Source organism: Caballeronia choica (assembly GCF_001544535.1).
Taxonomy (GTDB): domain Bacteria; phylum Pseudomonadota; class Gammaproteobacteria; order Burkholderiales; family Burkholderiaceae; genus Caballeronia; species Caballeronia choica.
In genome coordinates this window covers 1-55,427 of the sequence record NZ_FCON02000020.1, presented here as the reverse complement: position 1 = coordinate 55,427, position 55,427 = coordinate 1, and the positions used below count along the sequence as shown (strand labels likewise).

The following is a 55,427-nucleotide window of genomic DNA, read 5'->3' as shown; positions in this document are numbered from 1 at the left end:
GCACCTCTTCGAGAGGCACACTGATTTCGTCGAACGAGATGAGTGCCCATTTCTATACCGCTGAGAACGTGCAGAGGCCGTCGCGAAAGACGGTCGCGCGTGTGCCCATAAGATTGCTGATCTGACGTACCGACAAAGCAAACTGTTCGCGGTGCGCGTCCGTCGGAAAGCGCGCCGTGACTCGTTTCAGCACGCCGGGAGCGGCATAGTCGCGATATTCAACCCAACCCGCGCCGATAAGGGCATCAAGGAGACTGTCCGGCATGCCCTTTGCAGGCGTTGCCCCGCATCGCGCGCTCGCAGGGTCTTGGGTGATATCGGCAAATTCAACCAAGATCGTGCTCATGTTTTCAAGGCTCCGGGCGAGTTCAGCGCGTTGGCGCGGTGCCGAGCCTTGCCGCAGTACGCGTCAAAAAGTGAGATCGCGCCCGTAGCCAGCGCGAAGGCATTGAACAGAGTCAGCACGAGCAATACGCTGAGCCTCTTCTCGTTGCGTGCGAGGAATGCCGAACGTTCTAGCTCCGCAATGCTCAATTGGACCCCTTGTTCGTTGAGGCTTTTCTTCAGAGCGTCCATCGACTGGGCGCCGCGGCGCGTGAGGACGCCTAGCCGCCTGTCGTCGGGCAAGTCACTGACGGCATCGACGACGCCGTTGAGCTTGCTCGTCACGGCGTTAATTACGACCTGTGCGGCGTTGCTCGGTGCGCTAAATTGAGCAGTCGCGAGTCCGATCGACCCGACAGACGTGACAGCGGCCAAGGTGAGGATGGACACAGCGGCCCGATGACTGAGCTTCATTGAAGGCTCGGAATTAGTGATGAGATCCGGTGCTCACGCGCGCGCGAGCGATCGTTCGTATTTTCGCGACAACCGGCGACGCCGAGCGGTCGAAAGGGGGTGGCAAATGTGCGCCTTTAATCCGGCACGGACGAGAGCACGGTGTCATGTCCGCCCAGAAAGCTATATCGAAATCGCGATCTTTCTTCAAAAGTCGCTGTAACGCGTTACATCTACTGCGCCGAATCTCAAAGCGTGAGTCGTAACGTAAAGGGCTTAAAGGGCTCGCCAGCAAGGCGCCGGCGATGGTTGTGCACAGGGTTGTTCACAGAAATTGTGGATAAAACCTGCGACGGCCCCCCGCATCGAGTGACAAGGCATCGGCCTATGACGCGGTCGCGCATGCCGAGCAAGATGTCTTTGCGAACGGCCGGACCGAGTACGCTGCGAATGGAAATTCGCAGCGAATACAAGGTGGAGCGCGAACTCTCGGGCTTTTGTCGTCGGTTGCTTTCACGCACCTTGCTATGGAGGCGAGCAGTCAGTTCCCTCCGACGGGCGGCAGAACCGAAATCGATCACGGTCGAGAGTTGGATCGATTCGAATCTTGCGCGAAGGGAAGTTGCATGACCTAAACGGTATCTGGCACCACTCGGAACGGACGTTCATGCGAGAACGCGGCGTGCCGAACAACCTGATCGACTCGCTCGACCGGGTATCCGACGAGCAGATGTAGAGGCAAGACGGTCAGCAGGTCACCGCCGATGGTCGAGAGGCGGAAAGGTACCATCATTTAACGAGCTTTCTAACTTGGATCGGGTGAGTAAATCTCTATCTTTACTTTATCACCCGCGTCTCCGACGCATCGACTCAAGCGCCGAACTCCGGCCAATCTCACGTTGTTCAAACCTTCGGGAACCACTCCCGAAGGGGCGGGTTCCCCTTTTGGAGACCCTGCAAATGAAACAACAACCTACTCTTGCCCTCAAGCACATCCAGGCGAGCGTCAATCCCCGCAAGTATTTCGATCCAGCGGAGATGGAAGAGCTGACAGCGTCCGTGCGTGAAAAGGGTGTCATTCAACCTGTCATCGTGCGCACGCTGGCCGAAGGTGGTTACGGCCTCGTCGCAGGTGGTCGCCGCTACAAAGCCGCCATGACCGCACACGGCGAGGATTACGAGATCCCCGTCGTCGTAAAGGAGATCGATGAAGTCGAAGCGAAGCAACTCGCCATCATCGAAAACATCCAACGCGCGGACATGTCGCCGGCGGAAGAAGCGATCGCCGCCGCCGAACAGGTCGGGCTGTGCAAGGGCGATCGTGACGAGGTGGCGCGAATCTTCGGATGGTCACGCGCGACGCTGGACAAGCGCTTGGCGCTCATGAACTGCAGCACACCGGTGCTCGATGCCCTCAGCACGCGGCAGCTTCTGCTCGGTCACGCCGAGTTGCTCGCGGCTCTTCCCAAAGAGACGCAAGACAAGCTGTTGCCGGTGATCATCAAGGAAGCCAAGTCGGTTGCGGAGGTCAAGAAAACCATCGAACAGGTTGCCTGTGCGTTGGCTGCTGCGATCTTCGACAAGGCCGACTGCGCCGGATGCCCGCACAACTCGTCCACCCAGGGCGAGATGTTCGGGGAGTCCATCGGTACGGGAAACTGTACGAACCGCACGTGCTACAACGAGAAGACCGAAAAAATTCTCGACGCGACGGCCACTGGCCTGCGTGACGAGTATCCGGTCGTGCGAATCGTGCGTGCCGGCGACAACCACACGCGCGTGCAACTCGCCGTCGACGGTCCGAAGGGCGTTGGCGAGGAACAGGCCAAGGCATGTCACGCGTGCCAGAACTACGGCGCGGCGGTGAGCGGTCTGCCTGACTCGATTGGCAAGGTCTATCGGGGCCAGTGCTTCGACATGGTGTGCAATATGAAGAAGGTCGCGGCGCATCTGCAAGCGGTCAAAGCTGCGATGCAGCCGAAGCCTGACCAGATAGCGGACGCGGCGAAAGCCAAGTTTGCATTAGGAAAGGGCGCGGGCGAGCCGCCGACGACGAGCAACCCTACGGCGACGGTCGTGGCCGAATCGGACAAGATCAAACAGTATCGTGTGGCGTTGTGGCGAAAAGCCTTGCGGCGTGAGGTTGGCGCAGACCCTGTACTTGCCCAACGATACCTCGTTGCGATCGCGCTGTCCGATCAGATGCGATGCGTCGATCAAAAGACCCTATCCGGCATCTGGGAGAGGCTCACTCAGGAGCAGATTCCGGCGGCCGACGTCACGAAGGCCGCGGCTGCTACGGCGACCGCTGAAGACGCGCAGCTTGCTCATGCCGTCACAGGCGTGACCATCGCTGCGATCCAGGGGCTGGACGTTCAGTACCTGACCCGCCTGTGCAAGCACCACAAGCTCGATCTCGCGAAGCACTGGAGGCTCTGCAAGGAGTTTCTGGAGTTGATCACGAAGTCGGAAATGATGGTGGTAGCCGACGAGCTAGGCATCCGTGTCGCGCTCGGCGAGAACTTCAAAAAAGTCTTCGGCAAGTCCAAACCCGAGGCCATCGACGCGCTTTTGGCGGTCGAAGGCTTCGATTACACGGGCAAGATTCCGAAGGTCCTCAATTTCAAGTAACGGTCAAACGGAACGATGACCTCTGCGTTTGACCTCCAACTTCGCGCTCGTGTGAATCTGGCGTTGTATCGCTGTGGGTTGGGTGACGATTACTTCTATGAGGCGATTGCGCTCTCGACCGACAGCGGCTTGCGTGCAGACAGGGTGACGGCGTTCCTCGCGGACGAACCGACTCTCACTCTTGCATACGACGAAGGCTTCGCGATGCCGGACGCGATTGAGCAGGACGGGTGTTTCGATTAACCGTCGTGCCCAAAACATCTCACCTTCAGGCCGCCATAGGGCGGTCTTTTCATTTCTCGGAGTTCTTATGTTTGTTGCTATTGAACCGCTTCTGCGCACCTGCACGAAGCTCACGCTGTCATTGCAGATGAGGGGCGACGAGATGGTGGTTTTCGTCATGCCGCAAGGCACGGCGAAAGACTCTGCCATGCTTCAGCCGCTCGCTCTCACCGCCCCGGCGGCCGAACTCGACGCGGGCTTCGCTGATGCGCTCGCGGCTTACACCGGGGCGCATGCATCGCTCGCGGAGCAGGTTGCAGCCACGACTGCCATCCTCGAGGCCGCCAAGACGACGCAAGTCTCGAAAGCGACCAAGACGCTGGCGAAGGGCGGCAGCAAGCCGGTCTCGCCGGCGCCGGGTAGACCGAGCGCTGAGAGCGCGGGAGATGACGACGACAACGACGAGGACAGCAACGTCAACGACAGCAACGTCAACGCGCAGGAGCAGAAAACCGCTTTGGCTGGCTCGTTGGAAACCGCGTCGGCATCGTCGGAACCGGCCAGCACCGGGACCAACCTCGCATCGCTTTTCGATTAAGGAATTGCCATGTCCATTTCCGTCGCAACACTCACGCGCGAGTTTGTCTACAACGGCGTCACTCTCGCGGATCCGGGCCATACCTTCACGCCTGACGATGTCCGCGATCTCTACTCCGCGCAATACCCGGAGCTAACCACCGCTGCCATCGACGGCCCCGGTTACTCGGGCGAGGTTATGAGCTTTACCTTTGTGCGCGCGGCAGGCGCCAAAGGTTGTTCGACTCACTGTCATGCGTAAGCGTGACCTGCTCACGGCACTGTCAAATCCGACCGGTGCCCAATCCACTCGCGAGCCGCCCGAAAGGGCGGTTTTTTTTCATGACAAGGAGATCGCCGCATGTTCTTCGATCCTCGCCCGCCTGGTTCAGAAGTCGCTGACGCAGGAGAGCGTTGGCAACCGCAACGCATTGCCGCTGCCCGACATCGACCTGCCAATGGTTTTCTGACTCTTCCTGGGTTTGATGCCGACGTCCTGGTGAACGGCGTGATGCAGTGGGGCGCCAGCCCCGATCTGGCCGCGCTGGTGACAGCCCACTTCGAGGCGGGGCCGCTTCGTTCTCGCGATGTGCCCTCCTTTAAGTCCGCGGGCGAAGCACTTGCCCACGGCTTTTTCGGGTTCGTGAACCGCGAGCGGGCCAGGTGGACGCGTCTGGGTTTTGACTTCATCCTTTGTGATGTCGAAGCAATCCGGGCGCAGATCCAGTACCACTACGATGGGGAGGAATTCGTCCCCGCGTCTTCGCTGTATCTCGGTATTGAGGTCGGCGACGAGCAGCTATGGGAATTCGGTGAACGCGCTCACGAGTTGCGAAAGGCCCATCCGCGTCTTCTGCGCTCCGTGTTGACGCTCATCAACCGCGCTTCCGCTCGAACAGTGTGGATCCGAACGCCTGACGAGTTCCTCGGGATGTTCGCCCAGTGGTACTGGGACGGTGACCCGCACGCGAGCGACGAAGACGCGATGGAGATGCTTCGAGACCGCTTTGGTGACGACGCCGCCGAGATCGAGCACTACTTGCCTTCGACCGTTCGGCCGGAGCTTTGCCCCGACGACATGGATGTTGCCGAGTGGTCGGCTCTGCAAAGGCGGTACTTCCTTCGCTCGGCTCTTGGTATCAACGCGCTTGGGCGTATCCGCCGCTTTCAAAGCGGCTGGGTGCGCAGGCTCTGTCTCGAACTGGAACGGCTCACACTGTTGCTGCGTCGAGCCGGCAACCGAACCCTGTTCGACTATGGATTTCGGCTTGAATGCGTCTATCCGGCGTGTTCCCTGATTTCCGAGAACGGTGCTCACATCGGAGATCTGCTCGACAGCCACTACGAGTACTTCAACTCTAGCGGCGATGGCTCGACATACCTCGGCTTTATTCCCCTCGCACAAACCCCTGACGCCATCCGGAAGCAATACGCGAACTGGGCACTGGGTCTTTCCATCCTGAACTGTGTGGACCGCGTTATCGCGTTGGTCACTCGCTAATTGAGGTGCTTCTATGAACGGCTTGAACCTGGGTCCGGGCCACGGCGCGGAAGTCGCGGCCAATCTAGCCATTTTGCTATACGCCCAGCGGGGCGGTCAGACGGTGTATGGGACGGTTCATCCGATCTCAAACGACGATGACCGTCCAACGATCGGCGCGGGGCGACCGATTGACCGTGCGGCGTTGATCGGGTGCTTGAATGAGCTTGCGCAGAACGCGGCACCGAGGGCGGAGTTTCTGCCTGAGACCGTGTTGGCGGTGAGCCAGAGCGCGGTGATCTGGTGGTGCAGACCGGGTTTGCGACGCGTGTTTTTTGAGTGTCGAGAGTTGGGTAAGCGCACGGCAATCGTGCCGCACCCTGGATTGGTGTTCTATGCAGCGTCGCGCGGATTTAGCGTGTTCGCGCTGCAAGAAGACAGCCGCCCAACCCCTGAATCGACGCTGCACGAACCGCCTTACTTCAACACCTGGGATTTCGGAAAGATTTGCATCGGGTCAGCTCACGTCCCGAAGCGCATCGACATCGAATCCATTGCCGGCTGGGAATGCGGCTTCTTCGAATCGGCATTCACGCACCCCAACCACGGTGGCAAGCGTGTGAACCATCCGAAGAGTGAATTTGCTTTCTGGAAGGCCATGCTCGACGGCGAATACCCGGGCGAGTTTCCGAAGGACCTTCTCATCCCCATGAACGCAACCCTCGCAGACCTCATCCGCGGGAAACTTGGAGACTGATTGTGAACGCAGCAGATCTGGCTTTGCAGCGCTCGTTCCCCACCGTGATGGTTCCCCGGCGTGAGCCGGCGGAGCCGATGCAGGCATTCGGCGAGCGGTTGTTGATTGCTCAGAACGGCGTATTTCTTGAAATCAACCAGCCGTGGCTCTCGTTGGTGCGACGCATCGCGGCGTACTCGGTGGCCACCGCCATTCCCTACGGCGAAGTTGCCGAATCGACACGGCTGATGTGTGAGCGCGTACCTGAGGCGTTGGTGGGCGAGTTCGCGCGCACAGCGCGCGCGGCTTCTCCGAACGAAACGGGCGCCTGGATCGTCTGGAGTGCGGCGACGCAGCGGTTTCGCCTTGCTCCGGTGACCATCCTGTCGCATTCGGCGTCGGCACTTCGATATGAGCCGCCAATTCTGGGGCCCGATGAGGTGCGGGTGGTGGACTGCCACTCGCATGGGCTGCACCCGGCGTTCTTCTCGGGCACGGACGATACCGATGACCGGCACGAAATCAAATTCGCGCTGGTGATCGGCAACTGCACCTCGCACACCCCGAGCATGGCGCTTCGTCTTTGTGCAAAGGGAGTCTTTGAAACCGTGGAGCGGGTACCTGCAGCTTGGTACGCCGCTGTTCGGGCGACGCTCTCGACGACGGAGGCGCTATGAGCACAGTACTGCGTCATATGCTGCCTGCCAGCATGATCGAGCGGCCGTGGCGAGTTATCGTCGTGGGAGCCGGAGGGACGGGCAGCGCGGTCTTGCCCAATCTGGCTCGCCTGCATCACGCGATGCTGGAACTAGGCCACGCCGGCGGCATCGAGTGCACTGTCTACGACGACGACCGGGTCAGCCCGACAAACGTCGGCCGGCAGGGGTTTTATCCGAACGACATGGGTGAGTACAAAGCCTCACTCATCGTCAATCGATTGAACATGCTCATGGGCACGAACTGGCGGGCGGAAACCTCCCGGTTCACGAAAAGTGTGGCTTGCTACAACGTCGATCTGGTGATCGGTTGTGTCGATACGCGAGCGGCTCGTCGCGCGATTGTCGATGCGACCAAAGCCTGCGCCCTGTACTACCTCGACTGTGGCAACGGCAGCGACCGTGGCCAGGTCGTCATTGGTCAGTCGGAGCCGGCGCGCTTTCAGCAAACGAATAAAGCGAACCCGGAGCGCTTGCCCCATGTGGGCGAGTTGTTTCCTGAACTCATCAATCCGTCGCTCGACGCGAAAGACGAGACGCCTTCGTGCTCGATGGCCGACGCGCTGCGCAAGCAGTCGTTGGTCATCAATCAGGCGATCGCGGTTCAAGCGTTCAACCTGCTGTGGGCGATGTTCACGACGGGCGCCGTGCCGTTTTCGGGGGTCTTCGTGAACCTGAAGACGGGCCGCACGAACCCGATTCCACTGGACCCTGTCGCATGGGCGCGCTTCGGATATGACCTATCGAAGCCACCCGCAAAAGGGCCGCGCAAAGTTCGAAAGAGTAAAAGCGCGGACTAAACGATGCCGATTCCCTTCCAAGGAATCGGCACTGTAGCCTTCGGGGTGACAAGCTCGCGAAGCGACGAAAGATCGATGTGAGTGACATGGCGGAGAAGATCGAAAACGATGATCCGTTTTCGCAGCTGGGCGCGAAAGTCAAGCCGGCGGACGGCGCACCAAAGGAAGTGCCCCGCCCGGAATGTCCCGGCGCGGGGCGCAACATCAACTTTTACTGCTGGCAACTTCGGTGGGTACTGCGGCACTGCGGTACAGCTACAACCTTTCCTGCTTCAACTCCTGCTTGGTCCCAGCGTTACATCGCTACCGATTACGGCCCATCTACAGCAACTTCGATACGCTTATCCAACGAGAAGCGGCAGCAACGGTCTTCTTGGTGCTGCTAGGCTACTTCGAGCTTCCACTGCGTCCGGTACACGATATAGGTAAGTCGGCTTGCTCAGTGAGTCTCGGTTCGCTCCTTCAGGTGCGCTGATCAGCACCATGGAATCCAGTTTAGCGGCAGGGGCGCCGGAGCAATTTGCGGATATGCGTGGGGATTGGCTTGCTTTTCGGGCCGTAGATTTTCGGGCGCGAGCCTAGAGTTTGCATAGATGTAGCGGGGGAGAGGGTTTCGAAGGTCGCTTCTTGTCATGCGAAAAGTGAAAGCTGAGTGGAATCGATGATGTTTCGGATCTTGCGAGCTCGTGCGAGCGCCTAAACTATCTCCATTCCCCGCGCTTCGGCGCATCGACCTCCAAACGGCTCCTCTCCGAGTACGTTAATTTTCTGTCTCTGACCATTCTCATCACGGATGGCATTTTTTGGGCCGGCATTTGTTGCCGGCCTTTTTCTTTGTCTCGGTGGAATCTACCCGTCACGGAAAGCTCCCTTGCTCGCCCAGGAGTTGCCTATGTTCCGCGTGCTCAAATACGCTTTCAGCAGTCTTGCTTGGTACGCCAAACAGGACGCTGAAGCCTGGAAGATGCTGTCGTTTCTTGTCGGCGTGCTGTCCATCTCGGTCGCGATCGCGTCGGTCACGCACTGACCGCGCTAGTTTCCATTTCACGTTAGGTCATCTTTTCTTCCCTATGGGGCAAATCTGCCCATCGGGGATGGATTGCCTCGCTTCCACTAATCGAGGCAATCGTGTTCAAGCTTCTTTGGTCCGTCGTTCTCCTCTCAGCTCTGACTAGCTGTGCAACGCCTGATTTCGGTTCGCCGAATACGTATCAGCGCTATGACATTCAGCATATCGGGCAGTTCGAACAGGCAACCATCCTGCGAGTTCGTCCGATCACGATCGAGCGTACCTCGGACACCTCGGGCATTTCCTCGCTCGTCAGCGCGGCGGCGGGCGCGTTCCTCGGTTCTCAGGTGATAGGGAACGGGAGCGGCCGCTTTGTTGCCGGGGCTTTGTCCGGCGCGGCATCAGGTCTGATCGCGCAGCGCGTGAGCGCGACGTTGTCGCGCCACAGCGGTGTCGAGATCTACCTTCGCCGCGCCAATGGACAGACCGTGGTCGTCACGCAGGTCGACGACCAGCGGTTCGCACCTGGCCAACAGGTCTATCTCGTTTCGAATGGATCCGGCTACCGGATTACGGACTGATCTGTCGCGTCGTTTCGTAGCGACCTCTTCCACTTCGCGCGGTGCACATCGCGCAAAACCCTTGCGGGGCAGGCTCCCCGCAAGGGACCTGCCTCGCGTTTTCCGAGGCTCATCATGAAATTTCCCCGAGTGTTTTATGCGAACCGCAGTAGCGTCAATACCGGAGCAAAGGCGGCGCTGCAACGGCATGCGACCCGCGTGCTGCGTCGTGTTGCTCAAGATTTGCGGCTCGGCGCGCACGCGCACGAGATCGTTGCAAATCATGGGCGCCGCAATTCCACGGTTCGTGTCTCTCTGCGCACCGAGACGTTGTTCGTCGATGTGCTCGAAAAACGCCGTGGTGCGGGCGTTGCATTCAGTTTTCGCACGCGCCGCGGTTGCTCGGATCTCACAGGCGGTGGCGAAAACCACGTTTCGCTGGAGCAACTCGAATCCCAGGCCGGCTATCAGGCGATGCTGGATGGCCTGCGGCTCGCCGGCGGAATCGATCTGAAGATTGGAGGGCGCTGATGAAGCTGGCAAAGGTCAGCGTGGAATATACCTGCGGCTTGACGCTGGTGGACAAGATGTCGTTCGACGTCGCCAGACGCGCCGAGAGCATCCCGCCGCGGCTAGGTCGGTTGATCGGCGTGATGAAAGACAATGACTGCTCTCCGACGCTCACCATGGAGTACGAGGGCTATTTCGGCACCAGTAATCGTGGAGCCCGGTGGCAACTATTGCGTGACGTTGACGTCTCGGAATGGCCCGCTGGCGCGGCAGTTGTGAACTCCATAGCTTTTCCGACGAAAGAGCAGCGGCAGCAAAACGGTCGGTTGCTTCATACGTTTTCGGCCGCGTATGTTATTGGCGCCTTCGGCTACGTCAATGCTGTGACGCGGTGGGACGCCATGACCGTTTTCAACGCCGTCAGTCTTGTCGTGCTCGGAGTCATATTTTGGTACGTGGGTTTCTTGCATATGAAAGAGAGTAACGTGGCTGCGAAAATTGTCACCCTGGTCTTTGGCGCGTCCGTGGTTGCGTTTTTCATGTGGACAAACCATAACGGGCAAAAGCGCGATTGCGAACGCGAGTGGTGCAAATGATTCACGGTTCAGCCTGACAGGCTAGGCGTCAAAAGTAGAGCCGCATCTTTGAGGGTGCGGCTTTTTTTCGCTTTTTGTAATTCCATGACGCGCCTTCGGGCGCGTCTTTTCTATTCAGGAGCCGCAAATGCAACATCCACTCTCCAGCATCCCGTTCGGCAAGGCCGGCGTCACTCAACCCGCGGTTCTCGCGGCAGCCATGTCGCCTGAGCGCCAACGGCTCGATATCGATGGCAAGACTGTCGAGCAGGTCTGGTCCGAATTGTCCTCGGCGCCGGGCCGTAGCGAGTTGGAACCGGAATGGATCTGTCCAGCCAATCTCAATGACGACCCTGACGAGGCGACCAGCGGCGCGCGCTTCGCGAGACCCTGGCCACAACGCAGTGCCTGGAATCGGATAGCCGTGTCGGTCCACATCGGCATGTCCGAAGGCTGGATCATCCACGTTGACTGGATCTTTTGTCCCGAACAGGTCGACTCTCTCAGGCGGGCCTACGCCGTGATGCCGCTTTTGCGGGCAAAGGTGTTCTCGAGCCATCAGGCGTGGGACCTTGCGCGATTCATCGCGCACGCGCTCGACGTCGCATAACTGCGTAGCTAAATTTTCCTGCGCGCCGCTCGGCGCTTCACCCTTGGCGGGCGCTCGACCGACAGGGACCGATTGCCTGCTTTTTCCTTTTCCGGGCGCAATCGGCCATGTTTTATGTTTCCACCCTCAACTTTTCCGCGTCGTTTCGCACGCTGATCGAAGTTCTCGACCTGCTCCAGCACGACAACCGACTTTCGGCATTGGAAGCTTCAGAAGTTAGCCTGAGCCACGCGGGACACCCGCTGTGCGTCACCAAGTACAACGGTAGGTTGACTTTGCGCTGCTCGGGTCATGCACGCCACCTGTTCCTCGCGCTCCTCGACGAGATCGACGGCGCCTACTTCAGACCGGCAGGCGAGCGCCGCGAGGCGTGGCAAATCCGCCGCTCGCACTGGAAGCTTCTTCACTCGTTGTTCGACCTGGCTTCGCGGCCGCTCCACCTGTTTTCGTCCGATCAGCTTCGGCAGGCCGATGCCGACGCCGGTGGCCGTGGACTCGACTTCCGCGACTTGCTCGAAACCGAGTGCGAACGGCGATTCGGGTTCGGCTATGCCGGTCCAGCATACGAGGCGAGCGGCCAGCGTAGCGGGCGTCACGAGGTACACGTCGGCTACGCTCTGGCTGCCGCGCGCGACGTCCCGGCCGACGTTCTGGCCGAGTATAGCGAGCAGCCCTTCGGCTCGGATATGCAGTGGGCGAAGGTACTCCTTGACGTGCCGGAACTGCGTGGCGCCGTGCCGTTAGCGAAGTTGCGGCCGTTGTTGAGTCTGCTTCGGCATACCGGTACGGCGATTTCGTCCGACAATGCGGCGCTACTCGCAATGGTGATGGACCTCGCGCCCAACGAGCCGACACATGTCGAGGTCGACGATCTGTTGTATCGGCACGGCCTCATCGCCCCGCGCACTGCCCGAAACCTACTCGTCGCCGGTGGCATTGGGCAAACCCGTCTCGAAGTTTGCCGAAGTGCTTCGCCGGATCATGGCGGACGAGCGGCGTGAGACGGAGCTTGCGCAGGCCGAGTTCGAGCGCGCGAAGGGCAACATGAGCCTTCGCACGCTGGCGTATCACCGGCAGGTCGCGGTGCTCGATCACGGACGCCAGACCTACGAGTATCCCAACCGTGTGTCCGCTGCGATCGACAGCGCCGATATGGCCTTTCTGCTGGAGCTGCTTGACCGGCCCGACGACTGGAATCGCTGGTCAAAGAAGGCGGTGCGAGAGGTGTTCGGCGTCAAACTGATCGGTGCGAAGGCAGGGGCTCGCCGGCGCGCGATCTTTGCTCTGGCAGCGTTGGCCGAGCGCCAACAAGCCGAGTGGGAACGTGATGCAGCGGCAGCACGCGAACACGGGGTCTCGAAGGCCAACGCGACTCGGGCGCGCGAGCGTGCTCAGCGCACGCGTGTCCGGCTCTCCGGCGGCGCCGTCGTCGTCGTCGTCCAGGATGCACAATTTGTCGAGCAGTCGGTCGCCGCCGGGTTCACGCGGATCGGCAGTTCGACTCGGGGCGCCACGCGGCGCTACTCATTGTTCCATCCGATCCGGCGTCTGCGCCGCGCGCAGCAGGCCAAGGGCGGCACGCTAAATTGCGCGCGAGTGGTGGTCCAACGCTCAGCAGAATAAGTCGTTCGTTTCTCCCACGGGCGCTCGCGCGCCGGCTTCTTTTTGCCCGCGGCACCTTGGCCAGATCGTAAGGGGCTACGAAATCGCGACGATTCGGATGCTCGCGACAATCGCCGCTTCGTACACTGGCTCTATCACCCGCGTCACCGACGCATCGATCCGCCAATTCACCGGCACATCCATTCGCCCCACAGGGACCATCGTCCCTTCGGGCTTGGTCTTTCTGGGGTTTCTCTTTTTCCAAGGAACCCGTCATGAAAGTCACGCCTGCGCAACTCACCGAACTGCTTTCGCTGTACGTTCCGAAGCGCCTGCCGGTCCTGATCACTGGCCGTCCCGGCATCGGCAAGAGCGACATCGTCGAACAGACCGCGCGAGCGACTGACCACGAGTTGCTTATCAGCCATCCGGTGGTCGAGGATCCGACCGACTCCAAAGGGTTGCCGTTTCCCTCGGCCGACGGCACCACCGCCAAGTTCCTGCCCTTCGGGGATCTGGAACGCGCGATGACCGCCAGACGCCCGCTAATCTGGTTCCTGGATGACCTCGGACAGGCCTCGCCCGCCGTGCAAGCCGCGAAGATGCAACTGCTGCTCGCGCGGCGCGTCGGTGAGCATGTTCTGCCGCCGCAGGTCACGTTCCTCGCGGCGACCAATCGCCGAACGGACAACGCCGGCGTCTCGGGCATCCTCGATCCGGTGATCTCCCGTTTCGCCACGTTGGTCGAGCTCGAACCGACGATCGACGACTGGACGCAGTGGGCCGTGCGCGAGAGTCTCCCGCCCGCGCTCATTGCGTTCCTGCGCTTCCGTCCGGACCTGCTGTCTGTGCAGAAGGTCTCGCGCGATATCGAAAACACACCGAACCCGCGTAGCTGGGGATTCGTCGCGAGAACCATGGACGTAGTCCCCAAGCACCTCGAACACATCTCCTATGCGGGATCGGTGGGCGAGGGCGCGGCTACAGAACTGGTCGCGTTCCTGCAGATCTTCCGCGAGCTGCCGCAGCCCGACGCGATTCTGCTCGCGCCGGACACGGCCGTCATCCCGTCAACGCCTTCGGCGCTGTATGCGATCGCAACCGCGTTGGCAGCGCGCGCGAACGAGGCGAATTTCGATCGGGTGGTGCGTTACACCGAGCGCCTGATTGGCGAGGGGCATCGCGAGTTTGCGGCCCTGCTGGTGCGCGATGCGGTCCAACGCACGCCGCAGATCCAGAACTCGTACGCCTTCATCACCGCGCAAGGTGGCCCGATCGGGCAAATCATCCGCGGCGAGTAATCGCCGTCTTTCTTTCGCTTTCTCAAGCCGTACCTCTGGCCCCGTCGCGTCTTCCGACTCGCAGGGCCCTTTTTCTTGTTTCAACCATTCCATTTCTAAGCGGAGTTTTCTCATGGACATCACTTCCCTCCAATCGAAGGTCATGCTCTGCTCGGTCACGATTTCCACGTGGGTCGCCCGCCGATTCGACGGCAAGGTGACGCAGGAGGTCGAGAGCAAGCACCATGCGAAGGGCATCGGCAGATTCAACAAGCGCCTGCTGCCCGAGCACGCGCCGAGCTTCGCCGAAGTCGTGACGCTCGCCGGGCGCATCCGCTCGTACTTCTACGACCACACGCTGAAGTACGACCAGTTGGGCGTGCGGCTCTTGCCGACGATGGTCTACATGGAGTTCGCCGAAAAGATGCGCTCGTTGAAAGACGAGTTCGACCTGGCGGTCTCCGTGTTTCTGACCGACTACCTGACTCTCAAGGAAGCCGCGCGGGCCGAACTGAATGGGCTGTTCAACGAGGCGGACTATCCGACCCTCGCTGAGCTGTCTACGAAGTTTGGCATCAAGATGGCGGTGCTCCCGTTTCCGGACGCCAGCCAGTTCGGCGTCGAGTTGCCCGAAAACGTACTGACCTTGCTCAAAAGCGAACTGGACGAGCATGTCCTTGCTTCGATTGCGACTGCGAACGACGACCTGGTGGGCCGGCTCTATGAGGCGGTCTCGCAAATGGCCTCGCGCCTCTATGCGACGGGCAATGTCCGGCTGGACGTTGCCAACAACGTGCGCGAGCTGTGCGGGCTGTTGCCGAAGCTGAACTTCTTCAACGACCCGAAGCTCACGCATATTCTCGAACAGGCCAAGACGCATCTGACGGTTCACACGGGTGCGGACTTGAAGGAGTCGCGAGTACTTCGTTCTCAGGTGGCCAGCATGGCGCAGGAGATTGAGGGACTCATGGCCGCGTTCATGGGTATGCCGCCCGAACCGATGGAAATCGAATCGGAGCGCTCAAGTCAACTGCGCTTCGCCGCATAAGGGGGCATCATGGACCGCAATGCGATGGTGCTAGGAAGCATGTCAGGCAGTGGCGCGGTCCATCCGCGCATTGCCCGGCAGCGAACCGAGCTCGTTCTTTCGCAACCTTTCTTCGGGGCACTCGCGCTTCGATTGAAAGTCGCCGAAGACCGCACCGCCAAGACCTTCTGGGTGGACGGGGAAACGCTGGGCTACAACCCGGGGTACCTCAACACCCTGAGCGACCTGGAGGTGCGCGGCGTGGTTGCGCACGAAGTGCTGCATGTGGCCAACGGCCATTGCTGGCGCCAAGGCCCGCGCGATCCGGACCGATGGAACGATGCCTGCGACTATGCGATCAATCCGATCGTACTGTCGGCGGGCATGGTCTTGCCGAAAGGGGCATTGGTCGACGCGCGCTACACCGGCAAATCAGCGGAAGAGATCTACGGTTTGCTGACGCAGGAGGCGAAGAACAAACAGCCTCCCGCCCAGCAGCCGCATCCCGGCCAGCTCAAGCAGCAATCAGGCTCGCAAGGGCAGCCACAGCCGGGTTCGTCCGGTCAGCCGGGTTTGTCGCCAGGGCAGCAGCCTGGCGACAAACCCGCGTCTCAGAACGGTTCGTTCGGCGAAGTCCGCCCCTACAAGGGGCCGGATAAACCGGTGAAGGAAACCGAGTGGAAGGTCGCGGTGACTCAGGCCGCGAAAGCGGCCGCGATGCGCGGCAAGCTGCCCGGTGATTTGCTGGCAATGGCGGGGGAGGCAGCTCGGCCGGTCGTCGACTGGCGCGCGGTGCTCCATCGCTTCGCGCAGCAGTCGTCGCCGTCGGACTACAGCTTCGCGGCGCCGAACCGACGGTATCTGCATCTCGGGTTTTACTTGCCCGCGCTGCATACCCCGGCGATAGGAGATGCAGTCTTCGTTCGTGACTCGAGCGGCTCGGTGTTCGACGACACGCAGGCGCAGTTCGATGCGGAAATCCTGTCGGTATTTCACTCGTTGAAGCCGGCGCGGCTGGTCGTGATGGATTGCGATACGCGCGTGACGCAGGTGCAGATTTTCGAGCGAGGCGACTCGCCGGAGATCAAGCCGGTGCGTGGCGGGGGCGGCACGGCTTTCGCCGACCCATTCAACCGCGTCATTGCGGACGGATTGAATCCCGCCTTTCTGGTCTACTTGACCGATATGGAGGGACGCTTTCCGGCCGTTGTGCCGCACTTTCCGGTGCTGTGGGCGTCGACCACGCGGCTTACGCGCGCGCGGAAGGCGCCGTTCGGCGAAACGGTGGAAGTGATTTGCTAGACCCGGGCGTGCCCGGACATGTTTTCTGAAGGACGAAGCCCCGCAATGCGGGGCTTTTTGTCTTTATGCGCGCCGCTTTTGCAACGGCTGATAGGCTTCGCCGGCTTTGTACCGGTCAAGTCGGTCACTCGTGGTGGTCAACGCGGCAAGCGGCGCGGTCTGCAACTGACGGTCGTACAGCCAGACAATCGCGGCCAGCAACGCGAAAATGGCCTGTGAGGAAACGTCCCACCTGCCCGTATCACGGCCGCAGTCACACCCCCGCCATCGCGCGGTCTGCGGCGAGCACGTTTCATCGGGAAGCACGCCGCGCCTTGCGTCGGACAGATACCGAGCGAGCAGAACGACCTCAGAGACGGCCTGCGCGGGAGGGATTTCGTCCACGTCGGCGCCAATGGCCTCCAACGAGAGGTGAGCATGGAGGGCGAGTTCGTCGGCGACCGCACGCGGGATGGGCAGCAAGCGCTTTTTTTCGAGCCGCGCGCGCCCCGCCCGGGCTGAGCGCTTGGAAAGAGGTGGCCGAGTCATGGACGAATAGAATCGACCGGTTTGGATTAACGATCGTCCCAGGCCGATTCTGAAGGGCTGCTGCGTCCGCGCTGCCGCTCGAATTGCTCGACGATCGCGATTGCTCGCTCACACTGCTCAGCGTCGAGCGCGTGAATCGAGCCTTTCTCCGGCTCTAGCCCAATTTGCTTGGCGAGCCACCGGTAGCCCTTGGCGCGTGCTTCGAAGACATTGCAGCCGTCGCGTCGCATCTTCGCCTGTACGAGTGGTTCGAGCGCCGCGTGTAGTTTCGCTTTCAGATCTCGAAGCGTCGCATCCGCGAGTCGCCCGAGCGGGACGTGACGCGCGCTGCGCGGGAAGGTGCCGATCCACGCCTGACATGAAGCGCAAATCCATAGTGGTCCATGATCGTCGCGGTACGGGTAGGCTTCGTCGCCGACGCGTGCAAGCACCGCAGCCTTGCCGCAGTACTCGCAATGAGGTTGAGGAAGAGGTTTGACCGGGCGGCCGACGCGCATAGCCGATGACATGTTGGCTCGAAAAGCCCATTCTACAAAAACCCTACCGTCTCTCCCGCGCGGTGTGGGATCGAAAGCTATACGATTCTCGGGGTCTTTCCTCAAAAGTGGATGTAACACGTTACATCCACTCCGTCTCACGGCAATGCGGGTCCTCGACGAGATATCAATGGTGGTCTCGGTGACGGTCCCCGGCGGTCGTACTCGTCTCGACGGCCCCCAGCCCATCGCTAATCTTCGGGATCAGCGAAAGCCGCTTGATTTCACATCGCTTTTGCGGCCTGCCGCGCCAGGGTTCCCTCAACAATAGTCGCATTGTTAGATCGCCCGAAAAGCATCGCATGACCGACTCTGCCGACAATCACTTGCTAAAACTGCGCCCGCTCGAAGCTGAGGCGGTACGCATGTTCTTTCAGGCACTCTCGCCACTGAAAGAACAGCTTGACGCGCCCGAGCTTGCGGAAATCATGATCAACGATTACCGCAACGTCTGGGTTGAGCATCGCGGCGTGATGTCCCGCGTGAACGTTGATTTGCGTCCGCAACATCTCGAGGCCGCGATCCGTGCGCTCGCCTCGTCGGTGGACAAGTCCGCGCGCGCCGGCAGCGACAAGGGCATCATCAACGCCGGTCATCAGAATCTGCGGGTTGCCGCGGTGATGAGCCCCACGGCAATCGACGGCCACGCGCTCAGCATCCGCAAGCACCGCGAATCCAAGCTCACGATGGAGGACTACGTGAGCATGGGGGCGTTCTCCGCCGCCCACGCGCGTCCCGCAGCGGCAGAAGCCATTCACTTCGACGAAGGCATCGAGAACGAGGCGTTGATGCGCGCCCTGGTCGCGCTCGTGCAGTCGCGAAAAAACGTACTTGTCGCCGGCGGCACCTCGGCGGGCAAGACGACCTTCCTGAACGCACTGATCGGCACGATCCCGGCTGACCAGCGTGTGGTCACCATCGAAGACACGATGGAGTTGAAGCTCTACGTACCAAATCGCGTTCGACTGCTTTCGAACATCGATACCAACGTCACCACGCAACTTCTGGTGGCGCTCTGCCTGCGATTTCGCCCTGACCGAATCATCGTTGGCGAAGTGCGCGGCGGCGAAGCCTACGACCTCCTGCAAGCGCTCAACACCGGCCACGACGGCGGCCTCGCGTCCCTTCACGCCAATAACGCTCGCACGGCACTCAGCCGTTTGGAGAGCCTCGCGATGTTGGGCATCCCGCCGGGATCCCGATGGGAACTTGAAGACATGCGCAAGAACATCGCGGATTGCTTCAACTATGTGGTGCATTTCAAACGCACCGGCGAGATGCGCCACGTCTCCGAGATCCTCGAAATCCGGGGCTTTCACAACAACGACTATGACCTACAACGCGTTTTTTGACGGGAGTATCAACATGAAGGGAAAGAAGGTGATGAGCACGGCTGCTGCGGTGGCGAAGAAGCTACGGCCCGGCAGACCGATGCTCGCTGGAGCGCTGCTGAGCGTCGTATCGATCACGGCGATGGCGGCAGGCGACTACTCGTCGCTTACGGGCCTGACCGACATTATCTGCACGATCAGCAACCTGATCAGCGGCCCCTATCTGTACGGCATCGGGATCGTGCTCATCACGCTCGGCGGTGTCGCAGTGGCCAATTCGGAAAGCAATATCGCGAAGACGTTCTCGGTGGTGCTGGTCGGCCTCGGCATCGCTTCGGTGGCTGTGCCGATCATGCGCGATCACTTCCACATGACCAACGCCTGCTGATATGCGCCAGCACAAGGTCAGTCGCGGGCTTTCCTTGCCACGCCAGATGGGCGGCGCCGATCGCATGCTTGCGATTCTGAACGGCACGCTCACCGCGTTGCTCTCGTACACCAGTTGGAGTCCGTCGTTTCTGGTGGTGGGCGTAATCGTGCATCTTTTCCTGCGCTGGAAAAGCTCGAAAGACCCGTGGTGGCGACTGGTCATGTTGGTCTACAACCGCTATCCGGACGTGTATGAGCCGGGATCCAATGGAAAGAGCGGCGCGCGGTTCAAGCGCCCGTACGGATTCGATCAGGACCTCCCATGCTGAAAATGACCTTCACCAAGCGCCCGGTGCAAGAAATCGCGCCGTGGATGACGATGGTCACGCCCGAACTGGTGCTCGATAAGGACGGGTCGCTCCTGACGGTCTTCGAGTTCGAAGGAATTGACGCCGACACACCCAATCCGGGCGACATCAGCGCCGCGCGCGACAACCTCGATCACGCATGCCGGAACTTCGATCACCGCGTCACGGCGTGGTGGCGGGTCTCACACCGACGGGTGAAGGGCACCATCGATGGCGATTTTTCGTCAACCGCAGACGCGCGTGTAGACGCCATCAATCGGTCCAACATTGGCAGCGGCAAGTATTTCCGCAACTCGCACTCGCTCTCGCTTGCATTCACACCTGAGACCGGACTTTCCCGCATCTTCGACAAGGTCGGCTACCACATGACCGTCGGCGGCAAGAATCTGGCCGTCGCGCTGTTCGAAGCCGCGAAGGACCTGCTTCTGGCGCGAAGTGCGTTCGTTTTCGACCTCACCAAGCTCCAGAACGAAATCAAGCGCTTTGAGGCCGTGATCGATGGTTTTACCGGCGGCGTCACGCGCTTGAAGATGAGACGTCTGCAATTGCAGAACGCACTGTCGCTCCTCCATCAGCGAGCGAATCCGAGCACGCCAAAGCGCCGCGTGCGCTATCCGGTGACGATGCTCGATACGCACCTGACCGAGACGTTCGTGACGATCGGGGCGAAGGAACTCATGTTCGAGTCCGCGCACGGCAAGGTCTACGCGCGCATCATTGGCGTCAAGGAATGGATGGGCTTTCAGGAGGCATCGCTCGACGTGCTCTCGCAAGTTGATGCGGAGCTAGACGTGTGCGTGATGTACCGGTTTCTCGACTCTTCACGTGCGAGTGCCTACATCAAAAAGATCCGGGGCTTCTACAAGGCCGCCGCGTTCAATCCTGTCGCGATCCTCAAGCAGTGGGCGACAAAAGAAGAACAGAAAAACGACGAAGGCCGCGAGCTATTGGCAAAGGAGGCGAGCGACGCACTCGCGAGACTGGACGCCGAAGGCCAGCAGTACGGGTTCGCCAACATCTCGATCGTCGTCTACGGCAGCACGCCGGAAGAGTGCGAGGACGCAACGCGTCAGGTCGTGGGCGTCATTGGTAACGCGGGCTTCGGGGTGATTCAGGAGACCGACAATCTATTCGCGGCATGGGCCTCCACACTGCCTGGGCGTTGGGATCAACAGAAACGCCTGCAATTTGTCGAGACTCCCGCCGTGTCGGACATCGCCCCGCTTTGCAGTGTCGGCGAGGGAGCGACTGTCAACGAATGGCTCACGCAGCAATCAGGCAGCAAGACAGGGCCGCTCACGGTGCTGCCCACGCGCCATCGGACCCTGCAGAACGTCGACCTGCATCACCCTGGTGGCAAGGCTCACACGCTCGTCGTCGGCCCAATCGGGGCCGGGAAGTCCGTGATGCTCAATTTCCTGTTGTCGCAGACAGGCCGTCACGGTGCACGGCGCATCCGGTTCGACAAGGACCGTTCGACCCGCATCCCGACCCTGCTCGGCGGCGGACGCTTCATCGATGCGACGGGCCGGTTCGAGGCGGCGACGTCTGTGAATCCGCTCTCCCTGATCGGCGGGGAGAAGCATTGGGCCTACGTGGCGGAATGGGTCAAGCTCGTGATCGAGGGCGAAGACTACACCTGCACCCCGACGCAAGAGACCGAAATTTACAACAGCATTGTGGCCTTGGCCGGCGCCTACGAGCGCGAGGACTGGTGCCTGTCAGGTCTGTACACGCTGCTGCCCGCCGATTTGCGCGAACGCCTGCAGGTGTGGACCAGCGGTCAGAAGAACGGTCGATTCTTCGACCACGTCGAGGACGGCTTCTCGCTCTCGGATGATCTGTCGATCGAGATGGGCGACTTGTTCCAGAACTATCCGGTCGCCGCCGCGCTCTTCATGGACTACGCGTTCTACCGGATCGCGCAAATTCTCGACGGCAAGCGCTACACCGTGATCGAAATTGAAGAAGCGGGATTCTTTTTCACCTACCCCAAGTTTTACGCGCGCCTCGAAATCTGGGCGGTGACGATTCGCAAGCTCAACGCTGGCCTTCTCATGGCGACGCAGTCGCTCGGTCAATTGCGACGTGTGCCGAACTTCGAGATTCTGAAAGAGAACATCCCGAACCTGATTTACCTGCCGAACAGCGACGCCATCAACAATCTGGAGCTCTATCAGGAGATTTTCGGGCTCACGCTGCACCAGATCAAGATGATCACCGACGCAGTGCCGAACCGTGACTACCTGTGGGTGACGTCGACTCAGACCCGCATGCTGCAGGCTGCTTTCTCGAAGGAGGCGCTCGCCTACCTCCGCTCGGATGGGCGTGCGCAAGCGCTGCTCGACAAGCATATGAAGTCAGGCGTCGACAACTGGCAAGACGCGTATGTGCGAGACGTGCTCGCAAACGCATAACTTCTAAGATTTCGCGGGGCCTTCCCATCATGATGAAAAAGCTGATCAGGTGCTTTGCCACGACCGTACTGACTTTCGGATTCGTGCAACAGGCGGGGGCGTGGACGACCGTGTTCGATCCGACGAACTTCGTCAAAAACACAATCACCGCGGCAGCGGCGGTGAAGGGGGAGGTCTATCAAGACACCAACCTGATCTACCAGTACCAGATGATGCTCAATCAACTGAAGCAGGCGACCAACCTGAATCCGGCCGCCATGCTGGCGCAGATTACGACGATCAACGGCGACATCGGGAGTCTGTCGAAGTACACCGACGGCCTGAAGTCCCTCTATGGCGGTCTGCAAAGCAACGCCGAGTATGCGACGAAGGTCCAGGCTCTGATTACGCAGTCCGGGAAGACGGCCTCTCAGTGGTTCGCGGACCAGAATACGCTCATCGAGAACAACGACAAGATGGCCAGGCAACTGTTTCAACAGGGTAATGACGTCATCTCCCACGTAGGGGTGCTCGCCAAACGCCGCCAGGAGATTCAGGACCAGTTGAACATGTCGCCGACGATGGAGGCAACCGCGCAACTGACGACCCACATGCTCGATATCGTCGCGAGCCAGAACGGTGATCTTCTGCAAATGATGGCCGCCAAGCAGCAGAGCGATGCTGTCGAACAGTCCGCGAAGGCGGCCGACGACAAGGCGAGTACCACCGCGCGCGCCGCGCTCAAGGCGCAGCTCGACAGCGAGCGCGAGACGTACAAAGCGAAAATCAGCTCGTCGACCGTTCTGGGGCAATAAGTGTCGAACCTTTGCTTTTCGCGCACCGTGCGCGCTTTTCTCGTAAGCGTCTGCGTGTTCTTGGTCGCGAGCCTCGGCTGTGCGTCCGCGTTCGCCCAGACAGATTCCGCCGGCACCACGGCCTCGACGTCCTCGTCGACGTCTGCAGCATCACAGAATCCGAACAGGGCCGGTGATTTTGCTGTCGGATCCAGCCAAGCGTTGACCCAGATCAGCGGGCTCGTCGGCAACCTGATTTCGACCGCCGTCACTGCAAGCGAGAGCGTCAGAAAAGAAGCCGACAAGTTTGCCTGGGGGCTGGGCGTTATCACCCTGGTTCTGGCAGGGGTGAGGTTCTCCGGGACACACCACCCTATCGCCGCATGGGTGAATCTGTTCGAGGAGATCGCCATTGTTGGCGTTTTTGTGGCGCTCTATCTGGGCTATACGACGGCTGCGCCGGGCTTTTACAGCTGGTTCAACGATCTTGCGGTCCAAATTGGTGGCGCAACGAGCAACTCGGCCGCGACACAGATGGCCACGTTAGGCGGAACGATCCTGGATGCGTTACGACAGCAGGTAAGTGTGCTTCGAGCCGCCACAGACATGAACGGGATGGTTGCGGACATCCTCATGTTGGCTCTTGCATTTTTGGCGATGTGCATCGCAGCGGTCGTTTTCATGTACTTTTCGGCGATTGGGCAAGTTCAGGCAGCCTTCGGTATCGTCCTCGGCCCGATTGCCATTGCGTTGGGATTCTCCAGCTATACGCGCAACTACTTCGTGAAGTGGCTCGATTGGATGATCAGCGCGGGCATGTACGTTGTCGCGGTCGCAATTTTGATGAAGCTTATGGGTCACGCAATCGCAGATTCTGTTGCCGCGTCAGCGCAACATGCAGGAACGACGGTTAATTCCGGTTTTGTGTTCAACTTGGCCGTGTTCATTTTGCTGCTGTCGTTCGAAATTCCAAAGCTGGCGGGCATATTCGGTGGTGGAGCGAGCGCGACTGGCACGGGTCCGCTCAAGCTGGCGCGGGGTTTCTTCTGATGTCGAGCGCCCATCATCCGATCGCATCCGATGCGTTGCTCGCGACTCACCAAAAGCGCATCGAACTCGTGCGCCAGTGCGCCAACGAGAGCACGCAGGCGGAGTTCGAGCGCAAATGGCTCTCGGTGCTTCGGCGCTGCGCTGTGTGGTTCTCGTCCATGCCGTTGACGCCCGAGCTCCACGCCGAGCCGGGCGGCGCTTTCCGTGCGACGGTCGAATCGACGTTTTACGCCTTGCGGCTCGCTGGTGGCCAGAAATTTGCTGCCGACCTGAGCTCCGATAAGCGCCGGCGGTTGGAGCCCCAGTACAACTACGCGGTGTTTCTGGCGGCGGCTTGTTCCTCTCTGGATGAACCGTGCCGTCACTTCGACTTCATCCGGGTGTCGGACCGCACACCGTGGAACCCGGGCGCGCACGGCGCGTTCGGCACCTGGATTAGCGATGGCGACTATTTGGTTCAACGCCGCCCGACGGCACTCAAAGGCGAGCGGATGCGCACTGCGATGTTCGCCCAGACGGTGATCTCGGCGGAATTGCTGTCCGGGCTCGATACGGCGGTGCTTGCCGATCTCTTCGGAGCGATCAACCCGGAGAGAAGTCCGTTGGGGTTCGAGGCGCTGGTGCATAAGGTCGTTCGCCAAGCGATGGATGTCGCGGGCAACTTCGAGCGAAAAGCTCAACGTGGCGTGTTCGCTCCGGTGAAGTTTGACGTGCCGCCGGCCGTCCATGTTGCGCTTGAGCTTCAGCCGCAAGTCGCGGCGGTGACCGTACCTGCCGGCGCGGCGACACCTACGGCGCCCGCGGCACCCGCAACGACTCTAGCGGCCGCACCCTCGAGCGCGGTGGCCGCCCCTGCCGAAAAAGCGACCGCGTCGCCCGCTCCGGTGGATCCGGCACAGGCATCGGCGCAGCCGTCTGCGCCGAGGGGTTCACAGTTTTCTCAGTCCTTGCTCGATGCGTTGGAGCGCAGCGAAGCACAGGCCGCCAACGCGGCCGCGAGTGACCTCTCAGCTCAAGCGTCGGCACCGCCCCCATCATCCGGCACGCCACGCGCGCCGGCTGCGGACCCGGCGACGGCCGGCGTAGCGCCGAGTGAAGGCAAGGCGTCGCGCTCCGGCCCGAGCGATGAGGAGCTGAACGAGGTTCTCGGACCGGGCGCCGCGATGATGCGGGAGTTTTTCCGCGCGCTCGCGGACGACGTGGCCGCGGGCAAGGCCAAGGTGGCGTGGGGAGAGCAGGGGCTGACGGTTCAGAAGCGCCTGATCGGCGCATACGGCTTGACGAGTGACACGCTCGTGGAGCAGCTCAGGAAGCGCAGCCTCCTGATGCGCGCGGCTGGAAACGACATCTGCATCGTTGAGCGCGCGGGACGGCTGATCATGGAGCGGCCTGCGGCATGAACTACGTCAATCATTTTCGTCCGATCTACGAATTTCGGCCACTGACTATCTGGCCGGTCGCCATCGTCGGTATTTTGGCTTCCGGCATGCCGTATGGCTGGGCGTTCGCACTGGCGAGCCTTGCGCTGCTGGTCGTACGGGGATATCAGGTTTGGCGCGCGCTGAGCTTTCGCGTGGCTATTTCAACGAAGTGGCTGAGCAGGATTCATATCGGCACGCTGTTGGCCACGCAAAAGACGATGCGCGAGCGCGAGGACTCCATGTACCTTGGCATTGGCTTCGAGTGGACGCAGAAGCATACGCAGATCGCGCACGACATTTTGCGCATGCCGGTGACCGACATCCCGTCGTTGCCCCGGTGGCTTTCAAAAACCGAGATCGGTCGCGCCATCGAGACACGCATCGAGCTGCTATTTGCGCCCAAGGACAGCGTACGCGACCGGATGCCGCAAGGCTCGTCCTGGATTCACGGCATGGAGCCGAAAAAGGTCCGTGTGCCGTTCCACTACAAGGCGATGGGCGGTCACACGCTCGTCGGAGGTACGACAGGTTCCGGAAAGACTCGCACCTACGAGGTCATCTCCACCCAAGTCATTTACAATCCGAAGGACGTGCTGATCATCGTCGACCCGAAGAACGACGACGACTGGAAGAACCGCGTGGAAAAGGAATGTGCGCGCGCCGGCCGGAAATTTCTTTACTTCAACCAGGCCAAGCCGAATGAGTCGATCCGGCTCAACCCGCTCGAGAACTGGTCACAGCCGTCCGAAATCCCTTCTCGCATCGCGCAATTGATGGAAGAGGGGCCGTTCCGCGACTTCGCGTTTCTGTTCATCGACCGTGCGGTAAAAGGCGAGCTGTACGTGGGGGACAAGCCAAACCTGCGCTCGATCCTCAAGTATGCGCAATCAGGCATCGGCACGCTGCTTGACCGGTGCCTACGCCGCTTCTTCGTTGCAAACGACCTGACGAACTGGGAAGAGCTTGTCGTGATCGCGACCGTCAAGGACGCGCGCGGCCGTAATGATGTCTCGCTCGTCGACGGCATGGCCAAGCTATACATTGACCGGTTCGCGGCCGACGATCGCGGGCACGAAACCATCGATGGCCTGATTGCCACTTATACGCATGACCGCGAGCACTACATGCGGATCATCGCCTCAGCGTTGCCGTTGCTTCAGATGCTCGCCACCGGGGAAACTGGCCTGATGCTCGCGCCAAAGGCCGACGACTTCGAGGACGAGCGGGAGATTTGGGACATCGACAAGATCATCAAGCAGAAGGCGGTCCTCTACATGGGCCTCGATTCCCTGTCGAACAACATTGTCCAGAAAGCAATAGCCTCGATGGCGCTGTCGGATGTGGCGGCGGTGTGCGGCTCCATCTACAACTTCTATTTGGAGAAGCCCGACGTCGTTCTCATCATTGATGAGATCGCTGAAGCGATCAACGAACAAGTGATTCAGATCCTGAACAAGGGGCGGGGCGCGGGCTTCAAGGCCTTCGTTGCCTTCCAGGCGCGGGCCGACCTCGAGGCGAAACTCGGAAACGCAGCAAAAATGCTGCAGGTTTTAGGAAACCTAAATAATCAGGTGATTTTAAGATTGGAAGATAGCGACACCGCCAAATGGTTCTCGGACAAGGTGGGGGAGACAGCGATTCGAGTGGTGAATATCTCGAATAGCACCAACACCACGACCGAATCGCACGCGATGGAGTTCAGCGGATCTCAATCGCGCACGTTGCAGTTGGAGAAGGTGCCGCTGATCCCAGTGCGGCTCATCCATAGCTTGCCGAACCTGCAGTACTTCATGCGCATTTCAGGGGGTGTCGTGTACCAAGGTCGAATTCCCATCATCGAAGGCTAAAACCAACTATGTCCACCGTATTCAAAAATATCATTCGCGATCGCAAGCTGTCGCACAAGCTGATTCCGGTGTTCAACGTAGCGCCCGAACTGGAGCTCGCGTGCTCGCGCGTGGCTGAATTCGTGGGCGAGCGCTTCCGTGGCGACAAGGGGCCGCTTGCCGCCGAGATGATCGAGTCGGCACTCAGCGGGTTCAAACGTGCGAAGCGCACGGGCGACCAGCATGTTGCCTTCATGCAGGGACTGTTCGAACCGGCTAAGTCGCTGTACGCGCGCCGCTACGTCGCGCGTCGGGGAGAAAAGCTGGCTGTATGGTCGCCGATGCTCGAAGCGATTCCAGCGTTCGAGGAGCGCCACGCAAATTGCGAGTTCGAGACGATTGACGAACGCTGCCCCGAACAGATCACCGAGCGCACTGCCGCTTTCCAACTGGCCTCTCGCGTGCTGCAAGGCGAAGCGTTCCGTTGCTACTTCGAGGAATACGATGTCGCTCACCGTTACGATCATAGCGAAGTTGTCGGGGGTTGATTCCGACACTGCCCGCCGGGCACTGCACACGGCGGGCGCCTTCGACGACCCGAGCGCGATGCCGCCTGAGGAATTCACGTATGGGGCGGGCGCCCGGTGCTATGCCTTGGCGACGATCGCCGACTACCGTCCAATGTTGTTTTGGGGTGGACTCGGGGCAATTGTTGCGATCCTCGTGCTCTTTGCCGTGAGACTGTTACATCATGGCTAGCCGGTTCGGGTCGCATCTGAAGCTCTGGTTCGTGCTGGTGCCGGTTCTCGCGATCGCCGTGATGCCGGCGATCCCGGAGCGCTTGCTGTTTGAGGTGCCGGATGCAGAGACGGCCTCGCTCGTCGTCTCGATTGGGCAGGAGCGGGCCGACACGGCGGTGCGCTCGGCCAACCAAATCTTCCGCCGCGCGTTCGTGGACAACGGCCTGCTGCAGCGGACGTTGTCGGCTTCGGGCAATGTCGGTGGAATGAACGACGGCGGGTTCTCAACCTTCGCCCACACGTGGACTGAGAATTTCTGGTTGCTCGTCTACCGGATGCTGTTTCGCGCGATGGTGATGAAACTCTGGATCTTCGGGACGGTGATGTTCGCGCTCGGCATGTTCGTCGATGGCTCTGCCTGCCGTAAGATTAAAGCGTCGGCGGCCGGTTTTGTCAGTCCGCTCTCGTTCCATCTGGCCGGTCACGGCCTGCTGCTCGTCACCGGAATGTTGTTCGGCGTTCTGGTCGTGCCGGTCCCGGTGCTCGCCGGGTACTGGGTGGCGGTCGCCGCGTTCCTTGGCTCGCTACTCTGGAAGGCCGCCGAATCATTTCAATCGGCGCGGTAGCAGAGCGATAGGGCAGCGCGGTTTTGTAATATCGTCCCGGAAAGGCGAAACAAAAGTCGGGGCTTTGTCCCAAAGTAGATGTAACGCGTTACATCTACTCCCTCATTTCCGTCAGGCTTCCCTTTCCACCCGCATTCTCAGAGTCCTCGATTCCCATGCAGGCGGGCGTCTGTGACGCTCCTCGCATAGCGCATCTTCCCGCGCTCTACCTTTCGCTTGGGGCTACCTGTATCCCTGCCAGGCCCGAAAACCAAGAACACGCTTCTTCGTACATATGGCTACAGGCAGATTGAGGCGACATGCCTTCCTCCCGCCCAGTGCCCGCGTCGGCGCCTCTCACCTTCATCCCAGTCTAAAGCCATTCGAAATCGTATGTGTTTCGGGCGTCTTGAGCCGTTGCGCACGGCAACAATGGCATTCATGGGCCGCGTGCGCGTGCCTGAATTCCCAACGACGAAACCGGACCCAAGTCCGACCTGGAGAGGCACATGAGCACTGTGGCAGATACCGAACTCGAAAAATTCGTGACCGAAGACGCATTGGACGGCGCATCGAAAGCCCACGCAGAGCAAGCGGCGCAAGCTACTCGGGAGGGAAGCGACGGTGCTGACGACGGCGAACTTGAGCGCGAGTTGACCCAGATGGAGGCAGACGCCGACCATCTGCACAAGGAAGGCGTGATCTCCACCGACGACGCAAACATGAAGCGTGCCGAGGTGGCCAAGACGCGTAAGCTCTTTCGTGACCTGCCGGGAGAGGAGCGGATCGCCATCATCAAGCGTCGCCGGGAGATCGGCCGCCTGTTGATGGAGCGCCAGCTCTCGGGTGCTGCCGTCGTGGCGGTCCGCGTGCGGCTGAACCATACCCGCCTGAAGCCGTTGTTCGAACAATGGTGGCCGTACCTGAACCGCATGAGCATCAACATGCAGCGGTTCGGCCAATCGACGTTCGGCGCGGACGACAAGGAAGTGGTCAATACCTTTTTCGAAAAGCAACTCGCCTCGATCGAGGCGTATGCCGTTGAGCAGTTGCGCGTCGCCGGAGGCTACCGCCAGCAAAAGGAAGCCGAGCTACGCGCGAACAACGATTTTGTGTTCGAGCCGACCATTCCGATGCCAGCCCTCGATATCGAGGTCGAGGCCTACTCGCGCTTTTCGATGCGCGTGCTCACCGCGATCATGAAGTTCGACCGCACCATGGATCACTTCGACTTCATGGTGTGGAATGGCATTCGCGATCAGTCGGACGTCGACGACGAAACCGTGCGCTTCCTGAAGAAGGTGAACCCGCTGGGCGTTCGTGGTTACATGACTCACCTGAAGCTGATGACGACGGTTCGCAGCCTGTAAAGGAGGGCGGCATGCTGGACGAGTTGAATGCCCAGCAACGGGAAGTCGCCGAGTTGCGCCAGAACTGCGTTGCGATCGCCTGTCCTGGCGCGGGCAAGACAAAGACGATCGCGACAAAAGCTGCGCTCCTGCTGCAAGAGGACGCCGCGGTGGTCGGGGCGGTGACTTTCTCGAAGGATGCCGCCATTGAATTGCGGGATCGGATTCTCGCGGTTGCTGGCAAGGCCGTGAAGAAGCGGCTGATTGCCGGCACTTTCCACTCTCTGGCATTCAAGCAGCTTCGGCGGCCCGGCGCCCGGGCGCTCGACATCGCCTCGGACGGTGACCGTCTGGGCTTGCTGATTCGCGTCATGCAGGACCTGGGACTTGACGGCAAAGCTGAGGACGTCATCCCGACGATCGAGAGCATCAAAACGAACTTCGGCCGGTGCGACGTCGACAGCGAAGACGGGAAGCTGTATCACGGCTATCAGGATGCGCTCGCGCGTAACGGCAAGATCGACTTTCAAGACATGCTGCGCCTCTCGGTCGAGGGCATGCACGACGGTTCGATCCTGCCTTACCCATTCAAATACTTGCTCGTCGACGAGTTTCAAGATACCGACCCGCTGCAGTACCGCTGGATCGAACTCCACGCGAAAGCCGGCTCGATCGTAACGGTGGTGGGTGACGACGACCAAAGCATCTACGCGTTTCGCGAAGCGCTCGGCTATCGCGGCATGGAGTCGTTCATCAAAGAGTTCGACGCGAAGCCCGTCGTGCTCGGGAGCAACTATCGGTGCCGCTCCGAGATCCTGTCGGCCGCCGACCGGGTGATTCGCAATAACGTCGACCGCATAGCCAAGGTTCTGCGGGCTGAGAAGGGTGCTGGCGGCCGCGTCCTGTCTTCCCGTCATGCGGACGAATACATTGAGGCGGTCGCCGCGGTCGAAACCCTCGCGCCCTTGCTCGGGACGGGCAAGTCGTGCGCCATCCTCGCTCGCACGAATCGCATCCTCGATCCCTTGGAAGCCGTCTGTCGCTCTGCAGGGGTGAAGTACTACCGGGCCTCGGGCGCGTCGGTCCTGAGTCGTCCGGAAGGCGCGTTAATGTGCAATCTGCTCGAAATAGTCGAGCGGGTTAAGGAAACCGGGCTCGACGCGGTGCTCGCGCATATGGGCCTGCGCGCAGAGCAACTTCGCGCGCTGCACGCCAGTATGGGCGCCGAACTGATCCAGAAACCGCGCGCGGAGCTGGTCGAACTGGGCCTGCCGGAAGAGGTGGCGACGAACTATCGAGAGTTCATGAAGCGGCTCGCCGAGTGGCGCAGCCTTTGTGATCGGAAGTTTTACTCGTTGACGCTTTCGGGCGTGAGCGAGTGGACGCTGAAGTACGCGAAGAAGGATCATGCGATCCGGGCGATTCAGGCGACCTACGACGTGGTGTCCCGCCTCGCCGGCACATTCGCAGATCGTTTGCAATTCATGAAGCAGGATAACAACGTGCCGACGCCGGGCGCGCTGATTCTGACGACCATGCACAGTTCGAAAGGATTGGAGTGGGACCATGTCTGGATCGCACGCAGCGAAGAGTCCATTGTTCCGGACACGAAATCCACGGAGCCTGAGGAACGCCGGCTTTTCTATGTTGCGATGACGCGCGCGCGCGAGACGCTGATGATGTCCGGTACGAGCAAGAATTTCGCCTCGCGGTTCGTGACCGAGGCCCAGATCGAGGGCGTCGCTGAGGCAACGTAGCGCTCCGATTACCCGGTGTTAGCAGACCGTCGTCGAACGAGAATTGAACCGTTCAGCGCAAAAATTGACGTGAAAAAGCGCCGGCTCGTCACCGGCGCTCTCAACGTTTCAACCTTTTCTATCGCATTACGGCTTGCTCTTCTTGATGTCTTCCTTGACGTCGCCGTACTGCTTTCGAGCCTCGCCCGCGCCCTGCTGAAGCTGACCCTTGGCCTTCTGCGCTGGGTCGTCGGTCATGTTGCCGACAGCTTCATTGACCTTGCCTTTCACCTTCTCGGCGGTACCCTTCACTTGGTCCTTGTTCATGGTGATCCTCCTCGCGGTAATGTGGGGCGGTTGCCGCCCACACGAGGCGTTGACGCAAGTTGCGGACCCGGTCGCGAAGGCAAAAAAAAGCCCGCACGCGGCGGGCTTCAATCCATATCAGTGGAGACATGGAGGAGACGAACTCAGTATAAACCCTAATCGTCAGAAATTGCAAGGTGGACGACTAAATCTGTTGTTTTGGGGTTGGAGCAGTTCAACTTAGCGCCGCGGCATTTCCGGCGACGACGCCAGCGGAGCATACCCACCTACTTGTGCGGCGGGTGAGCTTTAATCGTGCTCCGGAAAGCCGAACCGCTCCTTGACGGAGTGACCGACGCCATCTGCATGTCGATCGCAATGCGGTGTGCCGGCCGGCATCGCAGCACGGTTAATTATCCGCCCCGTGTCGAGCATACAGAAACACCGCTCCTCAAATGCTGCTTCCTGAGCGGCCGCCTCCCAAGTCACTGTAAGAAAGTCAAAGATGGGATCGATCGGTTGCACGGTCGGGCTACAGGAGACGAGTTTTCCTGATTCGGGGCATCAGGCTTTTGCCCGCGAGATTTCGGTGACGTTCGAATCGCCGCGATCAACGCTAGCCACCGCGGCCGGCCGCGTGTCAGACGGCGATGCGGGGGCGGGGTCCGACTCCACCTCGATCGTCAGCATGCGGGCCAGGCGTTTGAGCGTGCCGTTGAGCGCCGCGCGCGGGCCGAGTCGGATCGTGCCGCAATAGTGGATGTCACCAGTGACTTGTCCGTTGATTTCGAGCGAATCGCGTGCGTGAACGTTCCCATCGACGCGCCCGTCGATACGAACGTGCTCGCCCTGCGCGCTTCCCTTGATAAGACCGCCTTCGCCAACGTGCAGAAGTCCCTGGGTCGACATCAGCCCGCCGTCGCAAAGCCCGAAGCAGCTGATGCCGTGATCGACGATGATGTCGCCGGTGATGGAGCAGCCCGCGGAGATGAGCGTGATGTTGGGTATTGTTTTCATGGTGACTCCTAGAACATTTGCACTTCGGTCGAACCAGCGCGTCTCGTCGGCGCGAGCTTTCCTGCGTCAGCGTCAGCGGCCTGCTCAGTGCGCGGTCGCGAGATAGGCTGGCGGACCGTCCGTGCGGACCTGGGCGCATCGGAGGCGGCGCTTGTCGACGCGCTCACCTGAGTCTGAACCGAGGCCGACTGGACTGCCGCCGCCGGTGTCGCGTTCGGCGGGGTGGCGGACTGCGCGGTGGGCTGACCGGCCGGCGCGACTTGCTTCGTCGCCGGTTGCGCGTTGGCCGGTGCTACCGGCTGCGGCGGGGCGACCGCCGCGGCGGCCGCCTGCTGTGCTTCGCCGCGGCTTGTCGGCGCGCGGCGGATCGGCGATGCGGCTGCGAGTTGCACTTCGGAAGACAGCGCGGCCGGGGCTTTCGGCGTATCCAACACGGCCGCTGCGCGCATCGAAGCGCGGAACTGGTCGGCCGTCAGCCCCAACGACGAAGCGGTGCCGAAGTCACTCGCGCTTAAGGCCGGCGCTGCGGCAACCGGTCGAGCAGGCGTGGCGTCAATCTCGTGCCCGCCCGGCGCCGGCGGCTCCCCGCGGGCAGGTGATTTCTGTTGCATTGTGGTCGAGGGGATTGCGGGCGCCGGCTGAGCGCTCGTGTCAGCGCCGCGGCGCGTCTTGTAGAGCGACGCGGCCCCCATGCCTGCCATGCCGATCAACACGGCGACGCCCACGGCAATGACGCTGCGGCGAACGAGCGGACCCGCTTGAACCCATCTGGCGCGCGCCGTCGGCGCATCGTCGGCGCTCAAGTCACCGGGTGCTGGGAGAGCAGCGAGCTGGCGCGGCAGGTCGATGACCATCGAATCGGGAGCAAACTGCGCGTGCAGCCGCTGAATTTCATGGATATCCATTGGAAGTGACTCTTCTCGTAGTCGTGCGTTCGAGCGTATCCGGTGCGCGAGCTTGTCAAGCATTCACCGGACGATGGGGAGCCGCCGCTCAATGCCGTCGGTCAGTGCGCGTTGTCCGGAGTGGGGAGCAGCAAGCCTTCTGGCGCGTAGCGATCGTTGTCCGGTATGCACAAAAAGGGGATCTGCTTGATTCGCGCTTCGGCGCTGTCCAGCGCGAGCTTGCGTTGATGCGGCATGACCGACCGCGTGAAGAGCGCTTCCATCGTCTTCACGAACAGGGCGTCGTACATCGTGAGCAGGCGCACCAGACGGCCCGAGAGCGGATGCTTGATTTCGAGCGTCACCGACTCGGAGGAGATTGCCGCGTTTCGCCCATGCAGCTGATTGGCCCACGCCAGGGCCTTCTTGAAAAACGCCTCAGCGACGCGGAACTCCGCATCAAGCGCGAGGAGTTTGCCGCCGCGCGCGAGGGTCATCTTGGCCGCGCAGAAGTTGTAGTCGGAACGGCAGAATTCGCGTGTGAACGCGGAGTAATACTGCAGTTCGGTCTTCGCCAGAGTCTCGCCGTGGATTCGATCGAGACGCGAGTCGCTCGTAAGACGCTCGAGCGGGCGTAGGCCGCTGTAGCCTTCGTCGTTGTGCGATACGATTTTCCTCTCTGGATCCGCCCCTTCGGGCGTGTCAGTGTCGAAGCCAGACATGATTGTTCTCGGGTGTATGTTCTCTCAGGCCCACATTCTCATTGAACATGCGGAAATCGAGCCGGCGAAAGCCATACGAAATTCGCGAGCTTTCCAGTACACGTTTGGACGTTTTTCCCTAATACTTCAATCCATACCCCGCGTCTCTGACGCATCGACCTCGACTCCAAGCCCGGAGTCCATCTTCTCTCTCCAAGTCGTGCCCAGGTTGTTTCTGTAGGCATGCTCCGACCGGATAGCTACCGGTGTGGAAAACTTCCTTGTGCTGAGCGTGCTCGCTACACACTCCCCAATTTCAGCCGTGATACTCGTACCCTTGACCGCATTCATTTGCGCCGGGACGTCGTTCGAACCCGGGGTTTCGGGTGTTCTCTCTCCAGAGCCTGATCTGGGTAGAACGATCGAAGTTGGCTGATCCGTGATACCTGCGGCGGAAGTGATTCTGAAAAGGGCTGTTGCGCGGCGTGACCATGCCGCGCGAGAACGACTTTACGTTCTCTGACTGAGCGCACCGGATCTCCGGGCGCTCCCTGCACGCCACGTCCCCGGAAGGGACGTGGCGCGTAGGTCTCCCTCATTATCGATTTCACGAAGCTCGCTCCCTCAACGGAGCGGGCTTTTTTTTCGTCCACCGCGTCCTGCGACTGGACCTTTCTCAATGGAGGTGCCGTTCATGTTGTTGCCCGACCGCCTCAACCAGCGTATCGCTGAGGCTATCAAGCATCAAATCACTTACGAGCGTGATCAGGCAGACACCTCATCTGCTGTTTGGCGCGCGCGCTGCGAGGTCGCTCAAGCCGCGATGTTGAGCGACGCCGATCGCTCTATCTTCATTCATCACATAAGCGAACGTCGCGGTAGTGCTGCGGCCCGGGATATGCAATCTCAGGCCGAAACGCTGCGGACCAACGCCATATCCTTTCTCGCAAGGAACCCGTCATGAACGCTGTTGTGCAGATGTTCGATCACACGCCGCGCAGTCTCGTCGAAGAGCGAGCCATCCGGCCGCCGACGATCGGCAAGATTCGACCCGGTATCAAAGTGCTGACGCGCGCCAATCAAGCCAACGAAAAGGCCGTCAAGCTCTACAACGACATGGTGGCTGCGGGCGACTCGTTCGAGGCGATTGGCAAGACGCTGGAAACGTCTCTGAAGCTTCGCAATGCGCTCATTCCCAAGAACGTCGATTACTTCGTTTGCAGGCGCTCCGACTTCTCGAATCCCGACACGGCCGATGAGATCCTGAGGCTGTATGGCGAGGATCGAGGCAATGGCGTGAAGCTGTATCGCTTTCCTGTCATGTTCGCGTTCGATGACTGGCTGCGAAATGTGCCCAACCAGATGGCGGCATACACGACAGCAGGGCGGCAGTACTTCTCGGAGTACGACCGCGACGGCAAGCGCTACTGCAAGACGTACGCGCCGGTCGAACGTAACGCGCGCGCGCAACGTGCGCGCCGGTCCTTCGGTGGTCGACTTGTGGTGCATCGGCAAGACGATGACATCCCCGACGGGATCTGCGACCCACACGTCTGTCCACAGTACCAGGACCGAAAGTGCAATCTGACTGCGAACTTCATGTTCGCGGTGCCCGACGTCAAAGGGCTGGGTCTGATCGAACTGCCGACCAACTCGATCTACGTGCTCCAGAAAGCCTATTCCGCCATGCAAACGGTGGCGCTCGCGCGCGGTCGACTCACTTGCACACGCTTCCGGCTCTCGAAGAGAGAGTTTGACATCACGCGAGTCGACGATAACGGGCAACCTGTTCGCCAAAAGCAGATGTTGACGGTTCTAGATGCTGACATCGACCTCGGCGCGTTGCTGGATGGGGCGGAAGCTGGGCAGCCGGCACTGGAATCGGCCAGTCGCGCAGTTGCGCTTATCGAGGCAGATAGCACGGTCGGAACGTTGGATGAATCGACACTCCAACCGGACGACGACGCAGGCGGGAACGCGGACGGTAGCGCAGGATCGACGGAAACGACCGAAGACGATAGTGGTATCGATTCCGACGAGACGCTTGAAGATAAGCGACACAAGATGTCCGATCTGCTGCACCGTCTCGGACTGAGTCAGCCGGAACGACAGAACGGGTTTCGCATGTACGCGCATCAGACGTACGGTCGAGGCTGGATTGAGCGTATCGTGGACGTTGATGCGATGAATGCGCGCCTCGCGGCCGCACTCGACGATCCTGCTTCGCTCGACGTTGAAATCCAGGACGCAGTTGCGCAAGCAGCATACGTCTAACTTGGGCCGGCCCCCTTCGAATCATCATTCGAAGAGATGGGCTGGCTGGCACTTCCTTCTCCGATCCCGACGCGATGAGAACATTTCAGCAAGGGCGGCTTGCTCAAATGTTTTCGACCGCGCTCATGCGCATCGAATTCGTCCGCCTCGGCGGCCCATCTATTTGTTCACGCGAAGGAGTCTCCAATGCGTAGAGTCGGCAACTTCACGCTGTTCTTCGGCGCGGAGGATGCTTTTAGCAACTGGCATCCGTGCCGATTTTCCTATCACGACGTTCAGTTCGTCAGTGTCGAGCAGTTCATGATGCTCTCAAAGGCCAAACTGTTCGGCGATGAAGAAATCGCGCAAGCGGTACTCGCCGCGCATCTTCCGAAGGAGCAGAAAGCCCTCGGCCGCAAGGTCAAAGGCTTCGACCTCGAAACTTGGAAGGCGAGGCGAAATCGATCGTCTATGTCGGTTGCCGCGAGAAGTTCACGCAGCACCCCGGCTTGCGAACGTTATTGCTCGCGACGGCTCCGACCGAGCTTGTCGAGGCCAGTCCCTACGATCTCATATGGGGTGTGGGCTTGGGCGAGCGCGATCCAGGCATCACGGACAAATCCAAGTGGCGAGGCCAGAACCTTCTGGGCAAGGCGCTAATGAAGGTCCGCGACACGCTCAGTACCTAATCCATACTCTTTGAATGCGCCGCGAGGCGCGTCCACATCAATGGCTACCTCCGGGCGGCCTTTTTCGTTTCTAGGAGGCGACATGAAAATCGCTCATTTTTCTGACCTGCATTACGCACCCGGCAATCTCGAGGAGGCGGATCGATGCTTCGGGTATGCGACCGAGCATGCAGTGCTCGCCCACGCGAACGCTGCGGTGATTTCCGGTGACGCAACGGATCACCGGCTCGACGCTCATGCACCGTCCTTGAATCGCCTCGCGCGGCGCATCAACGGACTGAGCGGCAGCATGCCGGTGCTGATGTTGCAGGGCACGTTTTCGCACGAGCCGCCTGGGACGCTTCGCAACTTCGAGCTGATGTCAGATACGCACCAGATCTACGTTGCCGAGCGGGTTCAACAAGTCAGTCTTCACGAAGGCCGGTTCTACGCATCGAGCGGCCCGGTGTTTTCGGATGACGAGCTTCGCGAAGTGTTTGCGATCGGTGCCGACGTCGTGTTCACTTGCTTGCCCACGGTCAACAAGGGGCAACTGGCTGCCGCTGTCGGTGCGAAGGAAGCGGCGACAGGGCTGGAGGCAGTGCTTTCCGACTACCTCAGGTCGGCCGGACGGATCAACGATCGCCTTCGCGCGGCAGGCATTCGCACAGTCGGCGTATCGCACGGCACAGTCAACGGTTGCACGACTGAGCACGGCGTCACGATGGCGGGCTTCGATCACGAGTTCTCGCTTGGTGGTCTCTTCGAAGCCGAGTGCGATGCATTCATGCTAGGTCACATCCACAAGTCTCAACAGTGGGAGCGAGCAGGGCGAGTGATCGCGTACCCGGGGTCAATCGGGCGCTTTCATTATGGCGAAGAGGGCGGCAAGGGCTATCTTATGTGGGACATACAGGTGGGAAACGCGGAAGCGAATCTCATCGTAACGCCGTCTCGCGAGATCGTCTGTATCGACTTCGATGGCCCGCCCGACATGCAACGCCTTTCTGCGATCGCGCTCGATGCGACCGACAAGTTCGTCCGCATTCGTTGGCAAGTCGACGAAGAGCACCGTCAGTCAGTCGACCGCGACGCGATTGCGGCGCTGTTCACGAACGCAGCCGAGTTAAAGATCGAGGCTCGCGTTCTGCCGGTCGTCCGGTCTCGCGCACAAGGCATCAGTCTCGAGACGACAATCGACCGAAAGATTGAGCGTTGGTGTGAGCACGCGGATGTGGAGGCGGGGCCTTTGCTCGCTCGGTTTCAGCTTCTCGAAACCGCAAACGCGGAGACGATCGCCGCGCGCGTGTTGGCTGACCTCGTGGAGAGCGATGCTCTGGCGCAATGTTCGCCAGATACAGCGCCAGCTGCGGGGCAGGCTGAACGCACGGAAGCGGACGTTGAGTTGGCTATGCCCGATGCGACGGTTGAAGTCGTCGACTCGATACCAGCAGCGGCGCCGGCAACGCAGCTTTCGTGGCTCGATGATGATTTGTTCGCGGCGTAGTCCGCCTCGTGACGGGTCAATAAGCGAAGGAGGCCAGCACGGCTCCTTCGCATCGAACATGTAGCCGTGTTCCGATAGCTCGCGGGGTTATCGAAACAGAGGTTTCACCGCGTCATTGACGCATCGATTCAGTAGTGGCAGCACCTTTCTTTGGCAGTTCATTCATTCTTTCACCCTGGCGGGGAGCGATCCTTTCCAGGGAGCACTCCGCCCTTCTCATGGGAGTGCATCATGTTTGGTCTCTACCCCGCTGGTCCAGAATGGGTCCGCTCGTTCTCGCTCGCGGATAACTCCGCGAGCGATATTCAAAAGCCGCTGGTCGATTTTGCTGGCTTCACCACGGCGATCCAGCATCAGCCGTTTGGACAAAACCGTGGCGCTGCGCTGGCTCAGTTCGGGCAAACGTTGCTGTTGCTGGCGACGACACCGGGCGCTACCGAAGTTGCAGTCACGCCGACGGTGCAGATGCAGCATCTGCTCTGGTCGTATCAGGAGGGTTACGCGAGTCAGTGGTCTGCGGTGGAAATCCGTAGTCTCACCGGCTATAGCGGCTGGTCTGAGCTTCTGACGAACGCGCGACGCGAGTTCAGCAGAGCGTGCGACCAGGTGTCGTCTGCGCTCGCTGGGACGCTGCGTGCGCCGCAACGCGCGGTCGTCGGGACTGGTCTGAACGCGTCGTTCCCCAACGAGAATGACGACGCGTTCTATTCGGAGATGGCTGCCGTTTCGGCGTCATTGTCGGTGTCGTTGTTCGATGCGGAGGGCACGTCATGCGGCCTCTGAAGCTGACGCTCGAAGGGTTCGTCGGAGTCCGGGATGGCATCAAAAGAGAGAGCATCACGCTCGATCTGGAGTCGCTGCCGGATGGACTGATTGCGTTGACCGGCCCGAATGGGGCGGGGAAAACGACGATCATGGACAACTTGCATCCGTATCCGATCATGCCATCGCGCGCCTCGAAGCTTTCTGTGGACGCTTTCTCGTACTGGGATCACATCTGCGGTACCAGTGCGCTGAAGGAACTCGAATGGGAGCACGATGGCATTCGCTACCGGTCCTCGTTCACCTTTCGCAAGCCCGGCAAGACTGGCAAGGCGGAGTACTACCTGGCCTATCATGGCGTCGACGGAACGTGGCGTACGGTGTCGCTGCCTGACGGGACGGTGTCGGACGGCAAAGCGGAGTCGTATAACCGCTGTGTCGAGGCGATCAACGGTTCGCTCGAAACCTTCTTTACCAGCGTCTTTTCAGCACAGAATCGTCGTCCGCTCGCGTCGTATGGTGCGGGCGAGATCAAAACGCTTCTGGCTGAGCTGCTCGGCATCGAACATCTGAAGGCATTGTCGGCGAAAGCCGCTGATGTCGCGAAGATGCTCGGGAAGTCGCTCGATGGTATTCAGACGGAGCTCGGCGCCCTTGCTGGCAAGCGGCAGCGCAAAGCCGAGACCGAGCAATCCATCGTCGCGCAGGGCGCAGACTTGCGTGCGGCTCGCGGGCAACGTGAAGCCGCGCTTGAGCAGTTGGGCAGGCTGACGCAGGAACGTGCAACGCTCGCTGCGAAGCAGGCTGAATCCGCCTCGGTCGAGGCGCGTCTGCGTGAGTTGGGCGTGCGCCGCGACGACCTGTCGAAGTCGTTGAGAAGCGCTGCCGACGACGAGCAAGCTGCATTAGCTCGAAGCCAGCAACGCGTCGCAGTGCTCAATCGGACGATCGCCGCGCATCGGGCCACGCTCGCGCGTCGAGATGCGATCCTGGGCGCTGCAGCAAAACGTGAAGAAGCTGAACTCGGGATCGCTCGGGAGGAGGCGAAGTTCACGCCCTTGCTGCGCGCGATAGCGGAGCTTGAAGTGAAGCAGGCGACGCTCAGCACGTTGAGTGTTTCAATTTCAAGCTTGATGAACGAGGGTTCGACGAAGGCCGCTCATTTCGAAACGTTGAACCAACAGGCGGCTGTCGTCGGGCAGGTTCCATGTGTCGGTCATGCGATGCACGCAAAATGTTCGCTGCTTACGCAGGCCTTGCAAGCGAAGGCGCAAGCCGAAGCGCAACGCATCTCGGTGGCCGACCTTCGTGCGAAGTACCGCGAAAAGAAAGCACAGGCCGATGCGCTCGCCCCAATTCCTGCCGAACTGGCGGCGCAGCGCGTCGAGATGTTGGCCGTGACTGATGCGGTCGCCAAGCTTCGGCGTGCGCTGCAAGCCGCGACCGAGCTTGCTGCGAGAAAGCCGCTTCTCGAAGCTGCTGCAACGGGTCTCGAATCCGCGCAAGCGGAGTTCCATTCGAGCGCAGAAGAGGGGGCCGCGAGGACAGCTAGGTACGAGTCTGAAAAGGCGCGTATGACTGCCGAACTGGCTCGGATGGCCGACGAGGTGACGCGTCTTGCCGCTGTCGACGTGGCCGCTGCTATTGCGAAACTGGACCGCGACCTAGCGTCAATCCGTGAAGCCATCGCGGCGCTCGATGGTCGAATTGAAGCATTGATCCGTTCGCAGAGCGGGCTGCAGGCAGAAGGCGAGGCGTTGGCGGTCGAGCTGGAGAAGTTCTGCGCGACGCAGTCTCGCGCGGACCTCCTCTCCGACGAAATCGCGCATTGGAAACTGCTCGCAAAAGGACTCGGCAACGATGGCGTGATTGCACTGACCATCGATGACGCAGGCCCGGCGCTGACAGATACCGTCAACGAGCTTTTGCTCGCCTGTTACGGCATGCGCTTCACAGTTGAAATCCGCACGCAACGCGCGCTCGCCAGTGGCGAGTTGCGAGAGGGCTTCGAGATCCTCGTCCACGATGCTGATTCCGACAGTAGTAAGTCGGTGTCGGTGATGTCGGGTGGCCAGAAGGTCTGGATCAACGAGTGCCTCACGCGCGGCATTGCGCTGTACCTCGCCCGGAATACGGGTCAGCCGTATCAGACCCTGTTCAGTGACGAGTCGGACGGGCCATTGGATACGCACCGCAAAGTGCAGTTCATGCGCATGAAACGCGAGGTATTGCGGCAGGGCGGGTATCAGCGAGAGTTTTTCATCTCGCAGACACCCGAACTTGTCGCAGAGGCCGATGCGGTAATCGACGTTCAGGCACTCGCTGCCTGAGCCTTTCTTGACCCTTGTGGGGAGTCGCCCCACAAGGGGCGTTCCTCCAAATCTTTTCGAGGAGCCTTTTATGGCCTATTCGTGCACAGACCTGGCCGATGACGTCCTTAACGAAATGCTCGCGCGGGGCTGGATTCAATCCACGCAGTATGGGCCTGAGGACACGCAGGCACAGTGTGGCGCGGTGATGAAAGCGATCGGCGACGCGGATGACGCGCTTCGCCTCGCAGCGCACGCGAAGCAGTTTCATGCGGAGCTGCTCAGCGCGGTTGGGACACTCACCGGCATTAGCGAGCAGCACGGGCCGTTGGCGCTCGCCTATGTCGTCGATCTGCAGATGGCGATTCTGAAAGGATCGTTTATCGAACTGTCGGCTGAAGAAGCGAAGTCGTTCGCTTTCGTCAGAGACTTGCCTTCGGGCGGTCGCTGGTGGGCGCACGTCAAAGCGATGGAAGCCTCGAAGCGCTGACAATCGCAATTTCCTTTTCACCCTGCGGGCAAGCGACGCTGCCGACAAAGATGAATAAGCGGGTACGCCCTGTCTAGTCCTCCGACAGGGCGTAGATATACCGCAACTGATATTTGAGCGCCGCAGCTACTTGAGCGCAACAACATCCGCCACCAGCAGCGCCGTCATATTGACGATCCGGCGAACCGTTGCTGACGGGGGTAATACGTGTACCGGCTGAGCCGCACCCAGCAGAATCGAGCCAATTGCCACGTTGTTGCCGGCGGCCGTCTTCAGCAGGTTGTACGAGATGTTGGCCGCGTCGATATTCGGCAACACCAGCAGGTTCGCGTCGCCTTCCAGCGTCGAATCTGGCATCACTTTGCGGCGCAGGTTGTGGTCGAGCGCGAGACCCCCATGCATTTCCCCGTCCACCTGCAGATGCGGCGCGCGGACACGCAGGATCGCCAGCACATCGCGCATCTTCTGCGCTGACGGTGCGTTGCTGGTGCCGAAGTTCGAGTGCGACTGCAGCGCGACCTTCGGTTCGATACCAAAACGACGCACTCCTTCAGCCGCCATGATCGTGATCTCGGCCAGTTCTTCGGCTGTCGGATCGACGTTCACGTGCGTATCGACGAGGAAAATCTGCCGACCCGGTAGCACCAGCGCGTTCATCGCTGCGTAGACGTTGCAGCCTTTCTTCTTGCCGATCACCTGATCGATGAAGTGCAGGTGCCGGTGCGTCGTGCTCACCATGCCGCAGATCATGCCGTCCGCTTCACCCCGCTTCACCAGCATCGCGCCGATAAGAGTGGTGCGGCGGCGCATTTCGAGCTTCGCCATCTGCGCAGTAATGCCTTTGCGCGACATCATCTTGTGGTATTCCTGCCAGAAGACACGGTAACGCTCGTCGTGGTCGGTGTCCACGACCGTGTCGTCGCGACCCGCGACCAGACGCAGTCCATAGCGGGCAATGCGCTGCTCGATCACCACCGGGCGGCCGATCAGCATCGGCTTGGCCAGTTTCTCGTCGACGATAATCTGCACCGCGCGCAGCACGCGCTCTTCTTCGCCTTCCGCGAACACAATGCGCTTCTTCTCCGGCTCGACGCCCCGTGCCAGCTGGAAGATCGGCTTCATGATCGTGCCGCTCTGATAGACGAACTGCTGCAAGTGCTGTTCGTACGCTTCCATGTCCTCAATCGGACGCTCGGCGACGCCCGAATCCATCGCGGCCTTCGCCACGGCCGGCGCGAGCTTGACGATCAGACGCGGGTCGAACGGCTTCGGAATCAGATATTCCGGCCCGAACGATAGATCCCGAATGCCGTAAGCCGTCGCGACGATATCGCTCTGTTCCTGGCGAGCCAGCTCAGCAAGCGCGTTGACGACCGCAATTTCCATTTCACGAGTGACCGTCGTTGCGCCGGCGTCCAGCGCGCCCCGGAACACCGGCCGCACCGACCAGGAGGTAGCCAATCTTCTGGGCCTCTCTAGTCATCGCACCACGGTGCGACTAAGGCAAACGCTTGGGCCATCACCCAATCCTGAATGATTGCAGGGGGGTGGGAACGGCGCGCAGAACTGCGACATCTCACCTGCGCATCGTCCTGCATCACCCTTTTGCCACGCGGCTCATACGGTCGTTGCCAAACCGGAAGGGATACAGGTCGTTGTTTTTGCGTCGCGTCGGCCGCAAAGCCTTTATTTTCGGGGCTCCGTTTGTTGCAACTTGCCCGTTGCGTTGCTACGCTAGCGCCACCCTGAGGGATTCGCCCTTTGCGTATGTCGGTGACGATGCAAAGGCGAAGGTCTCAGGCCAAACCTTCGAATATGAGGACGTCATGGCAAAAACGAGTGCAACGAAACCTGCAGCGAAGACCCCGAAAAAAGCCGTTACTGCTGTCGAAAAGAAAGCAACAGCGCCTCTCGTGAAGAAAGCTGCGGCTCCTGTCGCGAAGGCGGCGGCGCCAGCCCCTCTGAAACCAATCAAGGATTCGTTCACCAAGGCGTCGCTGACGGTCCACCTGGCCGAGCGCGCGGGCGTCGAACCGAAAGCCGCCAAGGCGTTGATGGCTGCTCTCGAAGAGACGGTGCTCGCATCGGTCCACAAGAAGGGCGCTAAGGAGTTCACGCTACCCGGTTTGCTGAAGGTCGTCGCTCAGGATGTGCCCGCGAAGAAAAGGCGCTTCGGCAAGGACCCGTTTACAGGTGAAGACAAGTGGTTCGCCGCGAAACCCGCATCCGTGCGACTAAAAGTGCGCCCGCTCAAGAAGCTCAAAGACGCCGCGCTCTAAGCGACACTGAAATGAATCCAAGCCCCTTTGTGATTGCGCCCAAGGGGGTTTTTTCAGGCTTTTGGACTTTCTCGCCTAACCGTTGCGGAAACCGATGCGTTTAAGCCATATTCGGTTAACCCACAGTCTGCTCCTCGATATCACCATCTTGCTCCACGACTTGCACACATCCGGCGATCCTGCTCTTCAACGAGATGTCTTTGTGATCGATGCTTCAGGAAATTCCCTGGCCATGTGCACTCGGGCTCGCGCGCAACAACTGGTTGAACGTAGTCGTGCGCGGGTGGAGCAGGCGGAGCCCTTCACCATTCGCATCGACCGGACGAACTCGGATTTGTCGAGCGCAGCGGACGCGGCGAACACTGCGCCGACCCTTCAATCGTCAAAAAAACAGAAAAAGCGGCTCGCCACCATACGGCTGCTTCAGCGACGCGACGGCAATGCTTGCTTCTACTGCGGACGCACGATGAAAGAAGGGGAAGCAACCATCGAGCATTTCGTCGCACTGGCCGCGGGCGGACCGGACCATCCGGATAATCTGGCGCTTGCACACGCAAATTGCAATATCCGCGCTGGACGCTTGAGCGCCGTCGCGAAAGTGCGGCTTCGCGCGCGAATCCTACGCGACGTAGAACGCGACTCGCGATCGACGGAATGCTGAGGGGCGGCGCTTGCCGCTGTGACAGGCGCTTGGGAATCGGTTCCATGGTTGCAGGTGGACCCCGGATCGCCAAGCACTGTGACGATGTTATGTCATTCGACTTAGCGAAAATGCCGATTGAGAAATCGGGCGCTGACGTGCGGCCTTATTGTGATCACAGGCTGGCGGCGTAGTTGCTTGATGTCAGGACCGACGACTTCCGGCACAAAGAATTCAGCAATGACAAACCTTGAATCGCTCGCTGTGACACGGCGGCGAGTTTCTTTGATAACAAACACACAGGTGTGATGTGGACACGAAAGTTGCGCCGTTGCCGATGGTGTCGCACGGCGGAGAGGCCGTCGAGTTTGAGATCGAGATCCGTGGGAAAAGGCTCCCGTGTTCGGTTGCCCGCGAGGCGCTCGAAGATCACTTCTGGCTCGCAAGGCAAGCGGACGACGCTCGCCTCCTTCGCGCCTTCGCGGATGGCCGAAAGCGGATTGTTGCGATGGCCGAACAAGGCTCGTCGATTGTCGGCCGAGGCGATTACACTGACGTCACTGGATTTCGCACGGTAGGACCGACGCAAGATGATGCAGAGGGCCGCCATGCAGGAGTTGAAAGACGCTCGGCAAGCGTTCGACGTAGTGATGAGCGAACGGAATGCGAAGGAAGCCGGCTGATATCGCCGGGGCATCCTTCGTCATCGTCTGAGGCGGGCATAGCGAATCCCATACATGGCGGTCCGCGATTGGATGGTTCTTTTCATCCGAGCGTCTGTTTTATTCCTTCCATAAATTGAACGGTCTCATAGTCTCGCACGAGTTTTTCGAAGCCCTGGACGACGTCGGCTTCCATCGCGTGAAGGCCTTTTTCGCCTTGAAAGTTGGATCTGAAGGCTTGATTGAACCGGTTGTTCAAGTAAGAACTGACTTCCTCAATTTTCTCGGCGCTCGCTGAGTTCGTGAACAGAACCGACTTGGGCGAGGCCGCGTCATAGAAGAGGTTGTGCCGCCATTTGGGTACAAAGTTGGCGGGCCTGACCTCGGTGATCCACATAGAACCGATAACTCTAATCTTCCCCTTCATGCCCTTGGGCGTAATGAAGGTCCATACCTTGCGCGGCAGTCGTTCTTGAAGTTCGGCGAGCTTGTCAGTATCGGCTCCGAGCGTGCCGATACGCCCTTCGTGTACATCCGATACGAAGTCTTTCCAGTAGAAAAAGATGTCCAAAGGTACTCCGTTCTTAAATCGACGATTTCGAGTCAAATTTCGGCCAATTGGACGCAGAACTCAGCGGTGCAGTTCCCAATGGCGTCGAGTAATGGGCAGTGGGCCTCACGGGGTCGAACCACTCGCGACGGCGGGTAAAAGCAATTTCCTAATATAGGCTGATGTCAGTTCCCGCCGACCGTGAGAAGGCCAATCCATTCCGTCAGCGCCTATTTCCAGAAGCCTGCCGGGAATTCGAACGCCTCGGGCGACAATACGTCGCTCTTCTGCCAAATGACTCGATCGAGCGTGACTGACAAATTCCACGTTTCAGCGGCAACAGGTTCTTTCTTCGCAAATGCCTTGGGCGTCAGCACCGCGATGCATCCACCTTGCGCTGGATCACGCACGGAACGATACACGATCGCGTCGACCTGAGCCTCGCGCGCGACCCCGGCAAACGCTTGACAGTAGCCATGCTCGGTTTTGTTCTCGAAGGCATCCTGCTGGCGTAAAAAAGGTGGCCGGCGCAGATCAACCGCGCGCCCCTGAATGGTCGTCTTGAAGAGCGTCTGAGGCAACGTATCGATCGATCCGAGCGACGGTGATTCGGTCAGAAAGCGCCAGCGCCAATAGCCAAGCTCTGCACACGCGGTGCTCTTGTCGTAGGCGGCGTAGAAGACACCCGGATCATAAGGCCGTCGAAAGCGCGAGCCATGCTGGGACGTCGGATATCGAAAGGGCGTGAATAGGAGCCAGTGAAGTCCGAGGGCCGTTGCAGGAATCGGAGGTTTTGACGTATCGAGCAACGCTTCTAGCTGAGCCTGTTCGGCCAGACTGTCAACGAGCGACATTGTCGCGACGCGATGTTGAGCCTCGACAGCACGCCAGGTATCCTCGATAAGCTGCCGAGCCTCAGATGCGACCTCGATAGAGGTCCAGGTATTCAACGACATTAACGAGTCCCTGAGCGGAGCGGATGAGATCGATTGGTCTCGCATTCAGCGCGGTGTTCTCGCCCGTCAGCCATGCTTGAGCTTTCTCTCCTGGACCCACGATGGCATCGAGTGAACGAAACAAACGCACCAGCAATAACGCTAACTCCCATTCCTTTCCTCGCGATTGCTCAAGTTGGTAAGTGCCCGCGACGAGTCGCGAGACGGAAGACGTGCTGAGTCCGAGCACGTCAGCTAGCGTTGCCTGGCTTATACGGAGAGCGGCCGCCGCGCGGACCGCCGCTTTCGACAGCGTGGCCGCCGGTGTCGGACCAGCCGCGGCGTGATCTTTCGTTCTCGATGCCATTATAACCTCCAATCTCTACAGAAATATTATCACACGATAGTTTCTGGAGCAATATATCGGGATTATCGCGGCCGCTGGCAGCAGAGGTCCGGCCAAAAAGGGGTTCAGCATCTACGTTGCAAAGTCCGTCATGGTCGCGATCCTGCTGCGGGACCACCCGTCGACGTGCTCGTCTCGGAAAGCGCGCCGCGCCTCATATTCAATCGTGCCCGCGTCGCGACGCTTGAGATCGATCAGCGGGGCGGTCTCGGCCAGTCTTTCGACCTTCTGACTGAGCGCAGCCAATTCGCCGGTAATCGAGTCGACACCAACCGACCTCGATACCTGTCTTTGTCGTGTCACCGATAAAGTGACCGATAAAGTGACGACAGCAGCGTCTCCAATTCACAACGCCTTTTTGCTTAATAATTAGGCAAGTTTAATCAATGTGTTGTAAAACCGGAAAACGTGCAAACGGAACGGTACTGCCTATGCTCACCACTGCGCGCATCGTTTTTGCAAGGGATGCTGCGGCCAATGTTGTGGCTACGAGCGATGTCTTCGCCTCAAGCCGCGCCGTATATTTCTGCGTCGCCTGTGGCGAAGAACTGCAGCCTGAAGTCCCGGAAGACGGGCGTCCTTATTTCACGCACGGGTGCGGAACCACGTGCCCGCTTGCGGCACATTACGCGTTGCGTGCAGCCGCTCAGCACATTCTTCTGGAAAGTCGCTTTATCAGAGTGCCGCCCGCGGCCCGAGCGGGGGATGTTGGCATTCAAACTCCGCTCGTCCAGTGGACCGACTCGATAGCCGACATCGAGGTCGTTCGTGTTCCGGTTGACTTTCTCGCTGAGACTGCAGAGGGTCAGCTAATCGTGGAATTCATCATTCCAGGCTTGCCGCCTCGAGTACCTCTCGAACGCGTCGAGAAGCTCGAGGTGCCGGCATTGGTCGTCAGCCTGCCGGACCCCGCTTATATCAAAGGATGGGCGGCCTTACGGCAGTGCGTCCTTCACTCCATTGAGAACAAGAAGTGGCTTGTCCCTATGGAGAGAACACTGCGACACGCCCCGCCGTGGCCGGGCGAGGCGTCGCACGTCGCGTCCGTGCTCGGTGTCGCGCACAACCGGGCGCCTTCGTCATGGACGTCACCGCTCGATTTTGCCGACAATGCCTTCTACCGGCAGTTGAACCACGCGGAACAGCTGGAGGTGCTTCAAACCCAATTGGCGCTGCCTTGTGACCAGTGGCCCGCCGATGTCGACATCGAAATACCTGGGGAGGACTCGTTCGGCGTGGATCGTCGCGTCTGGCAGGCAGATGTGTTCAGTCACTTTGTCCCTGCCAGCGAGCACAGATTCGCTCGTGCGTGAAGTTGCGTGTGCCGACGTGCTGCGATATCTCACCGAACGGTACTGGGTCGAACCGGTTCAGGAAAAGGCCGCGAGAGCCGTGGTCCTTCACTACGCGCAGCGTCTGGTCGAGCGGGGTGCTCTGTCGCCCTTGATCGAAAACCTGGAGGAGCCGACCTACGTGGTGACGACGGGCAGGATCCCTGCTACCGGCGACGACCTTACGTGGGTGTCTCATGCCACGCTGTCGGCGAGCCAGTTACGCGTGCTGTCTGTCCAAGCGGGCCTGAAGATTCCAATCAACCTTGTCCAGGAGCTTCTCGAATCGTTCGATGACTGCCATCCGAGTGTCCCGGTCGACAGGTATGCCGTCATGCTCGCGCGGAAGCTGCACGCGCCACCGCGAAGCGTGCTCGGGTTTTTGAGGGACGCGGGTCTGGCAGTCGAAGGCACCCGAAGAACCGCCTCTGCGACCCAAGAGACCTTGTTCTGACACGGCAGCCAAGGTGGGTTTCGCTGAGAGAAAACCTTCCATCCGGCAACACACCGATGGATGAGCCGGATGCGCACCACGCCGCGCGGCCGACTACCCTGGAAGGTGCAAGCCGAGGAGGGCGTTATGAAGACTTGTGCCACGAAAAGCTGGACGAGCGTCTAACAATATCGTTCAGCGTCCCACGACAAGAGCGTGTCATCGAGCGAAATGCGGCCAAGCAAGTGGCTAATTGGCAGAACACAGCAATTTTCTGTTATAATGAGCGAAGGTGCATTTTGCGCGTCGTAGTCGTGCAACGTGTGCGTCGTTCCAAACCGGCTCGCCTCCTACGGGCCGCGTCCTTTGCTCGTTGCGATCCTTGCATCCGTCTGTGCCTACCGTTGTGACCCTGTTCGTGTCGCGCAGGCCGCGACGTCTATGGCCATTGTCGCCAGCGCCGAGCAAACCTCGAGGAGAGTCAATGCGAAGTTTCGATCAGGAAGATTCAGGACCCGACACGGCCGCAACCGCGCGCAAAGCTCCGGGCCGGCGCGCGTCGAAGGGCAAGACAGTCGCGGTCTTGCTGCCGATGGACGCCGCGTCCACGGCGTTGCAGGACGAAGAGCGCCAACTCCAGATGCGCGCACTCATCCAGTTGGGCAAGGAGCGCGGCTACCTGACCCACGCGGAAATCAACGATCACTTGCCCGATAACTTCGCGCAGACCGCCGCGATAGAAACCATTGTCAGCACGTTCAATGACATGGGCGTAACGGTCTACGAGCAGGCTCCCGACGCGGAAACACTGCTGCTGAACGACGCGGCGCCCGCTGCCGTATCGGACGACCAGGCTGATGAGGAAGCGGAAGTCGCACTTTCGACCGTCGACTCCGAATTCGGCCGCACCACCGATCCTGTGCGCATGTACATGCGCGAAATGGGCGCTACCGAATTGCTGACCCGCGCAGGCGAAGTCGAGATCGCGAAACGCATCGAAGACGGTCTTCACGAGATGATTCAGGCGATTGCGGCCTGCCCGGCGACGATCGCGACGATCCTTGCGAGCGCGGAACAGGTTGCGGCCGGTGAAGTACGCATCGACGAACTGGTCGACGGCCTCAACGAAGACACTACAGAGGACGAGCCGTCGGGGTCGGACTCGACTGCTTCACAGGACATCAACACGGACACTGCCAGAACCGACGACGTCGACGACGCGGACGCCGATGACGACAGCGATCTCGAAGCAGCGGATACGAACAAGGCGAACGAAGCGCGCCTGAAACAGTTGACGAGCGACAGCCTCGCTATCTTCGCGCGAGTGAGTGAGTTGTTCGGCCAGATGCCGCATGCCAGCGTCGCAGAAGGCAAGGGGATAGCCGCCTTCGCACACCTGTGTAAAGAGATTCAGCGCGAACTCGCTCCGATCCGTTTTACCGCGCGAACCATTGACCGGTTGTGCGCCGATGTGCAACAGCAGGTCGCACACGTGCGCGCGGTCGAGCGGCGCATTTTGCAGATCGCCGTGGACCGGTGCGGGATGCCACGTGAAGAGTTCGTCGAGTCGTTTCCGGGTCACGAGACCGATCTTCAATGGACCGAAAAAGCGGCGGCGTCGCGCGAATACGGCGCCGCGCTCGAACGCAGCCTGCCGGCGATCCAGGCCGAACAGCAAAAGCTGATCGATATCGAAGTGAACGCGGTACTGCCGCTGCAGCAGTTGAAGAAGATCAACCGGCAGATGATGGCCGCCGAGTCGAAGATGCGGCAGGCGAAGCGCGAAATGATCGAGGCCAACCTGCGCCTCGTGATCTCCATCGCGAAGAAGTACGTGAACCGCGGCATGCACTTCCTGGATCTGATTCAGGAAGGCAATATCGGTTTGATGAAGGCAGTCGACAAGTTCGAATACCGCCGTGGCTGGAAGTTTTCGACGTACGCGACGTGGTGGGTGCGCCAGGCCGTGACGCGCGCGATCGCGGATCAGGCGCGCACGATTCGCGTGCCGGTGCACATGATCGAGACGATCAACAAGCTCAACCGCATTTCGCGTGAAATCCTGCAACAGACGGGGCAGGAAGCGCATCCTGCCGTGCTGGCCGAGCGCATGGAGATGCCGGAGGAAAAAATCCGCGGCATCCTGAAGATCGCGAAGCAGCCGGTTTCGCTCGAGACGCCGGTCGGGGAAGATGCCGATGCAACGCTTGGTGACATGATCGAGGACCCAACGGCGTCGTCTCCCGCGGACGCCGCCGTGCACGCGAACATGCGCGCCGCAATCGATGAGGCGCTCAATGCGCTCTCGCCGCGTGAGGCAAAGGTGCTGCGCATGCGTTTCGGGATCGATACCGCGTCGGACTATACGCTCGAGGAACTGGGCAAGCAGTTCGACGTCACCCGCGAGCGGATTCGCCAGATCGAAAGCAAGGCGATGAGAAAGCTGATGCATCCAAGCCGTGCCGACAAGCTAAGAGAGTTTCTCGACCGTTAAGCGAGGCACGCGCGCATCGTCTATGTCGAGTTGCATCGATAACGAAGATCGCCCGCGGTTCGCCACGCCGGGGCGCTCGCGTAAGTCCATTGCGCATCGACGAATTGGCAGCGGGCCGCATCATTACGCTGGACGGCGACGCTGAGGAGTTGTTTGTGCACTTTCTTGAAGTAAAGGCCGACGGCTTCACGTCGTCGCAATCAAAAGGTCGGCTTTGGAGTGAAGCAAGCCCGTTCTCGCAAGTTTGGGTGGGACCTGCGTCCTGATTATCTGGCGCTCCTTTGCGCCGCATCCCGAATCAACATCAAAGAGCAAATCTCCCGGAATGGAAATAGAGCAACCTAGCCTCAAGGAACTACTTGCGCAGCGCGAAACGCTTCAGCAGCAGTTGACTGCGGCACGCCAACGTGAAGCAGAAGCGGCCCTCGCCGACATCGTGCGCAAGATGCACGAGTATCAAATCAGCATCGCGGATCTGATGGGTCGACACGAGAGCCCAAAGGTCAGGACTACCCCTGCGCCGAAATATCGCGACTAACAAAGTGGTGACACGTGGACCAGTCGATGACTGGCGCCGCAGTTCGTCGACAAGAATCGGGACGGTTTTCTCGTTCGCGCCCGACCTCGGATTCCGGGAAGTGCGATGTGTTTTGTTCGTCGGCAGCGGGTGACTGTGTTCTTACCCCCGACCATCGACTCACAGCAATATCGCTTGCTGCAACAGCTCCAAAGCTTTCAGCTCGTCCAATCGGCCAGCGCGTGCTTTGCCCGCTAGCGTCTTGATCAGCGCCTCGGCTATCGGTTCGATACCGTCGAGATTTTCCAGGCTGGTCGCAGAAGTGTACGAGCGCGGCATCGGGGGTAACTGCTGGGCTGCAGCGCCGGGGTTCTGCTCGAGCGTCGCAGGAAGCGAGGCATCGCTCTCTGCAACTGCGGGACTGGCAAGCTCAGGGATTGGGTCGTCTGCATCTGCGTGATCTTGGTGGCTGACGACAATCGCCTCTTCCTCTCCCGAATCACCGGCGGAGTCAGGTGAGCTTTCAGGGGCACGTGTGGTCGGTCGTCGTTCCTGTTCGGATGCCTTACCGCGCGAAGCAGGAACAAGCAAACGGGACACCGATTCCGGGATCTCTGCCTCCGAGCGCGGCGTGTCCAGCCAGCCGGTTGGCAAACCCAGGCGCTCCGTGAAACGATTCGCTTCGGCATCGTCCATGCGTTTCTTGCCGTACAGCCGATGGGCCATGTTGGACCCTGTAAGTCCCATGACCACACCAAGTGTCACCTTGGATCCCTTGCGGGTCGTGAGAACGTGAAGGTTGGCGCGCCGGATATTTTGAACAGCCGCGCTGCCATTTAATGCCAGCGAAGGCTGTGGGCTCGCCTTCGAAGAGGCCTTGACGTTCGCAGTTGCGCTTTTCAAAGAGGTGCGAGCGCCAGGCTGCACGGCCGAATTTCTACTCTTCTGGACGGCCGCTGGCGACCCGCCAGTCGCTTTCTTTGGCATTTCCGGTTCCTCTGGCAAACGATCTTCGAATAATGGCTGTTCGCTGACCTTTGGGGCGGAAGCCGGCCTGAACGTCTCGTAGACTACTTCTGGTTCGTCATCCGGTTGAACAATGTCCAATGGCGATTTCAAACGGGCGATGGTCTCGGGCGCGAGCACAGGATTGGGCTGGTCAAAGAATCCATGCGGCAACCCAAGTGTGGTTTCCATGTGAAAGGCCGTCTCGGGCGTGAAGCGCTCGCCCTTCATCAGTTCGGCCAGTCGCGTCAGGTTTAAATCCAGTCCTATCGCGATGTTTTCTGCACCCACCGCATCGACCAGCAACTGAAACGATCGTGTTTTGAAAATGGACGCAGTCTGAGCCGCGTCTCGAGGAGGAGACCCTTTCACATAGGGTTGGCCCTGTCGGTTTGCTGGCGATTTCTTGACATGACGCGGTTGGCGCTGGCCGCTGTCACGAGATCCCGAGTATCGCTCGCGCGCTTGACTCATGAAATTGGGCTCCTGCCATAATTGAGACGAGTGCTTCGATTATAGACGAGGTGCTATCGACGTTTGCTTTGCCAAAAGCTCTACTGGCTGGGATAAGAGGGGCAAGTCGCAAAACAGTCTATCCGCGGCCCTGGCTGTGTCCATCAATGTGTCTGATGGCTTGCTTTAGCCTTCGAACGGCGGCAGGCGAGGAACAATGCCATCGTTGGCGCGATGGCAGCAATGGTCAGCAATCGTCAGCTAGTACGCGCGCGGCGATCTATGCGCGGGGGTGGGTGTGTCCTCTGAAATTTTTGTCCGGCACGCACGATCCGTTAAGCTTTTGTCTTTTTGCGCGATCTTCCATGTCCGATGAATTCGAAGTGCACGGGCCGCACGATCATGCGGTCGAACATGCGGGCAGTCATACGCCCGATCCGAACGCCGCGCGCATCGCCGTGATGACCGCGATCCTTGCAACCATCGGTGCCATTTCGTCCTATCAGAGTGGGGCGAACGAAAATCTCGCGTTGTTCTTCAAGAACGAAGCGGCAATCCACAAGACGGAAGCGGCCAATCAATGGGCTTATTACCAGGCTAAAGGGGAAAAACAGAATCTTGCTGAACTCGGAGCAGCGCTCAGCGAATCGTCTCCGGCTGCACGGGCACGCTTCGTGGCGGATGTGGAGCGGTATAGCGCGGAAAAAGGACCGATCCGGGCACACGCCGAGGCATTAGAGAAAGATGTCGAGAAAGACAATGCGACGAGCGAGGCCCTCCTGCATCAGCATCATCGGTGGGCGCAGGCGACCACCCTCATTCAGATTTCGATTGCGCTGGCCGCAATTACCTTGCTGACGCGAAAAAGGTGGCTGCAACGTGTGTCGATTGGCGTGGCCACGATAGGCGTGGTGGTCTGCGGCGCGGCGTTTCTTGGCGTGTGACTCGTTACGCATAGTGTGCCCGGTCAGCGTGACGCTGATGCGGACGTGCCCATGTCCGTAATCTTGCGCGAGGGCGACAATGTCGTGCTGAGCCAGGGCGGACAGTCGGTCGGGAAGGCGGACGGTACGCGATGGTATCGGTGGAGATCAAGGGCCCGAAGACCGGCGAATCGCTCGGACGTGTCGAGACGCCGTGCTGCGAAGTCGTGGTCGATCGCGTGATACCGAAGGTGAGCCACGGGCATCTCGAACACGTGCACGTGCCTCTCGCCGGCGTGCGCACCGGTGGCCTCCAGTTGCGATCTCTCGTGAAGGCGTTGGGCCGCGCCGTCGAGAGCGCAGTGCGTATTCCGGGCGAGCGTGACCAGTAATTCCGGATTATCGTGACCGGTGATTCCGGCATCGTGACCAGCATTTCC

58 protein-coding genes and 2 pseudogenes are annotated in these 55,427 nt (G+C 60.1%); 47 read left to right on the top strand and 13 right to left on the bottom strand.

What is annotated here, in order from left to right; all coding sequences use genetic code 11:
- Positions 1–52: 52 nt before the first annotated feature.
- Positions 53–346 (bottom strand): hypothetical protein, encoded by a 294-nt coding sequence (locus tag AWB68_RS11960; RefSeq protein ID WP_087644564.1) that lies wholly within the window; start codon positions 344–346, stop codon positions 53–55.
- Positions 343–798 carry a hypothetical protein gene (locus tag AWB68_RS11955; RefSeq protein WP_087644563.1) on the bottom strand — a complete coding sequence of 152 codons (456 nt, stop codon included), beginning with the start codon at positions 796–798 and terminating at the stop codon, positions 343–345. Before AWB68_RS11955 ends, AWB68_RS11960 begins: the two co-directional genes overlap by 4 nt.
- A gap of 939 nt (positions 799–1,737) precedes the next feature.
- Here AWB68_RS11955 and AWB68_RS11950 point away from each other — a divergent pair.
- The 18 genes from AWB68_RS11950 to AWB68_RS11870 all read left to right on the top strand — a co-directional run bounded on the left by AWB68_RS11950 (position 1,738) and on the right by AWB68_RS11870 (position 16,413).
- A complete protein-coding gene (locus AWB68_RS11950) occupies positions 1,738–3,408 on the top strand; it encodes a PRTRC system ParB family protein (protein WP_087644562.1) in 1,671 nt (556 codons plus the stop codon).
- 51 nt (positions 3,409–3,459) lie between these two features.
- The gene (locus AWB68_RS11945; RefSeq protein WP_125482920.1) at positions 3,460–3,651 is read left to right on the top strand and encodes a hypothetical protein; all 192 of its coding nucleotides are present in this window, start codon (positions 3,460–3,462) and stop codon (positions 3,649–3,651) included.
- Between the two features lie 67 nt (positions 3,652–3,718).
- Entirely contained in the window at positions 3,719–4,228 is a 510-nt protein-coding gene (locus AWB68_RS11940) for a PRTRC system protein E (RefSeq protein ID WP_087644560.1), read from the top strand.
- 9 nt (positions 4,229–4,237) lie between these two features.
- Positions 4,238–4,468 (top strand): PRTRC system protein C, encoded by a 231-nt coding sequence (locus AWB68_RS11935; protein WP_087644559.1) that lies wholly within the window; start codon positions 4,238–4,240, stop codon positions 4,466–4,468.
- 99 nt (positions 4,469–4,567) lie between these two features.
- The gene (locus AWB68_RS11930) at positions 4,568–5,707 is read left to right on the top strand and encodes a PRTRC system protein F (protein ID WP_087644558.1); all 1,140 of its coding nucleotides are present in this window, start codon (positions 4,568–4,570) and stop codon (positions 5,705–5,707) included.
- Between the two features lie 13 nt (positions 5,708–5,720).
- Entirely contained in the window at positions 5,721–6,443 is a 723-nt protein-coding gene (locus AWB68_RS11925) for a PRTRC system protein B (protein ID WP_087644557.1), read from the top strand.
- Positions 6,444–6,445: 2 nt separating this feature from the next.
- Positions 6,446–7,099 (top strand): PRTRC system protein A, encoded by a 654-nt coding sequence (locus AWB68_RS11920; RefSeq protein WP_087644556.1) that lies wholly within the window; start codon positions 6,446–6,448, stop codon positions 7,097–7,099.
- On the top strand, positions 7,096–7,938 hold the full coding sequence (locus AWB68_RS11915) for a PRTRC system ThiF family protein (protein ID WP_087644555.1): 843 nt from the start codon (positions 7,096–7,098) through the stop codon (positions 7,936–7,938). Before AWB68_RS11920 ends, AWB68_RS11915 begins: the two co-directional genes overlap by 4 nt.
- Before the next feature lie 892 nt (positions 7,939–8,830).
- Positions 8,831–8,965, top strand: coding sequence for a hypothetical protein (locus AWB68_RS50780; protein WP_268810923.1), 135 nt, complete (start codon positions 8,831–8,833; stop codon positions 8,963–8,965).
- 101 nt (positions 8,966–9,066) lie between these two features.
- Positions 9,067–9,528: an outer membrane lipoprotein gene (locus AWB68_RS11910; protein WP_087644554.1), complete on the top strand. Its 462-nt coding sequence runs from the start codon at positions 9,067–9,069 to the stop codon at positions 9,526–9,528.
- Between the two features lie 114 nt (positions 9,529–9,642).
- Positions 9,643–10,038, top strand: a complete 396-nt coding sequence (locus tag AWB68_RS11905) for a hypothetical protein (RefSeq protein ID WP_200828679.1) — start codon at positions 9,643–9,645, stop codon at positions 10,036–10,038.
- Positions 10,038–10,613, top strand: coding sequence for a hypothetical protein (locus tag AWB68_RS11900; RefSeq protein WP_087644552.1), 576 nt, complete (start codon positions 10,038–10,040; stop codon positions 10,611–10,613). Before AWB68_RS11905 ends, AWB68_RS11900 begins: the two co-directional genes overlap by 1 nt.
- Positions 10,614–10,740: 127 nt before the next feature.
- Positions 10,741–11,202 carry a hypothetical protein gene (locus tag AWB68_RS11895; protein WP_087644551.1) on the top strand — a complete coding sequence of 154 codons (462 nt, stop codon included), beginning with the start codon at positions 10,741–10,743 and terminating at the stop codon, positions 11,200–11,202.
- Positions 11,203–11,309: 107 nt separating this feature from the next.
- The gene (locus AWB68_RS11890) at positions 11,310–12,203 is read left to right on the top strand and encodes a hypothetical protein (protein WP_087644550.1); all 894 of its coding nucleotides are present in this window, start codon (positions 11,310–11,312) and stop codon (positions 12,201–12,203) included.
- Positions 12,139–12,825, top strand: coding sequence for a hypothetical protein (locus AWB68_RS11885; RefSeq protein WP_125482919.1), 687 nt, complete (start codon positions 12,139–12,141; stop codon positions 12,823–12,825). The genes AWB68_RS11890 and AWB68_RS11885 overlap by 65 nt, the downstream gene beginning before the upstream one ends.
- Before the next feature lie 254 nt (positions 12,826–13,079).
- A complete protein-coding gene (locus AWB68_RS11880) occupies positions 13,080–14,105 on the top strand; it encodes an ATP-binding protein (RefSeq protein WP_087644548.1) in 1,026 nt (341 codons plus the stop codon).
- A gap of 112 nt (positions 14,106–14,217) precedes the next feature.
- Positions 14,218–15,132: a hypothetical protein gene (locus tag AWB68_RS11875; RefSeq protein WP_087644547.1), complete on the top strand. Its 915-nt coding sequence runs from the start codon at positions 14,218–14,220 to the stop codon at positions 15,130–15,132.
- A gap of 9 nt (positions 15,133–15,141) precedes the next feature.
- A complete protein-coding gene (locus AWB68_RS11870; protein ID WP_087644546.1) occupies positions 15,142–16,413 on the top strand; it encodes a vWA domain-containing protein in 1,272 nt (423 codons plus the stop codon).
- A gap of 63 nt (positions 16,414–16,476) precedes the next feature.
- Here the strand turns inward: AWB68_RS11870 and AWB68_RS11865 are convergent, their stop codons facing one another.
- Both AWB68_RS11865 and AWB68_RS11860 read right to left on the bottom strand, forming a co-directional pair.
- Positions 16,477–16,875, bottom strand: a complete 399-nt coding sequence (locus tag AWB68_RS11865; RefSeq protein WP_235028286.1) for a hypothetical protein — start codon at positions 16,873–16,875, stop codon at positions 16,477–16,479.
- 92 nt (positions 16,876–16,967) lie between these two features.
- Positions 16,968–17,438 (bottom strand): zinc-finger-containing protein, encoded by a 471-nt coding sequence (locus AWB68_RS11860; RefSeq protein ID WP_087644544.1) that lies wholly within the window; start codon positions 17,436–17,438, stop codon positions 16,968–16,970.
- A 341-nt stretch (positions 17,439–17,779) separates the two neighbouring features.
- On the opposite strand from AWB68_RS11860, the gene AWB68_RS11855 reads away from it, so the two are divergent.
- The 12 genes from AWB68_RS11855 (at position 17,780) to AWB68_RS11795 (ending at position 31,483) form a co-directional block, all read left to right on the top strand.
- A complete protein-coding gene (locus AWB68_RS11855; RefSeq protein ID WP_087644543.1) occupies positions 17,780–18,829 on the top strand; it encodes a TadA family conjugal transfer-associated ATPase in 1,050 nt (349 codons plus the stop codon).
- A 13-nt stretch (positions 18,830–18,842) separates the two neighbouring features.
- Positions 18,843–19,196: a conjugal transfer protein TrbC gene (locus AWB68_RS11850; protein ID WP_087644542.1), complete on the top strand. Its 354-nt coding sequence runs from the start codon at positions 18,843–18,845 to the stop codon at positions 19,194–19,196.
- Between the two features lies 1 nt (position 19,197).
- Complete coding sequence (locus tag AWB68_RS11845) at positions 19,198–19,506, top strand: VirB3 family type IV secretion system protein (protein ID WP_087644541.1); 309 nt, start codon at positions 19,198–19,200, stop codon at positions 19,504–19,506.
- Positions 19,500–21,962, top strand: coding sequence for a VirB4 family type IV secretion system protein (locus AWB68_RS11840; RefSeq protein ID WP_087644540.1), 2,463 nt, complete (start codon positions 19,500–19,502; stop codon positions 21,960–21,962). The genes AWB68_RS11845 and AWB68_RS11840 overlap by 7 nt, the downstream gene beginning before the upstream one ends.
- A 29-nt stretch (positions 21,963–21,991) precedes the next feature.
- Positions 21,992–22,756, top strand: a complete 765-nt coding sequence (locus AWB68_RS11835; RefSeq protein ID WP_087644539.1) for a type VI secretion protein — start codon at positions 21,992–21,994, stop codon at positions 22,754–22,756.
- A gap of 201 nt (positions 22,757–22,957) precedes the next feature.
- Positions 22,958–23,785 carry a type IV secretion system protein gene (locus AWB68_RS11830; protein WP_235028285.1) on the top strand — a complete coding sequence of 276 codons (828 nt, stop codon included), beginning with the start codon at positions 22,958–22,960 and terminating at the stop codon, positions 23,783–23,785.
- A complete protein-coding gene (locus AWB68_RS11825) occupies positions 23,785–25,185 on the top strand; it encodes a TraI domain-containing protein (protein WP_087644537.1) in 1,401 nt (466 codons plus the stop codon). The genes AWB68_RS11830 and AWB68_RS11825 overlap by 1 nt, the downstream gene beginning before the upstream one ends.
- Positions 25,182–27,053 (top strand): conjugative transfer system coupling protein TraD, encoded by a 1,872-nt coding sequence (gene traD, locus AWB68_RS11820; RefSeq protein ID WP_087644536.1) that lies wholly within the window; start codon positions 25,182–25,184, stop codon positions 27,051–27,053. The genes AWB68_RS11825 and traD overlap by 4 nt, the downstream gene beginning before the upstream one ends.
- An 8-nt stretch (positions 27,054–27,061) precedes the next feature.
- On the top strand, positions 27,062–27,580 hold the full coding sequence (locus AWB68_RS11815; RefSeq protein WP_087644535.1) for a hypothetical protein: 519 nt from the start codon (positions 27,062–27,064) through the stop codon (positions 27,578–27,580).
- A gap of 203 nt (positions 27,581–27,783) precedes the next feature.
- Positions 27,784–28,398, top strand: a complete 615-nt coding sequence (locus AWB68_RS11805) for an IncC plasmid conjugative DNA transfer DtrJ family protein (protein WP_087644533.1) — start codon at positions 27,784–27,786, stop codon at positions 28,396–28,398.
- Positions 28,399–28,886: 488 nt separating this feature from the next.
- On the top strand, positions 28,887–29,747 hold the full coding sequence (locus AWB68_RS11800) for an ATPase (RefSeq protein ID WP_087644532.1): 861 nt from the start codon (positions 28,887–28,889) through the stop codon (positions 29,745–29,747).
- Between the two features lie 11 nt (positions 29,748–29,758).
- The gene (locus AWB68_RS11795; RefSeq protein WP_087644531.1) at positions 29,759–31,483 is read left to right on the top strand and encodes an ATP-dependent helicase; all 1,725 of its coding nucleotides are present in this window, start codon (positions 29,759–29,761) and stop codon (positions 31,481–31,483) included.
- A gap of 126 nt (positions 31,484–31,609) precedes the next feature.
- Here AWB68_RS11795 and AWB68_RS11790 read toward each other — a convergent pair whose 3' ends face one another.
- From AWB68_RS11790 to AWB68_RS11775, 4 genes are all read right to left on the bottom strand, one after another.
- Positions 31,610–31,789, bottom strand: coding sequence for a CsbD family protein (locus tag AWB68_RS11790; RefSeq protein WP_087644530.1), 180 nt, complete (start codon positions 31,787–31,789; stop codon positions 31,610–31,612).
- 543 nt (positions 31,790–32,332) lie between these two features.
- On the bottom strand, positions 32,333–32,785 hold the full coding sequence (locus AWB68_RS11785; RefSeq protein WP_087644529.1) for a bactofilin family protein: 453 nt from the start codon (positions 32,783–32,785) through the stop codon (positions 32,333–32,335).
- Between the two features lie 8 nt (positions 32,786–32,793).
- On the bottom strand, positions 32,794–33,690 hold the full coding sequence (locus AWB68_RS11780) for a hypothetical protein (RefSeq protein WP_087644528.1): 897 nt from the start codon (positions 33,688–33,690) through the stop codon (positions 32,794–32,796).
- 101 nt (positions 33,691–33,791) lie between these two features.
- Positions 33,792–34,391, bottom strand: a complete 600-nt coding sequence (locus AWB68_RS11775; RefSeq protein WP_087644527.1) for a DUF1845 domain-containing protein — start codon at positions 34,389–34,391, stop codon at positions 33,792–33,794.
- A 658-nt stretch (positions 34,392–35,049) separates the two neighbouring features.
- On the opposite strand from AWB68_RS11775, the gene AWB68_RS11765 reads away from it, so the two are divergent.
- The 7 genes and pseudogenes from AWB68_RS11765 (at position 35,050) to AWB68_RS11735 (ending at position 42,359) form a co-directional block, all read left to right on the top strand.
- Complete coding sequence (locus AWB68_RS11765) at positions 35,050–35,334, top strand: DUF7696 family protein (RefSeq protein WP_235028284.1); 285 nt, start codon at positions 35,050–35,052, stop codon at positions 35,332–35,334.
- Positions 35,331–36,644, top strand: a complete 1,314-nt coding sequence (locus AWB68_RS11760; protein WP_087644525.1) for a recombination directionality factor — start codon at positions 35,331–35,333, stop codon at positions 36,642–36,644. The genes AWB68_RS11765 and AWB68_RS11760 overlap by 4 nt, the downstream gene beginning before the upstream one ends.
- Positions 36,645–36,830: 186 nt before the next feature.
- Positions 36,831–37,312: pseudogene (ybiA, locus tag AWB68_RS51355) on the top strand (riboflavin biosynthesis intermediates N-glycosidase).
- Between the two features lie 82 nt (positions 37,313–37,394).
- A complete protein-coding gene (locus AWB68_RS11750) occupies positions 37,395–38,798 on the top strand; it encodes a metallophosphoesterase family protein (protein WP_087644524.1) in 1,404 nt (467 codons plus the stop codon).
- Between the two features lie 231 nt (positions 38,799–39,029).
- Positions 39,030–39,581, top strand: a complete 552-nt coding sequence (locus tag AWB68_RS11745) for a hypothetical protein (protein ID WP_087644523.1) — start codon at positions 39,030–39,032, stop codon at positions 39,579–39,581.
- Complete coding sequence (locus AWB68_RS11740) at positions 39,569–41,890, top strand: AAA family ATPase (RefSeq protein ID WP_087644522.1); 2,322 nt, start codon at positions 39,569–39,571, stop codon at positions 41,888–41,890. Before AWB68_RS11745 ends, AWB68_RS11740 begins: the two co-directional genes overlap by 13 nt.
- A gap of 70 nt (positions 41,891–41,960) precedes the next feature.
- Positions 41,961–42,359, top strand: coding sequence for a hypothetical protein (locus AWB68_RS11735; RefSeq protein ID WP_087644521.1), 399 nt, complete (start codon positions 41,961–41,963; stop codon positions 42,357–42,359).
- Between the two features lie 126 nt (positions 42,360–42,485).
- Here AWB68_RS11735 and AWB68_RS11730 read toward each other — a convergent pair.
- Positions 42,486–43,793 (bottom strand): annotated as a pseudogene (locus AWB68_RS11730) (phosphate acyltransferase); the annotation flags it as partial.
- 392 nt (positions 43,794–44,185) lie between these two features.
- Between AWB68_RS11730 and AWB68_RS11725 the strand changes: the two are divergent.
- The 3 genes from AWB68_RS11725 to AWB68_RS51350 all read left to right on the top strand — a co-directional run bounded on the left by AWB68_RS11725 (position 44,186) and on the right by AWB68_RS51350 (position 46,080).
- The gene (locus AWB68_RS11725; protein WP_087644520.1) at positions 44,186–44,638 is read left to right on the top strand and encodes an HU family DNA-binding protein; all 453 of its coding nucleotides are present in this window, start codon (positions 44,186–44,188) and stop codon (positions 44,636–44,638) included.
- 94 nt (positions 44,639–44,732) lie between these two features.
- On the top strand, positions 44,733–45,299 hold the full coding sequence (locus tag AWB68_RS11720; protein ID WP_087644519.1) for an HNH endonuclease: 567 nt from the start codon (positions 44,733–44,735) through the stop codon (positions 45,297–45,299).
- 316 nt (positions 45,300–45,615) lie between these two features.
- A complete protein-coding gene (locus AWB68_RS51350) occupies positions 45,616–46,080 on the top strand; it encodes a DUF1488 family protein (protein ID WP_087644518.1) in 465 nt (154 codons plus the stop codon).
- Here the strand turns inward: AWB68_RS51350 and AWB68_RS11710 are convergent.
- From AWB68_RS11710 to AWB68_RS11700, 3 genes are all read right to left on the bottom strand, one after another.
- A complete protein-coding gene (locus AWB68_RS11710) occupies positions 46,044–46,511 on the bottom strand; it encodes a hypothetical protein (RefSeq protein WP_087644517.1) in 468 nt (155 codons plus the stop codon). The genes AWB68_RS51350 and AWB68_RS11710 overlap by 37 nt on opposite strands.
- A gap of 209 nt (positions 46,512–46,720) precedes the next feature.
- Complete coding sequence (locus tag AWB68_RS11705) at positions 46,721–47,446, bottom strand: RES family NAD+ phosphorylase (RefSeq protein WP_087644516.1); 726 nt, start codon at positions 47,444–47,446, stop codon at positions 46,721–46,723.
- Positions 47,406–47,792, bottom strand: a complete 387-nt coding sequence (locus AWB68_RS11700) for an MbcA/ParS/Xre antitoxin family protein (protein WP_087644515.1) — start codon at positions 47,790–47,792, stop codon at positions 47,406–47,408. Before AWB68_RS11700 ends, AWB68_RS11705 begins: the two co-directional genes overlap by 41 nt.
- A 470-nt stretch (positions 47,793–48,262) precedes the next feature.
- On the opposite strand from AWB68_RS11700, the gene AWB68_RS11695 reads away from it, so the two are divergent.
- The 5 genes from AWB68_RS11695 to AWB68_RS11680 all read left to right on the top strand — a co-directional run bounded on the left by AWB68_RS11695 (position 48,263) and on the right by AWB68_RS11680 (position 52,627).
- Positions 48,263–49,144: a hypothetical protein gene (locus AWB68_RS11695; protein WP_087644514.1), complete on the top strand. Its 882-nt coding sequence runs from the start codon at positions 48,263–48,265 to the stop codon at positions 49,142–49,144.
- Entirely contained in the window at positions 49,137–49,616 is a 480-nt protein-coding gene (locus AWB68_RS11690; protein WP_087644513.1) for a hypothetical protein, read from the top strand. Before AWB68_RS11695 ends, AWB68_RS11690 begins: the two co-directional genes overlap by 8 nt.
- Positions 49,617–50,079: 463 nt before the next feature.
- Positions 50,080–52,089, top strand: a complete 2,010-nt coding sequence (rpoD, locus tag AWB68_RS11685) for an RNA polymerase sigma factor RpoD (protein WP_087644512.1) — start codon at positions 50,080–50,082, stop codon at positions 52,087–52,089.
- Positions 52,090–52,178: 89 nt separating this feature from the next.
- On the top strand, positions 52,179–52,355 hold the full coding sequence (locus AWB68_RS48175) for a hypothetical protein (RefSeq protein WP_160110000.1): 177 nt from the start codon (positions 52,179–52,181) through the stop codon (positions 52,353–52,355).
- 59 nt (positions 52,356–52,414) lie between these two features.
- Positions 52,415–52,627, top strand: a complete 213-nt coding sequence (locus tag AWB68_RS11680) for an H-NS family nucleoid-associated regulatory protein (RefSeq protein WP_087644511.1) — start codon at positions 52,415–52,417, stop codon at positions 52,625–52,627.
- 159 nt (positions 52,628–52,786) lie between these two features.
- Here the strand turns inward: AWB68_RS11680 and AWB68_RS11675 are convergent, their stop codons facing one another.
- The gene (locus tag AWB68_RS11675) at positions 52,787–54,085 is read right to left on the bottom strand and encodes a hypothetical protein (protein ID WP_087644510.1); all 1,299 of its coding nucleotides are present in this window, start codon (positions 54,083–54,085) and stop codon (positions 52,787–52,789) included.
- A gap of 344 nt (positions 54,086–54,429) precedes the next feature.
- Here AWB68_RS11675 and AWB68_RS11670 point away from each other — a divergent pair, with 344 nt between their 5' ends.
- Positions 54,430–55,008 (top strand): DUF4337 domain-containing protein, encoded by a 579-nt coding sequence (locus AWB68_RS11670; protein WP_087644509.1) that lies wholly within the window; start codon positions 54,430–54,432, stop codon positions 55,006–55,008.
- 140 nt (positions 55,009–55,148) lie between these two features.
- Positions 55,149–55,379: a hypothetical protein gene (locus AWB68_RS11665; protein WP_125482917.1), complete on the top strand. Its 231-nt coding sequence runs from the start codon at positions 55,149–55,151 to the stop codon at positions 55,377–55,379.
- Positions 55,380–55,427: the final 48 nt, after the last annotated feature.

What these genes read in the sequence shown, in the direction of transcription:
- AWB68_RS11960 (WP_087644564.1), bottom strand. Translation starts at nt 346, where the DNA reads ATGAGCACGATCTTGGTTGAATTTGCCGATATCACCCAAGACCCTGCG.
- AWB68_RS11955 (WP_087644563.1), bottom strand. Translation starts at nt 798, where the DNA reads ATGAAGCTCAGTCATCGGGCCGCTGTGTCCATCCTCACCTTGGCCGCT.
- AWB68_RS11950 (WP_087644562.1), top strand. Translation starts at nt 1,738, where the DNA reads ATGAAACAACAACCTACTCTTGCCCTCAAGCACATCCAGGCGAGCGTC.
- AWB68_RS11940 (WP_087644560.1), top strand. Translation starts at nt 3,719, where the DNA reads ATGTTTGTTGCTATTGAACCGCTTCTGCGCACCTGCACGAAGCTCACG.
- AWB68_RS11935 (WP_087644559.1), top strand. Translation starts at nt 4,238, where the DNA reads ATGTCCATTTCCGTCGCAACACTCACGCGCGAGTTTGTCTACAACGGC.
- AWB68_RS11930 (WP_087644558.1), top strand. Translation starts at nt 4,568, where the DNA reads ATGTTCTTCGATCCTCGCCCGCCTGGTTCAGAAGTCGCTGACGCAGGA.
- AWB68_RS11925 (WP_087644557.1), top strand. Translation starts at nt 5,721, where the DNA reads ATGAACGGCTTGAACCTGGGTCCGGGCCACGGCGCGGAAGTCGCGGCC.
- AWB68_RS11915 (WP_087644555.1), top strand. Translation starts at nt 7,096, where the DNA reads ATGAGCACAGTACTGCGTCATATGCTGCCTGCCAGCATGATCGAGCGG.
- AWB68_RS50780 (WP_268810923.1), top strand. Translation starts at nt 8,831, where the DNA reads ATGTTCCGCGTGCTCAAATACGCTTTCAGCAGTCTTGCTTGGTACGCC.
- AWB68_RS11905 (WP_200828679.1), top strand. Translation starts at nt 9,643, where the DNA reads ATGAAATTTCCCCGAGTGTTTTATGCGAACCGCAGTAGCGTCAATACC.
- AWB68_RS11900 (WP_087644552.1), top strand. Translation starts at nt 10,038, where the DNA reads ATGAAGCTGGCAAAGGTCAGCGTGGAATATACCTGCGGCTTGACGCTG.
- AWB68_RS11895 (WP_087644551.1), top strand. Translation starts at nt 10,741, where the DNA reads ATGCAACATCCACTCTCCAGCATCCCGTTCGGCAAGGCCGGCGTCACT.
- AWB68_RS11890 (WP_087644550.1), top strand. Translation starts at nt 11,310, where the DNA reads ATGTTTTATGTTTCCACCCTCAACTTTTCCGCGTCGTTTCGCACGCTG.
- AWB68_RS11880 (WP_087644548.1), top strand. Translation starts at nt 13,080, where the DNA reads ATGAAAGTCACGCCTGCGCAACTCACCGAACTGCTTTCGCTGTACGTT.
- AWB68_RS11875 (WP_087644547.1), top strand. Translation starts at nt 14,218, where the DNA reads ATGGACATCACTTCCCTCCAATCGAAGGTCATGCTCTGCTCGGTCACG.
- AWB68_RS11870 (WP_087644546.1), top strand. Translation starts at nt 15,142, where the DNA reads ATGGACCGCAATGCGATGGTGCTAGGAAGCATGTCAGGCAGTGGCGCG.
- AWB68_RS11860 (WP_087644544.1), bottom strand. Translation starts at nt 17,438, where the DNA reads ATGCGCGTCGGCCGCCCGGTCAAACCTCTTCCTCAACCTCATTGCGAG.
- AWB68_RS11855 (WP_087644543.1), top strand. Translation starts at nt 17,780, where the DNA reads ATGACCGACTCTGCCGACAATCACTTGCTAAAACTGCGCCCGCTCGAA.
- AWB68_RS11850 (WP_087644542.1), top strand. Translation starts at nt 18,843, where the DNA reads ATGAAGGGAAAGAAGGTGATGAGCACGGCTGCTGCGGTGGCGAAGAAG.
- AWB68_RS11845 (WP_087644541.1), top strand. Translation starts at nt 19,198, where the DNA reads ATGCGCCAGCACAAGGTCAGTCGCGGGCTTTCCTTGCCACGCCAGATG.
- AWB68_RS11840 (WP_087644540.1), top strand. Translation starts at nt 19,500, where the DNA reads ATGCTGAAAATGACCTTCACCAAGCGCCCGGTGCAAGAAATCGCGCCG.
- AWB68_RS11835 (WP_087644539.1), top strand. Translation starts at nt 21,992, where the DNA reads ATGATGAAAAAGCTGATCAGGTGCTTTGCCACGACCGTACTGACTTTC.
- AWB68_RS11825 (WP_087644537.1), top strand. Translation starts at nt 23,785, where the DNA reads ATGTCGAGCGCCCATCATCCGATCGCATCCGATGCGTTGCTCGCGACT.
- traD (WP_087644536.1), top strand. Translation starts at nt 25,182, where the DNA reads ATGAACTACGTCAATCATTTTCGTCCGATCTACGAATTTCGGCCACTG.
- AWB68_RS11815 (WP_087644535.1), top strand. Translation starts at nt 27,062, where the DNA reads ATGTCCACCGTATTCAAAAATATCATTCGCGATCGCAAGCTGTCGCAC.
- AWB68_RS11805 (WP_087644533.1), top strand. Translation starts at nt 27,784, where the DNA reads ATGGCTAGCCGGTTCGGGTCGCATCTGAAGCTCTGGTTCGTGCTGGTG.
- AWB68_RS11800 (WP_087644532.1), top strand. Translation starts at nt 28,887, where the DNA reads ATGAGCACTGTGGCAGATACCGAACTCGAAAAATTCGTGACCGAAGAC.
- AWB68_RS11795 (WP_087644531.1), top strand. Translation starts at nt 29,759, where the DNA reads ATGCTGGACGAGTTGAATGCCCAGCAACGGGAAGTCGCCGAGTTGCGC.
- AWB68_RS11790 (WP_087644530.1), bottom strand. Translation starts at nt 31,789, where the DNA reads ATGAACAAGGACCAAGTGAAGGGTACCGCCGAGAAGGTGAAAGGCAAG.
- AWB68_RS11785 (WP_087644529.1), bottom strand. Translation starts at nt 32,785, where the DNA reads ATGAAAACAATACCCAACATCACGCTCATCTCCGCGGGCTGCTCCATC.
- AWB68_RS11780 (WP_087644528.1), bottom strand. Translation starts at nt 33,690, where the DNA reads ATGGATATCCATGAAATTCAGCGGCTGCACGCGCAGTTTGCTCCCGAT.
- AWB68_RS11775 (WP_087644527.1), bottom strand. Translation starts at nt 34,391, where the DNA reads ATGTCTGGCTTCGACACTGACACGCCCGAAGGGGCGGATCCAGAGAGG.
- AWB68_RS11765 (WP_235028284.1), top strand. Translation starts at nt 35,050, where the DNA reads ATGGAGGTGCCGTTCATGTTGTTGCCCGACCGCCTCAACCAGCGTATC.
- AWB68_RS11760 (WP_087644525.1), top strand. Translation starts at nt 35,331, where the DNA reads ATGAACGCTGTTGTGCAGATGTTCGATCACACGCCGCGCAGTCTCGTC.
- AWB68_RS11750 (WP_087644524.1), top strand. Translation starts at nt 37,395, where the DNA reads ATGAAAATCGCTCATTTTTCTGACCTGCATTACGCACCCGGCAATCTC.
- AWB68_RS11745 (WP_087644523.1), top strand. Translation starts at nt 39,030, where the DNA reads ATGTTTGGTCTCTACCCCGCTGGTCCAGAATGGGTCCGCTCGTTCTCG.
- AWB68_RS11740 (WP_087644522.1), top strand. Translation starts at nt 39,569, where the DNA reads ATGCGGCCTCTGAAGCTGACGCTCGAAGGGTTCGTCGGAGTCCGGGAT.
- AWB68_RS11735 (WP_087644521.1), top strand. Translation starts at nt 41,961, where the DNA reads ATGGCCTATTCGTGCACAGACCTGGCCGATGACGTCCTTAACGAAATG.
- AWB68_RS11725 (WP_087644520.1), top strand. Translation starts at nt 44,186, where the DNA reads ATGGCAAAAACGAGTGCAACGAAACCTGCAGCGAAGACCCCGAAAAAA.
- AWB68_RS11720 (WP_087644519.1), top strand. Translation starts at nt 44,733, where the DNA reads ATGCGTTTAAGCCATATTCGGTTAACCCACAGTCTGCTCCTCGATATC.
- AWB68_RS51350 (WP_087644518.1), top strand. Translation starts at nt 45,616, where the DNA reads ATGGTGTCGCACGGCGGAGAGGCCGTCGAGTTTGAGATCGAGATCCGT.
- AWB68_RS11705 (WP_087644516.1), bottom strand. Translation starts at nt 47,446, where the DNA reads ATGTCGTTGAATACCTGGACCTCTATCGAGGTCGCATCTGAGGCTCGG.
- AWB68_RS11700 (WP_087644515.1), bottom strand. Translation starts at nt 47,792, where the DNA reads ATGGCATCGAGAACGAAAGATCACGCCGCGGCTGGTCCGACACCGGCG.
- AWB68_RS11695 (WP_087644514.1), top strand. Translation starts at nt 48,263, where the DNA reads ATGCTCACCACTGCGCGCATCGTTTTTGCAAGGGATGCTGCGGCCAAT.
- rpoD (WP_087644512.1), top strand. Translation starts at nt 50,080, where the DNA reads ATGCGAAGTTTCGATCAGGAAGATTCAGGACCCGACACGGCCGCAACC.
- AWB68_RS11680 (WP_087644511.1), top strand. Translation starts at nt 52,415, where the DNA reads ATGGAAATAGAGCAACCTAGCCTCAAGGAACTACTTGCGCAGCGCGAA.
- AWB68_RS11675 (WP_087644510.1), bottom strand. Translation starts at nt 54,085, where the DNA reads ATGAGTCAAGCGCGCGAGCGATACTCGGGATCTCGTGACAGCGGCCAG.
- AWB68_RS11670 (WP_087644509.1), top strand. Translation starts at nt 54,430, where the DNA reads ATGTCCGATGAATTCGAAGTGCACGGGCCGCACGATCATGCGGTCGAA.